Origin of the sequence: Sulfuricella sp. T08, assembly GCF_000971475.1 — a bacterium.
GTDB lineage: Bacteria > Pseudomonadota > Gammaproteobacteria > Burkholderiales > Sulfuricellaceae > Sulfuricella.
The window spans coordinates 1-54,209 of record NZ_DF967531.1 but is presented as its reverse complement, the minus strand read 5'-3'; the positions used below and the strand labels follow the sequence as shown (position 1 = coordinate 54,209).

65 protein-coding genes and 4 tRNA genes (1 of these 69 running past the window's edge) are annotated in these 54,209 nt (G+C 57.7%); 36 read left to right on the top strand and 33 right to left on the bottom strand.

Translation table 11 applies throughout. From position 1 onward, the window contains the following. From SCT_RS06625 to SCT_RS06560, 14 genes are all read right to left on the bottom strand, one after another. Positions 1–475 carry the 5' portion of a flavin prenyltransferase UbiX gene (locus SCT_RS06625; protein WP_059420689.1) on the bottom strand. The gene continues 143 nt to the left of window position 1, outside the view, so only the first 475 of its 618 coding nucleotides appear in the window; the start codon lies at positions 473–475; its stop codon lies off the left edge, out of view. A 32-nt stretch (positions 476–507) separates the two neighbouring features. Then, a complete protein-coding gene (locus SCT_RS06620) occupies positions 508–1,092 on the bottom strand; it encodes a surface-adhesin E family protein (RefSeq protein WP_059420687.1) in 585 nt (194 codons plus the stop codon). 12 nt (positions 1,093–1,104) lie between these two features. Next, positions 1,105–1,701: a Gx transporter family protein gene (locus tag SCT_RS06615; protein WP_059420686.1), complete on the bottom strand. Its 597-nt coding sequence runs from the start codon at positions 1,699–1,701 to the stop codon at positions 1,105–1,107. A gap of 103 nt (positions 1,702–1,804) precedes the next feature. After that, positions 1,805–2,173, bottom strand: coding sequence for a NusG domain II-containing protein (locus SCT_RS06610; RefSeq protein WP_059420682.1), 369 nt, complete (start codon positions 2,171–2,173; stop codon positions 1,805–1,807). Further along, positions 2,173–3,012, bottom strand: a complete 840-nt coding sequence (rapZ, locus tag SCT_RS06605; RefSeq protein WP_059420680.1) for an RNase adapter RapZ — start codon at positions 3,010–3,012, stop codon at positions 2,173–2,175. Before rapZ ends, SCT_RS06610 begins: the two co-directional genes overlap by 1 nt. Before the next feature lie 43 nt (positions 3,013–3,055). Beyond that, positions 3,056–4,006, bottom strand: a complete 951-nt coding sequence (hprK, locus tag SCT_RS06600) for an HPr(Ser) kinase/phosphatase (RefSeq protein WP_059420678.1) — start codon at positions 4,004–4,006, stop codon at positions 3,056–3,058. 2 nt (positions 4,007–4,008) lie between these two features. Then, entirely contained in the window at positions 4,009–4,455 is a 447-nt protein-coding gene (locus SCT_RS06595) for a PTS sugar transporter subunit IIA (RefSeq protein WP_059420889.1), read from the bottom strand. A 55-nt stretch (positions 4,456–4,510) separates the two neighbouring features. Continuing rightward, complete coding sequence (hpf, locus tag SCT_RS06590) at positions 4,511–4,837, bottom strand: ribosome hibernation-promoting factor, HPF/YfiA family (RefSeq protein ID WP_059420676.1); 327 nt, start codon at positions 4,835–4,837, stop codon at positions 4,511–4,513. A 20-nt stretch (positions 4,838–4,857) separates the two neighbouring features. Continuing rightward, positions 4,858–6,300, bottom strand: coding sequence for an RNA polymerase factor sigma-54 (locus SCT_RS06585; protein ID WP_059420674.1), 1,443 nt, complete (start codon positions 6,298–6,300; stop codon positions 4,858–4,860). 49 nt (positions 6,301–6,349) lie between these two features. Then, positions 6,350–7,072, bottom strand: a complete 723-nt coding sequence (lptB, locus tag SCT_RS06580; protein ID WP_059420668.1) for an LPS export ABC transporter ATP-binding protein — start codon at positions 7,070–7,072, stop codon at positions 6,350–6,352. 59 nt (positions 7,073–7,131) lie between these two features. Then, positions 7,132–7,680 carry a lipopolysaccharide transport periplasmic protein LptA gene (lptA, locus tag SCT_RS06575; protein ID WP_237759619.1) on the bottom strand — a complete coding sequence of 183 codons (549 nt, stop codon included), beginning with the start codon at positions 7,678–7,680 and terminating at the stop codon, positions 7,132–7,134. A gap of 100 nt (positions 7,681–7,780) precedes the next feature. After that, positions 7,781–8,356 carry an LPS export ABC transporter periplasmic protein LptC gene (gene lptC, locus SCT_RS06570; protein ID WP_059420666.1) on the bottom strand — a complete coding sequence of 192 codons (576 nt, stop codon included), beginning with the start codon at positions 8,354–8,356 and terminating at the stop codon, positions 7,781–7,783. A gap of 31 nt (positions 8,357–8,387) precedes the next feature. Continuing rightward, the gene (kdsC, locus tag SCT_RS06565; RefSeq protein ID WP_059420664.1) at positions 8,388–8,909 is read right to left on the bottom strand and encodes a 3-deoxy-manno-octulosonate-8-phosphatase KdsC; all 522 of its coding nucleotides are present in this window, start codon (positions 8,907–8,909) and stop codon (positions 8,388–8,390) included. 2 nt (positions 8,910–8,911) lie between these two features. Next, positions 8,912–9,901, bottom strand: a complete 990-nt coding sequence (locus tag SCT_RS06560; RefSeq protein WP_059420662.1) for a KpsF/GutQ family sugar-phosphate isomerase — start codon at positions 9,899–9,901, stop codon at positions 8,912–8,914. A gap of 58 nt (positions 9,902–9,959) precedes the next feature. Here SCT_RS06560 and SCT_RS06555 point away from each other — a divergent pair, with 58 nt between their 5' ends. Further along, positions 9,960–11,930 carry a monovalent cation:proton antiporter family protein gene (locus SCT_RS06555; protein ID WP_059420658.1) on the top strand — a complete coding sequence of 657 codons (1,971 nt, stop codon included), beginning with the start codon at positions 9,960–9,962 and terminating at the stop codon, positions 11,928–11,930. 90 nt (positions 11,931–12,020) lie between these two features. On the opposite strand, the gene SCT_RS06550 is transcribed toward SCT_RS06555, so the two are convergent. The 17 genes from SCT_RS06550 to SCT_RS06470 all read right to left on the bottom strand — a co-directional run bounded on the left by SCT_RS06550 (position 12,021) and on the right by SCT_RS06470 (position 29,460). Then, positions 12,021–12,689 (bottom strand): prepilin-type N-terminal cleavage/methylation domain-containing protein, encoded by a 669-nt coding sequence (locus SCT_RS06550; protein ID WP_059420655.1) that lies wholly within the window; start codon positions 12,687–12,689, stop codon positions 12,021–12,023. A gap of 145 nt (positions 12,690–12,834) precedes the next feature. Then, positions 12,835–13,941, bottom strand: a complete 1,107-nt coding sequence (locus SCT_RS06545; RefSeq protein WP_059420652.1) for a HAMP domain-containing sensor histidine kinase — start codon at positions 13,939–13,941, stop codon at positions 12,835–12,837. Further along, on the bottom strand, positions 13,934–14,545 hold the full coding sequence (locus tag SCT_RS06540; protein WP_059420649.1) for a response regulator: 612 nt from the start codon (positions 14,543–14,545) through the stop codon (positions 13,934–13,936). The genes SCT_RS06545 and SCT_RS06540 overlap by 8 nt, the downstream gene beginning before the upstream one ends. Further along, entirely contained in the window at positions 14,545–15,255 is a 711-nt protein-coding gene (locus SCT_RS06535) for a hypothetical protein (protein ID WP_059420647.1), read from the bottom strand. Before SCT_RS06535 ends, SCT_RS06540 begins: the two co-directional genes overlap by 1 nt. Before the next feature lies 1 nt (position 15,256). Then, positions 15,257–16,024 (bottom strand): hypothetical protein, encoded by a 768-nt coding sequence (locus SCT_RS06530; protein WP_059420645.1) that lies wholly within the window; start codon positions 16,022–16,024, stop codon positions 15,257–15,259. A gap of 2 nt (positions 16,025–16,026) precedes the next feature. Then, the gene (locus tag SCT_RS06525) at positions 16,027–16,236 is read right to left on the bottom strand and encodes a hypothetical protein (protein WP_059420642.1); all 210 of its coding nucleotides are present in this window, start codon (positions 16,234–16,236) and stop codon (positions 16,027–16,029) included. Between the two features lie 3 nt (positions 16,237–16,239). After that, positions 16,240–16,950, bottom strand: coding sequence for a prepilin-type N-terminal cleavage/methylation domain-containing protein (locus SCT_RS06520; protein WP_059420638.1), 711 nt, complete (start codon positions 16,948–16,950; stop codon positions 16,240–16,242). A 32-nt stretch (positions 16,951–16,982) separates the two neighbouring features. After that, positions 16,983–18,143, bottom strand: a complete 1,161-nt coding sequence (locus SCT_RS06515; RefSeq protein WP_059420635.1) for a hypothetical protein — start codon at positions 18,141–18,143, stop codon at positions 16,983–16,985. A gap of 16 nt (positions 18,144–18,159) precedes the next feature. Further along, positions 18,160–18,636: a hypothetical protein gene (locus SCT_RS06510; protein ID WP_059420633.1), complete on the bottom strand. Its 477-nt coding sequence runs from the start codon at positions 18,634–18,636 to the stop codon at positions 18,160–18,162. Between the two features lie 12 nt (positions 18,637–18,648). Further along, positions 18,649–19,326, bottom strand: a complete 678-nt coding sequence (locus tag SCT_RS06505) for a hypothetical protein (RefSeq protein WP_059420631.1) — start codon at positions 19,324–19,326, stop codon at positions 18,649–18,651. 2 nt (positions 19,327–19,328) lie between these two features. After that, the gene (locus SCT_RS06500; protein WP_059420629.1) at positions 19,329–20,918 is read right to left on the bottom strand and encodes a hypothetical protein; all 1,590 of its coding nucleotides are present in this window, start codon (positions 20,916–20,918) and stop codon (positions 19,329–19,331) included. Positions 20,919–20,931: 13 nt separating this feature from the next. Further along, entirely contained in the window at positions 20,932–22,137 is a 1,206-nt protein-coding gene (locus SCT_RS06495; RefSeq protein ID WP_059420627.1) for a type II secretion system F family protein, read from the bottom strand. 9 nt (positions 22,138–22,146) lie between these two features. Continuing rightward, a complete protein-coding gene (locus SCT_RS06490) occupies positions 22,147–23,877 on the bottom strand; it encodes a GspE/PulE family protein (RefSeq protein ID WP_059420626.1) in 1,731 nt (576 codons plus the stop codon). A gap of 2 nt (positions 23,878–23,879) precedes the next feature. Further along, the gene (locus SCT_RS06485) at positions 23,880–25,358 is read right to left on the bottom strand and encodes a tetratricopeptide repeat protein (RefSeq protein ID WP_059420624.1); all 1,479 of its coding nucleotides are present in this window, start codon (positions 25,356–25,358) and stop codon (positions 23,880–23,882) included. After that, a complete protein-coding gene (mshL, locus tag SCT_RS06480; protein WP_059420622.1) occupies positions 25,355–27,187 on the bottom strand; it encodes a pilus (MSHA type) biogenesis protein MshL in 1,833 nt (610 codons plus the stop codon). The genes SCT_RS06485 and mshL overlap by 4 nt, the downstream gene beginning before the upstream one ends. 86 nt (positions 27,188–27,273) lie before the next feature. Then, a complete protein-coding gene (locus SCT_RS06475; RefSeq protein WP_059420620.1) occupies positions 27,274–28,674 on the bottom strand; it encodes an AAA family ATPase in 1,401 nt (466 codons plus the stop codon). 69 nt (positions 28,675–28,743) lie between these two features. Continuing rightward, on the bottom strand, positions 28,744–29,460 hold the full coding sequence (locus tag SCT_RS06470) for an ABC transporter ATP-binding protein (protein WP_059420618.1): 717 nt from the start codon (positions 29,458–29,460) through the stop codon (positions 28,744–28,746). Positions 29,461–29,501: 41 nt separating this feature from the next. On the opposite strand from SCT_RS06470, the gene SCT_RS06465 reads away from it, so the two are divergent. The 24 genes from SCT_RS06465 to tatC all read left to right on the top strand — a co-directional run bounded on the left by SCT_RS06465 (position 29,502) and on the right by tatC (position 45,260). Beyond that, positions 29,502–29,969 carry a hypothetical protein gene (locus SCT_RS06465; RefSeq protein WP_059420615.1) on the top strand — a complete coding sequence of 156 codons (468 nt, stop codon included), beginning with the start codon at positions 29,502–29,504 and terminating at the stop codon, positions 29,967–29,969. A gap of 60 nt (positions 29,970–30,029) precedes the next feature. Next, positions 30,030–30,851, top strand: a complete 822-nt coding sequence (locus SCT_RS06460) for an ABC transporter ATP-binding protein (RefSeq protein ID WP_059420610.1) — start codon at positions 30,030–30,032, stop codon at positions 30,849–30,851. Beyond that, entirely contained in the window at positions 30,841–31,638 is a 798-nt protein-coding gene (gene mlaE, locus SCT_RS06455; RefSeq protein WP_059420606.1) for a lipid asymmetry maintenance ABC transporter permease subunit MlaE, read from the top strand. Before SCT_RS06460 ends, mlaE begins: the two co-directional genes overlap by 11 nt. Positions 31,639–31,642: 4 nt before the next feature. Continuing rightward, positions 31,643–32,152: an outer membrane lipid asymmetry maintenance protein MlaD gene (gene mlaD / locus SCT_RS06450; RefSeq protein ID WP_059420602.1), complete on the top strand. Its 510-nt coding sequence runs from the start codon at positions 31,643–31,645 to the stop codon at positions 32,150–32,152. 17 nt (positions 32,153–32,169) lie between these two features. After that, positions 32,170–32,802, top strand: a complete 633-nt coding sequence (locus SCT_RS06445; RefSeq protein ID WP_059420599.1) for a phospholipid-binding protein MlaC — start codon at positions 32,170–32,172, stop codon at positions 32,800–32,802. Positions 32,803–32,820: 18 nt separating this feature from the next. Continuing rightward, positions 32,821–33,111: a lipid asymmetry maintenance protein MlaB gene (locus tag SCT_RS06440; RefSeq protein WP_059420596.1), complete on the top strand. Its 291-nt coding sequence runs from the start codon at positions 32,821–32,823 to the stop codon at positions 33,109–33,111. A gap of 14 nt (positions 33,112–33,125) precedes the next feature. After that, positions 33,126–34,043, top strand: coding sequence for an ABC transporter ATP-binding protein (locus SCT_RS06435; RefSeq protein WP_059420592.1), 918 nt, complete (start codon positions 33,126–33,128; stop codon positions 34,041–34,043). Then, positions 34,040–34,795 (top strand): ABC transporter permease, encoded by a 756-nt coding sequence (locus tag SCT_RS06430; protein WP_059420587.1) that lies wholly within the window; start codon positions 34,040–34,042, stop codon positions 34,793–34,795. Before SCT_RS06435 ends, SCT_RS06430 begins: the two co-directional genes overlap by 4 nt. A 1-nt stretch (position 34,796) precedes the next feature. Then, positions 34,797–35,036 (top strand): BolA family protein, encoded by a 240-nt coding sequence (locus SCT_RS06425; protein ID WP_059420584.1) that lies wholly within the window; start codon positions 34,797–34,799, stop codon positions 35,034–35,036. Positions 35,037–35,053: 17 nt separating this feature from the next. After that, entirely contained in the window at positions 35,054–35,377 is a 324-nt protein-coding gene (gene grxD / locus SCT_RS06420) for a Grx4 family monothiol glutaredoxin (protein WP_059420582.1), read from the top strand. 3 nt (positions 35,378–35,380) lie between these two features. Next, positions 35,381–36,634: a UDP-N-acetylglucosamine 1-carboxyvinyltransferase gene (gene murA / locus SCT_RS06415; RefSeq protein ID WP_059420578.1), complete on the top strand. Its 1,254-nt coding sequence runs from the start codon at positions 35,381–35,383 to the stop codon at positions 36,632–36,634. 133 nt (positions 36,635–36,767) lie between these two features. Continuing rightward, complete coding sequence (gene hisG, locus SCT_RS06410) at positions 36,768–37,421, top strand: ATP phosphoribosyltransferase (protein ID WP_059420573.1); 654 nt, start codon at positions 36,768–36,770, stop codon at positions 37,419–37,421. Between the two features lie 39 nt (positions 37,422–37,460). Beyond that, entirely contained in the window at positions 37,461–38,759 is a 1,299-nt protein-coding gene (hisD, locus tag SCT_RS06405) for a histidinol dehydrogenase (protein WP_059420569.1), read from the top strand. 14 nt (positions 38,760–38,773) lie between these two features. Continuing rightward, the gene (gene hisC / locus SCT_RS06400) at positions 38,774–39,835 is read left to right on the top strand and encodes a histidinol-phosphate transaminase (RefSeq protein ID WP_059420564.1); all 1,062 of its coding nucleotides are present in this window, start codon (positions 38,774–38,776) and stop codon (positions 39,833–39,835) included. A gap of 79 nt (positions 39,836–39,914) precedes the next feature. Next, the gene (gene hisB / locus SCT_RS06395; RefSeq protein WP_059420884.1) at positions 39,915–40,502 is read left to right on the top strand and encodes an imidazoleglycerol-phosphate dehydratase HisB; all 588 of its coding nucleotides are present in this window, start codon (positions 39,915–39,917) and stop codon (positions 40,500–40,502) included. A 5-nt stretch (positions 40,503–40,507) separates the two neighbouring features. Further along, the gene (hisH, locus tag SCT_RS06390; RefSeq protein WP_059420563.1) at positions 40,508–41,164 is read left to right on the top strand and encodes an imidazole glycerol phosphate synthase subunit HisH; all 657 of its coding nucleotides are present in this window, start codon (positions 40,508–40,510) and stop codon (positions 41,162–41,164) included. 36 nt (positions 41,165–41,200) lie between these two features. Next, the gene (gene hisA, locus SCT_RS06385; protein WP_059420562.1) at positions 41,201–41,947 is read left to right on the top strand and encodes a 1-(5-phosphoribosyl)-5-[(5-phosphoribosylamino)methylideneamino]imidazole-4-carboxamide isomerase; all 747 of its coding nucleotides are present in this window, start codon (positions 41,201–41,203) and stop codon (positions 41,945–41,947) included. Next, the gene (gene hisF, locus SCT_RS06380; RefSeq protein ID WP_059420560.1) at positions 41,947–42,720 is read left to right on the top strand and encodes an imidazole glycerol phosphate synthase subunit HisF; all 774 of its coding nucleotides are present in this window, start codon (positions 41,947–41,949) and stop codon (positions 42,718–42,720) included. Before hisA ends, hisF begins: the two co-directional genes overlap by 1 nt. Further along, complete coding sequence (hisI, locus tag SCT_RS06375; protein WP_059420558.1) at positions 42,717–43,112, top strand: phosphoribosyl-AMP cyclohydrolase; 396 nt, start codon at positions 42,717–42,719, stop codon at positions 43,110–43,112. The genes hisF and hisI overlap by 4 nt, the downstream gene beginning before the upstream one ends. Beyond that, complete coding sequence (locus tag SCT_RS06370) at positions 43,109–43,429, top strand: phosphoribosyl-ATP diphosphatase (RefSeq protein ID WP_059420556.1); 321 nt, start codon at positions 43,109–43,111, stop codon at positions 43,427–43,429. The genes hisI and SCT_RS06370 overlap by 4 nt, the downstream gene beginning before the upstream one ends. Further along, positions 43,426–43,761, top strand: coding sequence for a histidine triad nucleotide-binding protein (locus SCT_RS06365; protein WP_059420554.1), 336 nt, complete (start codon positions 43,426–43,428; stop codon positions 43,759–43,761). Before SCT_RS06370 ends, SCT_RS06365 begins: the two co-directional genes overlap by 4 nt. 18 nt (positions 43,762–43,779) lie before the next feature. Further along, positions 43,780–44,001 carry a Sec-independent protein translocase subunit TatA gene (gene tatA, locus SCT_RS06360; RefSeq protein WP_059420552.1) on the top strand — a complete coding sequence of 74 codons (222 nt, stop codon included), beginning with the start codon at positions 43,780–43,782 and terminating at the stop codon, positions 43,999–44,001. A gap of 6 nt (positions 44,002–44,007) precedes the next feature. Next, positions 44,008–44,445, top strand: coding sequence for a Sec-independent protein translocase protein TatB (gene tatB / locus SCT_RS06355; RefSeq protein ID WP_059420549.1), 438 nt, complete (start codon positions 44,008–44,010; stop codon positions 44,443–44,445). Then, entirely contained in the window at positions 44,442–45,260 is an 819-nt protein-coding gene (gene tatC, locus SCT_RS06350; RefSeq protein WP_082098221.1) for a twin-arginine translocase subunit TatC, read from the top strand. The genes tatB and tatC overlap by 4 nt, the downstream gene beginning before the upstream one ends. Here the strand turns inward: tatC and SCT_RS06345 are convergent. After that, on the bottom strand, positions 45,257–47,128 hold the full coding sequence (locus SCT_RS06345; RefSeq protein WP_059420545.1) for a GGDEF domain-containing protein: 1,872 nt from the start codon (positions 47,126–47,128) through the stop codon (positions 45,257–45,259). The genes tatC and SCT_RS06345 overlap by 4 nt on opposite strands. Before the next feature lie 92 nt (positions 47,129–47,220). Beyond that, on the bottom strand, positions 47,221–48,366 hold the full coding sequence (locus tag SCT_RS06340) for a Do family serine endopeptidase (protein ID WP_059420542.1): 1,146 nt from the start codon (positions 48,364–48,366) through the stop codon (positions 47,221–47,223). A gap of 82 nt (positions 48,367–48,448) precedes the next feature. On the opposite strand from SCT_RS06340, the gene SCT_RS06335 reads away from it, so the two are divergent. The 11 genes from SCT_RS06335 to SCT_RS06285 all read left to right on the top strand — a co-directional run. Continuing rightward, a complete protein-coding gene (locus SCT_RS06335; RefSeq protein ID WP_059420540.1) occupies positions 48,449–49,195 on the top strand; it encodes a Nif3-like dinuclear metal center hexameric protein in 747 nt (248 codons plus the stop codon). Between the two features lie 262 nt (positions 49,196–49,457). Continuing rightward, positions 49,458–50,051, top strand: a complete 594-nt coding sequence (gene petA / locus SCT_RS06330; protein ID WP_059420537.1) for a ubiquinol-cytochrome c reductase iron-sulfur subunit — start codon at positions 49,458–49,460, stop codon at positions 50,049–50,051. Between the two features lie 3 nt (positions 50,052–50,054). Continuing rightward, positions 50,055–51,290, top strand: a complete 1,236-nt coding sequence (locus tag SCT_RS06325; RefSeq protein ID WP_059420533.1) for a cytochrome bc complex cytochrome b subunit — start codon at positions 50,055–50,057, stop codon at positions 51,288–51,290. Then, positions 51,290–52,003: a cytochrome c1 gene (locus tag SCT_RS06320; protein WP_059420529.1), complete on the top strand. Its 714-nt coding sequence runs from the start codon at positions 51,290–51,292 to the stop codon at positions 52,001–52,003. Before SCT_RS06325 ends, SCT_RS06320 begins: the two co-directional genes overlap by 1 nt. A gap of 232 nt (positions 52,004–52,235) precedes the next feature. Next, positions 52,236–52,835, top strand: a complete 600-nt coding sequence (locus tag SCT_RS06315; RefSeq protein WP_059420524.1) for a glutathione S-transferase N-terminal domain-containing protein — start codon at positions 52,236–52,238, stop codon at positions 52,833–52,835. After that, positions 52,832–53,263: a ClpXP protease specificity-enhancing factor gene (locus tag SCT_RS06310; protein WP_059420522.1), complete on the top strand. Its 432-nt coding sequence runs from the start codon at positions 52,832–52,834 to the stop codon at positions 53,261–53,263. Before SCT_RS06315 ends, SCT_RS06310 begins: the two co-directional genes overlap by 4 nt. Positions 53,264–53,559: 296 nt before the next feature. Beyond that, a tRNA-Thr gene (locus SCT_RS06305) sits at positions 53,560–53,635 on the top strand. Positions 53,636–53,730: 95 nt separating this feature from the next. Then, a tRNA-Tyr gene (locus SCT_RS06300) sits at positions 53,731–53,815 on the top strand. Positions 53,816–53,904: 89 nt separating this feature from the next. Further along, positions 53,905–53,978, top strand: a tRNA-Gly gene (locus SCT_RS06295). A 26-nt stretch (positions 53,979–54,004) separates the two neighbouring features. Further along, positions 54,005–54,079, top strand: a tRNA-Thr gene (locus SCT_RS06290). 39 nt (positions 54,080–54,118) lie between these two features. Further along, positions 54,119–54,209, top strand: a 91-nt coding sequence (locus tag SCT_RS06285) for a GTP-binding protein (RefSeq protein WP_032978997.1), incomplete at its 3' end; no start/stop codon positions are given.

Below are 54,209 nucleotides of genomic sequence, written 5' to 3'. Positions count from 1 at the left end.
CGGCGCGGGCCAGTTTCAGCATGTTCTCGAGATGGATGACAGAAAATGGCGCTTCGCGCGGCACGATGATGAGCTTACGGTTTTCCTTCAGCATCACGTCGGCGGCGCGCTCGATCAGGTTGTCGGACAGACCCGCTGCAATCGAGCCGAGCGTGCCCATGGTGCAGGGGCAAACCACCATGGCGTCGGCCGGGTTGGTGCCGGAAGCCACCGGGGCGAACCATTCGTCGCGGCCGAACACTTTGAGCTGTTCGGGCGATGCGCTGTAGCGTTCGCACAGCATCTGCTGCGCCTCCTGCGGGCGGGAAGGCAGGGTCAGATCCATTTCCTGTTTCGCCACGATCTGTGCTGCCTGGGAGTAAAGCAGGTAGACCCGGCTGCCGCTTTCCAGCAGGCATTGCAACAGGCGCAGGGCGTAGGGCATGCCGGAAGCGCCGGTCAGCGCCAGGGTGATGGTCTTGTTATGGGTTTTCATCTTTCTGATTGTAGGCCAGGTAAGCGGCGCGCTCAATGCTGCGGTGCGGATGTGTCGGGCGGGGGAGCTGCAGGCTGCGGGTTGGTGGCCGCAGTTGCCTCCGCTTCAGCCTTGAGCCTGGCCTCTTCCTCTGCCGCCATTTTTTCCGCAGCCTCTGCCTTTGCTTTGGCCTCGGCCCTTTGCCGGTCTTCCTCATGTTTTTGTCGGACCAGCGTGCAGAGGGCTTTTTCGAAGACGTCGCCGAGGCTGTCCGGGATGATCGGGGCGGGGTCGCCTTCCTTGGTCGGGGCGTATTCGAAGAGTTCTCCTGCCGGGGTGTAGAGCAGGTAGCTGATCAGCTTGAGAGTGTGCTCGGAGCAGTGGATGCGCTCGCGGTACAAGGCGCTGGCAATGAGCTTGTCCTTGAAGGGTTGAGGCGTTATGAAAATCACTTTCTTCCAGTAGGTGATCTCGTCGTCATTCAGGAACAGCTTGGATCGGTCGTAAAAGTACAGGTTTGGATCGGCTGCAGTGTGGATCTTCACCCATTCGGCCGCGGTCGCGACAGATGATGCGGCTGTCAGGCAGGTAAGAATCAGCAGGAGTGCGCGCTTCGTCCGAGATTGCCCGTTAGCCATGAAACCCTCTCCTCAATCCTCTCCCGCAAGCGGGAGAGGAGGCAAACGTGAAAGGCACTTGTTTTGAATTTGCGGCGTCCGGGCGGGGATGGATTCCTCGCCCTCGGCCAGGAGATTGGCGGTGATCAGTCCGTTTACGGTGCCGAACAGCAGCGCGGCGGCGGCGAAAATCGGGGCGAGGTAGAGGATGCCGGCATGCGGGATCAGCCACAGGTAAACTACGGCCATTTGCCCGGCGATATGGACGAAGGCGGCGATGATGCTGAGAGAGATTGCACCGAACCATCTTCTCGGCAGATGTCGCGCCAGCGCCAGCGCGGCGAGGCTGGCTGCCGCCCCGGAAAAGCTCAGGACGAATGAAGGGGAAAGAAAGGTGCCGAGGATCAGGCTGCCCGCCACTACCCGTAGCAGCGAAACCCACACGGCAGCGCGCAGGCCGAAACGCTCCAGTACCAGCAGGGTGACGATGTTCGCCAGTCCCGGCTTAATGCCGGGCAGCGGCGAGGGGATGACAGCTTCCATCACGGAAAGACCAATGGCGAACGCAGACAGCTGTGCGATGCGGTGGTCTTCGGGGGTGGTCTGGATGTTAATAACCGAGCGAGTCAAAACAAGCGCCCTTCACGTTTGCCCCCTCGCCCGCTGGCGGGAGAGGGTTGGGGAGAGGGAGTTATTTCCGCGTGGGCACAAAGGCGGTGCCCACCCTATCAATCTAATAACTAAGTGAATCATATAATTTCTTCGCACCGGTCAATTCCAGGCTGACTTGGTTGGGCAGGCACAGTGCGGCTTCCCCGGCTTGGCTCAGCCAGCCCTGTTTGACGCAGTACTGGCGTGGGCTGGGGTCTTCGGCTACGCGGGCGCGGCGGTTGCGGATTTCGATGCGGCTGGTACCGAGCGGGCCATGGGCGAGGTAGCTGCGGTTTTCAGACAGGCTGAGTTCGGCTACCACTTTGCCGCCGCTGCGTACTACCGCTTTGTTGGCAGCATGGCCTTGCCACAGGGCGGCAAACAGCCAGGCCGTGATGATCATGCCGGCAAGCAGCACCAGCCAGTCGCCGGTTTTTATCAGGCGCAGCATCAGCTCAGCTCGCGATGCCTCACCATCGTCTGCTGCCCGTCGGTGTGGAAATGTTCCATTAGTTTTTCGGCGAAATACACCGAGCGATGCTGACCACCCGTGCAGCCCAGGGCGACGGTCAGGTAATTGCGGTTGTCGCGGATGAAGCAGGGTAGCCAGTCTTCCACAAAGCGGCGGATGTCGCCCAGCATTTTCTGTACGCTGGCATCGCTTTCCAGAAAGGCGGCAACCGCGGCATCCTTGCCGGTAAGTGGGCGCAGCACAGGGTCATAATGGGGATTGGGCAGGCAACGCACGTCGAAGACGAAATCGGCGTCCAGCGGAATGCCGTGCTTGAAGCCGAAGGACTGGAACAGCAGGGTCAGCCGGGAACGGTCGAAATCCACGAATTCCTTGATCCAGGCGCGCAGGGTGTTGGGATTCAGGTCGCTGGTGTCGATGCGGTGGCCGAGGTCGCCCACCGGTTCGAGCAGGTCGCGCTCGAGCTGGATGCATTCTTTCAGGGTGAACTGGTCGCTGCTCAAGGGATGGCGTCGCCGCGTTTCGCTGAAGCGCTTGACCAGGGTGTCGGTTTTCGCTTCCAGAAACAGCAGGCGCAGGTCAAAGCCCTGTTCCTTGATCTGTGTAATGATTTGCGGCAGCTGATCGAGCGTGCCGCTGCTGCGCACGTCGACGCTGATGGCGATGCGCGCGTGGCCGGCCCGGTCAAGGTAGCCGGCGATGTTGGGCAGGAGTTGCGCCGGCAGGTTGTCCACGCAGTAAAATCCACAGTCTTCCAGCACGGTAAGAGCAATGCTTTTGCCGGAGCCGGAGAGGCCGCTGATCAGGATGAGTTGCATTTTCAGGGTGAGCGGTGATGAGTGAGGGGTGAGGGTGCGTTGTTCATTCTTCTTCCCTCGCGCCTGCCATCAGGCGTTCGTGCCGCTCGACGAATTCGCGCGTGCTGCTGATCCCGCGCTTGCGCAGGATGTGGTTGCGCACCGCGACTTCCACCATCACCGCGATGTTGCGGCCCCCCGCAACGGGGATGCGTACCTTGGGAATTTCCACGTCAAGGATGTTCTGGCTGAGCTCTTCGATTTGTAGCCGGTCCTGCGACGAAATTATCAGCTCGGACAATTTGATCAGGTTGACGATCAGTTTGATGTTCTTCTTTGGTTTTACCGAGGTCTCGCCAAACAGCATGCGGATGTTCAGCACGCCGAGGCCGCGAACTTCCATGAAATCCTGCAGCAGCGCTGGGCAGCGTCCCTCCACGGTTTCCGGCGAAACCAGGTAGAAGTCCACTATATCGTCGGCGATCAGGCGGTGGCCGCGGGTCACCAGCTCCAGCGCCAACTCGCTTTTGCCGATGCCGCTTTCACCCGTGATCAGCACTCCCATGCCCTGTACTTCCAGAAAAACGCCGTGCAGGGAGATGGACTCGGCCAGTACCTGGGTGAGGTAGTGGTTGAGCACGTTCATCAGGTAGGGGCTGGGTTGCGGCGAGGTAAACAGCGGTGTCTGGGTGTGGTTGGCGGCATCTAGCAGTACCTCCGGTACTGGCTCCTTGTTTGCGACGATGATTGCGGCAAGCTCGGTGGAGAATAGATGGCTGATGGCCTGAGTCAGGGCAGCCTGATCCAAGCTGCGCAGGTAGTCCATTTCTGCGCAGCCGAGCACCTGTACCCGATTGGGATGGACCAGATTAAGGTGGCCGATCAGTGCCAGGGTCGGCTTTTGCACGATTTCACCGGTGAGCTGGCGGGCTCCGCCCTCCATGCCGGCGACCCAGACTATCCCTAGCTTATCGTGGGTTTCGTCGAACAACTGCTTTACGCTTATTTGTGACATGGCTACGCCGTTAGCAATTGATAGATTTCTGTAGGATCGTTACTGGCCTGCAATTTCTCGCGCAGCTGGCGATTGCTGAACATTTGCGCCAGTTCGCCGAGGATTTGCAGGTGCAGGTCAGTGGCCTGCTCCGGTACCAGCAGGACGAATAACATACTGACCGGCTGGCTGTCGGGTGCATCGAAGGAAATGGGTGTTTTCAGCTTGAAGAAAGCGCCAGTGGCGACACTCAGGCCTTTGATCCGGCCATGCGGGATGGCGAACCCAAAGCCGAGTCCGGTGGAGCCGAGTTTTTCACGCGTGATAAGGCTGTTGATCACCTTCTTGCGCGCTAGCTGCAGGTTGTTTTCGAACAGCCGTCCAGCTTCTTCGAATAGCTGTGCCTTGCTGCCTACGTCGAGGCCGCAGAGGACGTTGCCTGGGGGCAGTATGCTGGCGAGGTGACTCATATCCGGGTTTTTTGGCTTGGCGCGGCGGTAATTTTTGTTGCCGCCGCGCAATGTGTTACTCGGCGATCTGCTGGTGCTTGCCGCCGCTGCCGCGGTTAGGGCCGCCGTTCATTTCCTTGTGCTTGACGATCTGGCGGTCGAGCTTGTCCACCAGGCTGTCGATTGCAGCGTACATGTCGGCATCCTCGGATTTTACGAAAATATCCTTGCCGCTGACGTGAACGTTTACTTCGGCTTTCTGTACGAGTTTTTCTACTGCGAGGATGACGTTGACGTCAATGACGTGGTCGAAGTGGCGGGTAACCCTGCCGAGCTTGTCGGTGACGTAATCGCGGATGGCGGGGGTCACTTCAACGTGGTGGCCGGTAACATTGAGGTTCATTTGATGCTCCTTCGGGTTGATTAAAGGGTCTTGCGGAAACTGACCGCGGGGATTTGCATGGACTCGCGGTACTTTGCTACGGTGCGTCGGGCAACGACTATGCCCTGTTTTGCCAGAATATCTGCGATCTGGCTGTCGGAAAGGGGTTTTTGCGGGGTTTCTGCCGCCACCAGCTGTTTTATCAGCGCACGGATAGCAGTGGATGAGCAGGCGCCACCGGTTTCCGTGGCGCAGGAGCTGCCGAAAAAATATTTGAGCTCAAACGTGCCGCGTGGGGTGAGCATATACTTCTGTGTGGTGACGCGCGAGATGGTGGATTCATGCAGTTCGACCGCTTCGGCGATCTCTCTCAGTACCAGAGGGCGCATGGCTACGGCGCCGTGTTCGAAGAAATTCCGCTGGCGCTCGACGATGGCCTGGGAAACACGCAGGATAGTCTCGAAACGCTGCTGGATGTTCTTGATCATCCATTTCGCTTCCTGCATCTGGCTCGACAGGTGCTGCCCGCTGCTTTCGCGGTTGCGCCGCAGAATGTCGGCGTACATGCGATTGATGCGCAGCTTGGGCATGACCTCCGGGTTCAGGGTGGCGACCCATAGGCCCTTGACCTTCTTCACCTCGACGTCGTGCTGGATGTAGCGTGTGTCCAGGTTGGCGAAGGCGGCGCCGGGGCGCGGATTGAGACCGGTGATCAAGCTCTGGGTGGCACGCAGGCCATCGTCGTCGAGGCGCAGCAATTTTTTCAGTTTGGTGAAATCGTGCGCAGCCAGCAGGTTAAGGTGCTGCTTCGCAAGGGAAAGAGCTTGCTCTCTATAGGGGGTTTCAGGCGGAAGGATTTCGAGTTGCAAAGCCAGGCATTCCCCCAGGTTCCGTGCGCCGACACCGGGCGGATCGAGGTTTTGCAGGTGGTATAGCGCAGTGTGCAGCTCGATCGGTTCGATCTCCAGTTCGGGCGGCAATAGCGCGGCGAGTTCATCCAGGCTCTGGGTGAGATAGCCGTCTTCGTCGAGGGCGTCGATCAGCAAGGCGACAATTCGCTTGTCGTGTTCGGACAGCGAAGTGAGACCTAACTGCCAGTTGAGGTGATCGCGCAGATCCACTGCTTCGGCACGTTGCGAAGAGTAGTCGCTATCCTCTTCATCGTCATGCGCAGTCCACGGGCTATCCTGATCCCAATCGTTTTCGGCAAGTGAGGCCGGTTCGGCGGGGGATTCGTCGGCAGTGCCGCTGGAGGCGGGCTGTGTGGTGAACTCATCCGGCTTGCCGCCACTGGTATCTGATACTTCTTCACTTTCCGTATCGCCTGTGCTTTCCACACGTTCGAGGAATGGATTTTCCTGGGTGAAGGTGTCCAGTTCCTGGTCAAGTTCCAGCGTCGACAGCTGTAGCAGCCGGATGGACTGCTGCAGCTGCGGCGTCAGGGTCAGGTGTTGCGAAAGTTTGAGTTGTAGGCTGTGCTTCATATTTTTTTCCCGGGAGAGTGCAGGTACGGTGCCTGGAGCGGGTTCACCGTTACATCCGGAAGTGTTCTCCCAGGTAAACTTTTCTTACATTTTCATTATAAACGATTTCATCGGGATTTCCGCTGGCCAGCACCTCGCCGTCATTGATAATGTAGGCGCGGTCGCAAATTCCCAGGGTTTCCCGGACATTATGGTCGGTGATCAGCACCCCGATGTTCTGTGAGGTGAGGAAGCGGATGATTTTCTGGATATCGATCACGGCAATAGGGTCAACCCCGGCAAAGGGCTCGTCCAGCAGGATGAAGCGCGGCTGGGTGGCGAGTGCACGGGCGATCTCCACTCGTCGGCGCTCGCCGCCGGAGAGGGAAAGCGCCGGGTTGTTGCGCAGGTGGTTGATATGCAGCTCGTGCAGCAGATCGTCCAGGCGCTGTTCAACCTGCCCCGGCTCTAGCGCTTGCAGTTCGAGGATCGCCCGGATGTTTTCGGATACCGTCAGCTTGCGGAAGATCGATGCTTCCTGGGGCAGGTAGCTCAAACCCAGCCGGGAGCGGCGGTGGATAGGCAGGTGGCTCAGCTCTTCGCCGTCGAGGCGGATGCTGCCGCCATCCAGCGGCACCAGTCCCACCATCATGTAGAAGCTGGTGGTCTTGCCCGCGCCATTCGGCCCGAGCAAACCGACCACTTCGCCGCTGGAAACATCCAGCGAAACGTTTTTCACTACCTGGCGCGATTTGTAGCGCTTTTTCAGGCCTTGGACGATCAGTTCACTCATAAATGCAGTTCCGAGTCCCGAGTCCCGAGCTTTCCTCAGGATTTAGCACTAAGCACTTTCTATTCTTCTCGTGGATTGGCGATATTTTCGGCAGGTTTCAGCGTGGCAGCCCCGGTGGCTGGCGCTGCGGATTTCTGCTTCGGCTGTATCACCGTGCGAACCCTGCCGCGCGGGTTGTTGGCCGTGGCGGTTTCCTTGCCGCCGATGACCTGGAAGAATTCGGTCTTGCCGTCATAGGAAATATAATTTCCATGTGCTTCATCCAGGCCGCGCTTCATGCGTGCCTGGCTGAAAAGCTGCACCAGATCCTTCTTCTGGTCGTATTCGATGCGTAGGGCATAGCCTTCGATGTACTCGTCGTAGCCTTCGCGCTTTTGTCTGAAGCTGGCCAGGTTGCCGTAAGCCGTCCCGAGCTGGAAACCTTCGGCATCCTCCGTGACCACCAGCTTGTTGGCGCGGATTTGCAGCGTGCCTTGGGTGAGAATGACATTGCCTTCGTAGATGCTGATTTTCTTGGCATCGTCCACAGTGGCGGTATCCGCCTCCAGGTTTATGGGCTTGTTCCGATCCGCTTTTTCCGCATGAGCCCAGGGCGTGGCTGCCAGCAATAAAGCTGTCCACAGGCAGAGGAAAAGCGAAAGCTTCCCCTCTCTCCTAGCTCTCTCCCAGAGGGAGAGAGGGACGAGGTCTCGCTTCGCGAGTTTTACTTTATCGGTTGGGGTTTTCATAACGGCCTTTGACGTGCGAAAACAGTTTCATCACGTGGGTTTTGTTGTTCAATTCTAAACCAACGGCGTCGACATTGGTATGTGCATCCCGAATGTTAACAGGCTTATCGGTCAGCGCCAGATCCTTGTCCGGAATAACATGCAGGTAGCTGGTCGTGAGCGTCAAGGTGCTTTTGCCGTCGAAAGCTTCGCGCGTGACCACAACATTGCCGGTGAAATAAGCGTGTTCCCCTTCCTTCGACAGCAGGCCTTTGGCCGACTGGACGTGTATCGGGGCCATTCCGCTCTCGAAGCGGGTGAAATGCGGCATGTCGAGATGGGTGCTGTCGTCATCCGGGTAATGCACCATCTTGGTGGCGGTCAGGGTATGGTGGGGTAGTCCGTTCATGCCCATGCGCGTGGCAGTGAAATTTTCCACGGTATAGTCAGGGTCATGCCGGCTGCTGCCATCATTGTTCGGCTGCGGCGGCTGCACGGTGCGGTCGAGCCAGAACGATAGCATCGCCAGCAGCACCAGCAGACCGGCCGGGAACCAGAATGTGAGGCGGTCGCGCATCAGCCCGGTTGGAAAAAGCGAGTCAGAAAGATCATTTCAGATAAGGTGCCAACTGCATCTCGAAAGTTCCCTGCGCCTGCATGATCAGTTCGCACAGCTCGCGTACGGCACCACCGCCACCGGGCAGTTGAGTGATGTAATGGGAATGCTGCTTGACCAGCGCCGGGGCGGCGGGAACGCAAACAGCCAGGCCGCAGCGGCGCATCACCGGCAGATCCACCACATCGTCTCCCATGTAAGCGCATGCATCCGGGTCGAGGCCGGATTTCTCCAGCAGTTCGAGAAAGGCGGACAACTTGTCCTCTGCACCTTGGTAGAGATGGGTCACGCCCAGGTTGATGGCGCGCAGCGCTACCAGCTGCGAGGTTCGACCGGTGATAATCGCCAGCTCGACACCGGAGCGTTTCAGCATTTTCATGCCGTGGCCGTCGAGAGAATTGAAAGCCTTGTATTCCTGGCCATCATCGGCCAGATAGAGGCTGCCGTCAGTCATCACGCCATCCACGTCGAAGATGGCGAGTTTGATTTTTTTTGCGTGTTCGAAAGCATCCATATTTAAACCACCCCTGCTCGCAGCAGGTCATGCATATTCAGCGCGCCGACCAGTCGGTCATCCGCGTCCACCACCAGCAGCCCGTTGACCTTGTGCTGATCCATCATCTGCACTGCCTCCGCCGCCAGCTTGTCCGGGCCGATCGTGCGCGGGTTACGGGTCATTACCTCGGCAACCCTGGCGGCACGGATGTCGAACGTCTTGTCGAGAGCGCGGCGCAGATCGCCGTCGGTGAACAGTCCGAGCAGGCGGTCTGAGTCGCCCACCACTGCGGTCATGCCCAGGCCCTTGCGCGACATTTCCAGCAGCGCCTCGGTGAGCAGCGCTGTTTCCGGTACCTTGGGCAGGGTATCGCCGCTGTGCATCAGGTCGCCGACATGCACCAGCAGGCGCCGACCGAGCGCACCGCCGGGGTGGGAGCGGGCGAAATCCTCCGCGCCAAAGCCACGCACGTCGAGCAGCGCGATTGCCAGTGCATCCCCCAGAGCAAGCGCCGCGGTGGTGCTGGCAGTCGGCGCCAGCCCCAAGGGGCAAGCTTCCTGCGCCACGCTGACATCGAGGTGTACGTCAGCTTCCCTCGCCATCGAGGAAGCAGGATTGCCGGTCATGGCGATGAGCTTTGCTCCCCTGCGCTTGACGATCGGCAAAATGGTGAGCAGTTCCGGGCTCTCACCGGAATTGGACAGGGCGATCAGCACGTCATCCGCCGTAATCATGCCGAGGTCGCCGTGGCTGGCCTCGCCAGGGTGGACGAAGAAGGCCGGCGTGCCGGTGCTGGCCATGGTCGAGGCGATCTTGCGCGCGATGTGGCCGGATTTGCCCATGCCGCTAACCACAACTCTTCCCCGGCAGTGTAGAATCAGTTGTAGTGCGCTGGTGAATTTGTCGTCGAGTCGGCCTATCAACGCCTCTACTGCCTTGGCTTCGATAGAGAGTACCTGGCGCGCCAGGTCGAGAGCGTTGCGGTTGGATGTCGGTTCGGTTGCGTTCATCCGCGCAAGTATACTAAACCATACAGGCTATTGCCTATCGCCCATTGCCTGATTCTTTATGCACAATACCCTGCAACTCGTCCTGATCCTGCTTGCCGCCGCCGTGCTGGTGGTGGCCTTGTTTCGCTCGCTGCGCCTGCCGCCCTTGCTCGCTTACCTGCTGGTAGGCATGGTGATTGGCCCCCATGCCTTGGGATGGTTGCCGGTAAGCAGTGAAACCAGCTACCTGGCCGAATTCGGGGTGGTATTCCTGATGTTCAGCATCGGCCTCGAATTCAGTCTGCCGCAATTGAAGGCCATGCAGGGGATCGTGTTCGGCCTGGGCGGTGCGCAGGTGCTGCTGACCTTGGCGCTGATACTGGCGGCATGCATGTTCATGGGCTTGAGTTGGCAGGCAGGCGTGGCGTTGGGCGGTATTCTGGCGATGTCCTCAACCGCCATCGTCAGCAAGCTGCTGGCCGAGAAGGTGGAACTGCATTCCCGTCACGGCCGCGAAATCGTCGGTGTGCTGTTGTTCCAGGACTTGGCGGTGGTGCCGCTGCTGGTGCTGATTCCCGCCCTGGCCGCCGGCGATAAGAACCTGGGCTGGACGATGGCGGAAGCCTTCATCAAGGCGGCGGTGCTGCTGGCGGTGTTGCTGGTTTTCGGTCAGCGCCTCCTGCGCCCGTGGTTTCATCTCGTTGCCGGGCACAAAACCTCCGAGCTGTTCATGCTCAACGTGTTACTAGTGACCCTCGGCCTCGCCTATCTGACCGAGTTTGCCGGGCTGTCGATGGCACTGGGAGCCTTTCTTGCCGGGATCCTGATTTCAGAGACCGAATATCGCTACCAGGTGGAGGCCGATATTCAGCCTTTCCGCGACGTACTGCTAGGCCTGTTTTTTGTCACCATCGGCATGCAGCTTGACCTCTCCGCGGTGGCGGACAATTTCGTTTGGGTGATGGCGCTGCTGTTCCTGCTGGTGGTTGGCAAGGCACTGATGATCGGCATCCTGAGTCGCTTTTCTGGCAGCGAGCTTTCGGTTTCCATTCGCACCGGACTGGCGCTGGCCCAGGGAGGGGAATTCGGCTTTGTTCTGTTGACCCTGGCCGGAGGCGTGCATCTGATTGACGGGTCCGTCATGCAGGTATGCCTCTCGGCCATGCTGCTGTCGATGTTGGCGGCGCCATTCATCATTCAATATAGCGAAGCCATCGTGCAGAAGGTGTGCGGCGGTGAATGGGTAAACCGCGCCCGCGAATTGCATGAAGTCGCAGTGCGAAGTGCGTCCAGCGAACAGCATGTCATCGTCTGCGGTTATGGGCGCAGCGGGCAGAATCTGGCGCGCTTTCTGGAGCAGGAAAACATTTCATTCATTGCCCTGGATCAGGATGCACAGCGCGTCAAGGCGGCGGCGGTGGCAGGCGAAAGCGTCGTCTACGGCGATGCGAGCCGGCGCGAAGTGCTGATGGCGGCCGGGTTGAATCGCGCCAAGGCGCTGGTGGTGACCTATGCCGACGTGAAATCATCGCTGCGGGTGCTGCAGCATGCCCATGAGATGCGCCCCGACCTGCCGGTGATCGTGCGCACCCTGGACGATACGGACCTGGAAAAGCTGCGGGACGCCGGTGCCACGGAAGTCGTGCCGGAAGTGCTGGAAGGCAGCCTGATGCTGGCTTCCCACACCCTGATGCTGCTCGGCGTGCCGCTGTCGCGCGTAGTCAGGCGCGTGCGCCAGGTTCGGGAGGCACGCTACAGCCTGCTGCGCGGCTTCTTTCACGGCGCCACCGACCAGGATGACGAATTGAGCGAAAAGGTGCAGCCGCGCCTGCATACCGTTGCCCTCCACGAAGGGGGCGCGGCGGTAGGGAAAACGCTCGCCGATCTGGACTTGGACAGCCTGCTGGTGCAGGTAACGGCGGTACGGCGGCGCAATATACGCGCCCTGGAGCCACAGCCGGAAACCATGCTGCAGGCGGGTGACGTGGTGGTACTGCTGGGCGCGCCGGAGAATCTTGCTGCTGCGGAAGTCAAATTGCTGCAGGGGTAACCCGCGTAAGGCGTAGAGCGGAAACAAAACGGGCATCCGAAGATGCCCGTCGTTAACAGGTTGGTCGGGCTGTTGCGCAGCCCGGAAAGGTTACATGCTCATGCAGACCGTGTGCAGCAACCCGGCGGAGGCGACCGGGTAAGGCGTGGCCGCTGCCCCAGGCGCCGCGGCCGTGGCAGCGTTGACGGCGCCTGCGGCACCGGCGTTGGCGCGGAATGTGCCCGTGCCTGGCATGCCGTCATCGAGTTGCGCATCGACTGACGATGCATTTTTGGTGGGCACGCTGCCGGCGCATACTTTGGGGCCTGCCAAGCCATAGGCCACGGTTGTTCCCTGAACGCCAAGCAATCCGCCCAAGGAGTGGTTGCCCGGGTTCGCGCCAGCGTTGGTTACCGTATCACCGGTGATAAAGCCGGCGAGGCGAGTGTGTTGCCAGAAGCAGCCGGTTTCGTTGGCGACCGAGCAGCCTGCCTGGGTCGCATAGGTTCCGGCGATGGCGCCGTTGCCGTTGCCGTTGAGTGCGCCAGTGAAGCGAGTGCTTGCCAGCAAATCGTCGCCGGGGATAGCCTTGTAGCGGTCTTGGTAGGAGTAGAATGCCGCCGCGGCGCCCTTCATATCGTTGATAAGGCTCTTGGTCTTGGCGTTTTCGATTATTTCTTGTCCCTTCAGCACCCCGCCCAGCAGCAGGCCGATGATGACCAGTACGATGGCGATTTCCACCAGGGTAAAACCGGATTGATTGCGTTTGATGTGTTGCATGGTGCCTCCTTAAATTAAAATCTTCATTGCTGTGTAACCGAATCTAACATGAAAATAAGTTTTGACAATATGTCTATTTTTTATACATACGACCTTTCATCCGCTTCCCCTGCACTCCCCTGCGGGTCGCACAGGACAAGAGCGCCTAGAAAGTCGGAGTACCCTTGTGCTGCATGTGCCCTTCGTTGATGATTTTCCCGGGCAGGGCGATCCGGAATTGCAGCGCCCCGTTATCTTTCCGCTGCACGCCCAGCTTTCCCCCACGCATTTCAAGCAGCTGCTTGGCCTGATACAGCCCGATGCCCAGCCCGTCCGGGCTGCTGCTCCAGAAAGGTTCGAACAGGCGCTCCAGCGGGATGTCGGACGGCGTTTGCTGCGACTCAAAGGTTATATCGACACTATTTCCGTTTTCTGAAATCCCGACATGGACTAATGGCCGCAAGCCATACTCGGGTTGCGAGAAATCGCCATAGTTCTTCAGGATGTTGTCCAGCACGCTGTCGAGGGTATGTTCCGGCGCAAGCATGTCGACAGTGCCCTGGATGTCGCAATCCAGACGGTGCAGGTCACAAAGGTGTTCGATTTCATCCTGCAAGCGGTAAGGGCGCAAGGGGTTGTTCTGGGGTTGCCCGCCCTTGAGGGTGCGCACAATGCGGTCAGCTCGCTCGCGGATCAGCGGGGTGGCGGTTCGCAGGTAATTCAGTACTTGCTGTTCGCTGCCTTCCGGTGCGCCTTGCAGGTGGTCGGCAGTAAACTGGATGAACTGGGCGATGTTTTTCATGTCGTGCTGCAGGAACAGGTTGAGCTTGGCCATTTGCGCCAGGCTGGCATCGGTGGCGCCGGCCTTGATTAACATGTCGGTGCGTAACAGCAGCAGAAAAGTTTCTATCAGACTTTCGTTGAAATAATGCCGCTCGCCCTGGCGTTTTTTCTGGAAGAGCGTGACCGCAACGGCCATTTCCCGAACCCGGATTTCCCGGAAGACTTCCTCCCCTTTAAGTTGCCCTGCCTGCCCCTCGACCGGGATGCCGAACCAGTCTAGCCTCCAGGATATGCCCTGCAATCCGGCCCGGGAAAGGGGTTCCCAGGCGGCGCGCAGGAAGGCAGGGGTGTCAAACTGGTGCTGCTCGTTAAGCCGGATCAGGGCAAGATTGAGCTTGCTGACGCGGCGAGCCTGGCGCCAGAGGTAGAACATCACCGCGCCGATGGTGCTGCCGATCAGGATCAGGTAGGGGTAGATCTGCTCAATCATCCCGCTGGATACCGAATTTTTTCATAAAGTAGTAGATGTTCTCGCGCTTCACGCCCAGACGCTTGGCGCTCTGGTAGACATTGAAGCCGGTTTCCTTCAGCACCTGCCGCACCAGCCGTTCTTCCGCATCGCTACGCACACCTTTCATGCCTTCGCTGACCTGGACGTTGAGATTGATGCGCGTGATCCCTTCACGGTTCAGTTCCAGCTCTTTTTGCTGGAACAGCTGGGCACGCCTGACTGCGCCAAGTATGGTTTCCGCCGAGGCCGGCTTGGCTAGAAAGTCGAATGCGCCTTCCCGGATTGCTTCGAGCGCAGCAGCTTCCTGATCCTGGCCGGTGAGCACGACGACCTTCACCGGCAGGATTTCGGCCTGGATTTGCTTCAGGGTCTGGATGCCTTCCGTAATCTGGTGGGTGAACGGCGGCAGGCCCAAGTCGAGAATGACCACCTCAACTGCGGGATCGGCGCGCAACTGGCCAAGCGCTTCACTGCGCTGCCCGGCCTCGGCCACGCTGTAGCCATTCAACTCGAGAATGCCGCGCAGCATGGTACGCAGGGCAAGGTCATCTTCCACCAGCAGGATTTTGTTCTGATTTGCCATTATCTTGGTTTTGCCTTCGCTTCCATTTCCTTGAGTCGTTCCTCGAGGAAGTGGATTTCGTGCGCATCGCTGATCTGGCCGCTTTGCAGCAGGCCGCCGATCAGCACCTTGGCGCTTTCCAGTTCGTCCATGTCTTCCAGGATGAACACTTCCATCTGCTTCGCCCAACTGGGCACTTCGCTGCCGGTGGCGTTGAGGCGGATGGCCTGGGCGTATTTGCGTGCCAGTGGCAGATCCTTGAGGTGGTGCTTGGCAGTTACGGCGGCATGCGCCAACCAGGGCCAGCGGCGGTTGGGGTCGTCGAAAAACCGCTGGTAGACGAATTCCAGCATCTGCCGCTGCCGGGTTTCATCTGCTACTTCGCCATACAGGCGGCTGGCCGCGAGCAGCGGGTATTGGCCCGGCGGATCGAGCTGCAGAACCCGGTCCAGCCAGCTTTGCACCCGGCCATAGTCCAGTTTGCGGAACGGGATGCTGATGCCGGGCTGGTTGTTGAAGGCCTGAAGGTAGAGCATCAGCGCCTTGGCGAGCGCGATCGGCTCGCCGAAGCTGGCGATTCGCAAGGCGGACAGGGAGGGCGGCTGCGGCAGGTCTTCTGCCTTGGCAAGGCGCTGCAGCTGGCTGGCATGCCAGGTGATTTGTAGAATCAGTCCCAATGCCAATATCATCAGGGCGGACCTGGGCACGGCGTCGATCGGGCGTTCGCGCATGCTAAAAATTCTTGCGGTACAGGTCAAACAGCGCTGCGCCTGTCAGCAGTGCCAGGTAAACGGCGGTTTGCGCCAGCAGCGGTAGCAGATCGGCCAAATTGCCCGTGTGGTAAACCAGCCATTCAGTGCGGGTGAACGCATCCAGGTGCGGCAGCAGCATGGCGATGACGTTGATGACGAAATTGATTACCTGCTGCGACAAGGTGTGCTCGCTCAGGGGGCCTTGTCCGATCAGCTGGAGGGCGGCGATGGAGCGTGCCAGCAAGTAGAACGCCATGCTGGCGCTGAGCGCAGCCATGATCTGGTTGAAGGTGAGGACGCACAGCAGGCTGAATGCGGCGACAATCCACAATTCGCAGATCAGGGACAGGGTCCACAACGCGGTTTGCGCTAGGGGTGTGAAAAAAACCGTGAGCAGGCCAAAGAGTAGAGCGGGCATCAATGCAAGGGTAGCGAACCCAGCCAGCTTGCCGAGCAGGTAACCGGCGCGCGGCAGCGGCAGCGCCAGAAGCAGCTCCAGCCCCTTGTCGTTGAATTCGCGGACCATGCTGGTCACCACGAAAGTGGCGAGCAGGAACACCGCCGAAAAGCGCAGAAAAGCGGCTAGCAGGGCCACCTGGATCTGGCCGCTCTCGGTGATGGCGATCTCGTGCAGGAATCCGCTGATGGCGATGCTGGTTATGGCGACCAGCCCCACTAGCCACATCAGGCGGTTGCGCAGGGCTTCGAGCAGGGTGTAGAAGGCGATAGTGCGGGCTTGTCTGAGCATGCTTAACTATTTAAAAGGGAGCCCAGCCACAAGGCGGCGCCAGCTACGACCAGACCCAGCCCCTTGAATGCACGTTCTTCTGCAACGTCCGGGCCGGCATCGGGCGGCACGGAGAGAAATCCATAGCCTATCAGGATGAGCGCAATACCGGTGAAAAAAACAATACGCCGGACAGACAGTTTGTACCGTTCGGGGGCTTGTTTTTCGGTCATGGTTTAGGGGAGCTTCTGGGCGGAAATCATGCGGTTATCCAGCAAGCCGGTGGACAGCCAGGTAACGATATCGTCAAATTCTCCGGCGGGGGAGCCACTTGCTGATGGGGCGCGGCTGACGAAGCTAATGTTTAAGTCAGTATTCGCAAGCTCGTCAGCGCTCGTTGGCGCGGGGTTGGTGCTGCCTGCGGTGTTGATGGCGCCGTAACCGTTTTTCCCATAGGAAAGGATGACCACAGGCACAAGAGTTGCGATCGTTGTGGTGCAGGCGGAGGTTTGGCAGACGTTTAGTGTGCCGGTTGAGGCAAGGGAAAATGTCGCCGCCGGGGAACGGCTGGAAAAGGCCGGTGTGACGCTATAGTGAATCCGGCTTCCCCATGCGTCCACATCGGATACACCTAGGGTGGCCCAAGGGATGTTGCCTTCAGAAGTAACACAAATTCCGGTTGCAGGTGTGAAATCTTCCACTCCGTCATTCGCCGTTCCCGGCCCGGCGGCAGTGGTTTTGTCAGGGCAAGGAAGATGCGGCGGAGTTTGGTTTGAGGCGTAGCCGATCAAGGCTTCCTTGATTTCATCCAGCGCTTTTTGCGTGGTGCTGATTCTTTGTTGTTCCACTTGGGCGGAAAGCGGCATCAGCAGGCCGCCGAGCAATAGGCCGACGATGACCAGCACGATAGCCATCTCGACCAGAGTGAAGCCGTTGGGTACTTTCATCGATATATCCTTGTTCACAAGGGTCATGCTGGCTAGGGGTAAGGACAAGAAGTGACCATGCCATTGATAGTGCAGACGATTGCTGAAATTCCCCCTACTGTAACTTGTGCTTGGGAATTGACATAGCTGTTTACAGTCAGGCAGCCTGCACCCCCTGCACCACATAGCTGTGGGTAAAGAGTGCCCGACATGAAATTGGGCGCCACGGCGTAACTGGTCAGGGAAAACCAGTTGTTATTCGTTAGCCAGGTTAATGTGGAACTACCAAAAGACAAAACTGAAAATGGAATCAATCCGGAAGTCAGGCATGTCGGAGTAGTTACCTGCGACCCTGCGCTGCCCGCGTTGGCAGCGCAGGGGTAATAGTGGTTGGTAGGTGTGTTGTAGAACATCCGTAACCCACTGGTCGGTGGTTGGCTCAATCCCCGTATTTCTGCTACGACCCGGTTGTTGACTGATGGAAAGAATTGGCTGGCGGTAATGTAAATCAGCTTGTCGTTGAATGTGCTGGAGGCATCGGCGGCAATGAACGAGGTCCCGGTTCCCCCTCCGGTTGCATTGCTGATGCCTGCTGCCGTATCCAGATAGTTGGCGGCGGTATTATTTCCACCACAAATTGTGGCGCCGACAGCCGCCCTGTTCTGGCCGGGGAGTGACGTTCCGGTAGAAAAAATCACGGCAATGACAGGATTAGGAGGAGTAGGCAGCGGGATGCCTGAGGTGTCGGAAACGGTGAGCTGCCCGGCAGTGGTGTTGTTCAGCGAATTTGATGCAGGACTACGACTCGCTGCCGGTAGGACATTGCGAAACACCGGCGAAAGGGCATACCACAGGCATTCGCCACTGCCGTCACGCAGGTCCGGTAATTTCAATTGCTTCCAGGGTAGCCTGCCGATGTAGGCGGTGCAGTTTGTGCCCGTGTTGTCACCAGAACCATCATTGTTGGTGTCAGGGCAAGGTAGGCTGCCCGGAAGGGTGGCGCTGGTCGCTGCGAAACTGATGAGAGCCTCCTTTGCCTGGGCCAGCGCGGCTGAGGTAACCTTGTCCCGCCCGATTTGGCTGCTCGCCTTGTTGAGCGCACTGACCAACAGGAATGCCGCACCGATACCGATAATAGTCAGGATGATCAGGATGGCTGAGCCGCGCTGGCGTTTATGTCGGGTTGGGTAAGCGGGAAGGAGGCGTTTCGGCATGGCGGTTTTTCTACGCTTATCGGTCGGGTTCGGCGGATGGGGAGACTGCTTCTTCGTAGCCCTCGCGCACCTTGCCTTTGGTGATGTCCAGCGTTTGACCGGCCTTTAAGTTGACCTTTTTTCCGGACGGCAGCAGCAGGGGAGTAACAGATGTTTTGGGCGACGTCTTCAATACGGTCACTCCTTGCGGATTCTCGTTTTCGTTTTGCGGTAACTGGTTGATCCAGGCGGTGGTTTTCCCGCTGCTACGCCGGACGATTCCATTCAGGGTGATTTGTTCAGTCGCGCTGAAGGTGCTCCCGCCCCTTTTTTGCCGTAGCTGGTCCAGCATGGCTCGCTCGTCGGGGCTGAAAAACAATCGGCCGATCTTGTATGATTCTGCAGGGGCTTCGGCCGTGAGCGGGCCAGGATTCCCTCGCGAAAGCTCATTGCCGGCGCAGACGCCATGTCCAGGCAGGAAAGCGATCATTAGCAGTAACATCAGGCGTGCCATGTTTGTCCGCCTTTATTGAGGGGTGGGTTCCGGGTTGTCAGCCCGTTCGCCAAGGGTTAGCCAATAAATGACGCACTCTGCGGCTAGCGGCAAATGCGCGCTTTCAGGGTCCAGGCCGGCCCGTTTAATCGTGCATTCCTGGACAGTATAAAACCCTTTGTGCTTCAAATCATCCAGGAAGTTGAGCAGATCCCCTTCGTGCATGAGGTCCATCTGAAGCTTCATTTTGCTGCCGCGCAGATCCAGATCGCCGAGTGTAACCTCCGGATCGACCTGAAAAACCTGCTGGGCAGAAATTTCGTAGGTGATCGGAAATAGTTTGCGGTTTTCCCTGATGTGCTTGATATGTTCGATCCAGTCCAGACGCCTTTCTTCTCCGACGAAACCTCGTTCGCGTAAAGTTATGAATTTGGGCTGATAATCCTGAATTTCCTGCTTGTCGATTTCTGCTTGGCGGTATTTGTTGTTGGCCTCGTTGCGCTGTGCTTGGGCCTGATTCTTGCCGTTTTGCTGCTCGGTCAGGACGGCTCTTCCGGCGCTGACCAGTGCGGCGCTTAACAACAGGCTTGCGATGAGGACGATGAGTGCTTTTCGGATGAGCGGAAAATCGTTCTTCATGAAAGAACGTTCGGCGGGTACGTTTTTATCCTTGGCCGGATCCTGTTTGAGATTGGATTTGTTTTGGGCCATGTTCAGCTTTCCGGCCGCAATGTCAGTTTCAATATGAATCGGGCTTTTGTGCCTGATTCTTCGGCCCCGGTATTCCCCGACAAAATGACGGATGGTTTGATGTCAAGTGGCTGGCGTGTGATTTCCACTTGTAGTTGTTTGTTCTTGCCGAGCTCGGCGGCAAGCAGGCGCACGCTTTCCAGCGCGGTGCGGTAGTCGTTTCCGAATGGCGTCACTTCACCTTCTAACAGGAGTACCTGGTTAGGTTTTTTGGGGATACCGATCACCGCGGCATCAGGTGCTGGTCCTTGAGCACTTGGGGCAGGCGGGGGCTGCTGAGAGTCGGCAGAATTGACTGCGGTTTCGGCCTTTGCGCTGACCGCCCAATTCAACTGGTCGATCCGGATTTGCGGTAGGGTGTCGAGCGCGCGGCTGACGATGCCGAGTAGTTGCGCGGGGGACGGCGCGTTGCGGAAAATCATCTGCTCAATGTTGACGGCAGCCTTCATGTTTTGCGGGCTAGCCGTGGTGGGTGGCAGGCTACGGATTGCGGCCCGGTATTGTGATTGGGCTACATTGGTTTCCATGGCCATTTGTTGACTTTGCTGATAATGATTCAGGGAATCCAGGCTGTTCGCTCCCGCCGATAACAGCGCACCCATAACGGTGCCGGCACTCAGGATGTAGAGGACGAGCCGTGCTTGCCACAGGCTGTAACAGCGGGTTTGTTCTGCCTGCGCATAATGGCTGGATGGGACGGCATGGCCGAGCAGTGACAAAAAAAGCGGGTCGGATCGCGAAACGGAGCCGGGGTTTTTTAGTCCGAGCTGGGTGGCGACATCGGTCAGGTCGAGGAAGCGGTGAGCCATGGCCGGCGTGTCCGAGCATGCCGCCTGGAGTCGCGCCAAGCTTTCCCCATGCGCCAGGATCACGGTGTCCAGAATTACGCCACGCTGCAGCAGGCGGGCGCTTGCCAGAAATTGCTGAGTATTGGCCGTTTCACGCGCGGTTGTGTCGGCAACGGTATCCGGATGGTGGTCGGCCAAGGGCGTCAGGCGGCTGAACTTGAGCGCGGATCCCTGAAAAAAACTTTGACGCAAACCACTGGACTGGTGTGTGACCAACAGCAGATTGTCGCTGGCAAGGCCAAGTTTCTTGATCAGGGTGGCGCTCAACAGCGCAGGGGAATAAATGCCGGTAAGCGGCACTTTCTGCTCAAGGATCGCACCCAGCCAGGGTTTCAGAAGTCCTACGTTGGTCAGGGCGCTGAACAACATCCGGTCGTCCTTGCGCCCATGTTCTTCCCGGCCCTGCTGGATGGCTTGCCGGTAGGGAGTGTCGCGGTAAAGCTGGCCGAGACGGCGCTGGACAAGTGCTCGCCGGGATCTGCCCAGTACATGAGGCAAGCTGTCGAGTTGAAAATCTTCCTCAATCAGGTCGGCCAAAAGGTACGTCGGGGTGTCTTGCGATCCGGCAAGATGGCGGGAAAAGGCGTCCCAGCCGGTCTCGTCGTTAGGGAAGCTGCGGCCGACTGAATGGCTACCCCTCACCCACTGGTAGGCGGTGATCTGGTCATTGGTCAGATACAGCAGCTGTCTGCGGAATAGGCTCATTCTCGAAATCTCATCAGGTCTTGATTTTGCTGATGGTATCGTAAATCGGGCCGAGCACGGACAGCATGATCCAGCCGAGAATGGCGCCGAGAATGACGGTCATGATGGGCTCGATCATGGTTTGCACTTTCTCGATCGATTCCTTGACTTCGCGGTTGTAGAAATAGCTGACATTGCGTAGCGCCTTGTCCAGGGAGCCGGTGCTTTCGCCGACCTTGAGCATGCGCACGACCAGAGGTGGGAAAATGCCGACAGTCTGAAAGCTGGTGGTGACGCTCTGCCCCTCGGAAATGAGCAGCCCGGCCCGGTGCAGGCCAGCTTCGATGACCTTGTTGGCGACGATCTGCTCTGACAGCCGGATACATTCGAGAATGGTGACGCCCGATGCGTACATCAGCGCGAAAAACGTGGCGAAGCGGGCAAGAATGATTTTATGCAGGATAGGCCCTATCATCCACACACGTAGCGTGTAATCATCGGCCTTGTAGCGTGCGCGCGGATTGGTTCTGATCATGAATGTGGCGCCTGCCCATGTCAGCAATGGAATGGCGAGGATCACGTACCAGTAATTGACGAAGATGCCGGAGACGAAAATCAGCGCCTTGGTATGAAATGGCAGTTCCTGCCCCATGTTCTTGATGAAACTGGTGAGCTGCGGAACCAGGTAGATCATCAGGAAGAAGGTGACGCCGAGCACGATGGTGCCGACGAAAGCCGGGTACATCAGCAGTTTTTTGGTCTGCGAGGCAAGCTCGTCCTGCCATTTCAGGGTCTCGGTCAGGTTGAGGAATACTTCGGCGATTTTGCCGCTGTGTTCGCCTGCCGCAATCAGGCTGATGAAAGTTGAGTCGAAGGTGTCGGGATGCTTTGCCATCGCCTGTGAAAGTTGCAGCCCGCCTTCGATGCTTTCGATCAGGTCGGCGACGATTTCGCGGAAGCGCGGGTGGTCGAGGCTGTCGCGCAGGTCGGCCAAGGTTTCCAGCATCGGGACACCGGCGCCGCTCAACTGTTCCATGTAGAAGCAGAAATTGATCAGGTCCGCGCGCTTTATCGGGCGCTTGCGAAAAGCTAGTGCTTTTTGCTCCATTGCCTTGCAATCGATCAGATCCAGTTCCATGCGCTTCAGGCGCAGTTCCAGATCTGAGAGGTTGGATGCGTCCATGTTGCCGCGGAGGAGTTTGCCTTCGGCATCCATGGCCTGATAAACAAATTGGGTCATCGTGTGATCTTATTGGTTGGATCGACTGCGAGTGAAACTTCTGACTTTGTCGGTCAGATCCACTACGCGTGCAACTTCCTCGAGCGAGGTGGATCCATCCAGTACGCGGCGGATGCCGTCTTCTGCCAAGGTAATGAAGCCTTTGGACAAGGCCATGGTTCTGATTTCGATAGTAGGCGCACGCTTTGCAATTAACTCATCCAGATCCGAGTCCAGTTTGAGCAGCTCCATGATCGCAATGCGTCCTTTGTAGCCCTGGTAGTTACACTGCTCACACCCGGTCGCCTGGTAAATGGTGATGTTCAGTTTATTGGCTTCGAGCCCGAGTAGACGGCCTTCCATTATTTCTGGCTGGTACGGCTGCTTGCAATGGGGACAGAGTTTGCGCATCAGGCGCTGGGCAACAATGCCGATAATATTGCCAGCAATAATGTCGGGCAGCACACCGATATCCAGCAGCCGCGGAATCGCCCCGATTGCCGAGTTGGTGTGCAGGGTGGAATATACCTGGTGGCCCGTCATAGCGGCGCGGAAAGCCATTTCCGCCGTATCCGCGTCGCGGATCTCGCCGATCAGGATGACATCCGGATCCTGCCGCATCATCGACCGGATGCCGTTGGCGAAGTCCATTTTTGCCGCTTCGTTGACCGAGGTCTGGCGGATCATGTTCATCGGATATTCAACGGGATCTTCCAGCGTCATGATGTTGACGCTTTCGGTGTTGATGTGATTCAGGATGGAATACAGGGTGGTGGTTTTCCCGCTGCCAGTCGGCCCGGTTACCAGGATGATGCCATCCGGTCGGGCCAGCATGAGCTTGAGCAGCGTCAGCTCATTTTCCTCCAGACCGAGTTTGTCCAGGGCCACGATACCTTTTTGCCGGTCGAGGATACGCAGCACGATGTTTTCGCCATGCGCAGTGGGCTGGGCTGAGACGCGGAAGTCGATCGCGCGTCCTGAAAAAGTGATGGAAATTCGTCCGTCCTGAGGCGCGCGTGTTTCGGCGATATTCATGCTGCTCATTACCTTGAGGCGCACTGCCATGGCGGCCCAGTAAGTTTTGTGCAGGCTGCGGATCTGGCGCAGCACGCCGTCGATACGGTAACGGATACGCAGAAAAAACTGCTCCGGCTCGAAGTGGATGTCAGAGGCGCCATGCTGTACCGCATCGGCGAGCAGGGCATCGATCAGACGTACCAGCGGCTGGCTGTATTCGTCGGAAACGGTTTGCAGGCTCTGGTAATCGATTTCCCCGGTTTCAATTTCGTGCAGGATGCCGTCAATCGACAGTTCGAAGCCGAAATACTGGTCGATCGCCCGCATGATTTCCGAATCGCCGGCTAGGATCGGGGTGACGATGACCTCTTTGCCGAGCATGGCGCGGATCTGGTCGAGTGCGACGATATTGTTGGTGTCGGACATCGCCAGCTTCAGCGTGAGACTTTGCTTGTCGAAGTCCAGCGGGAAGACGCGGTAACGCTTGGCGATATCCTTGGAAATGAGCTTGAGCGAGGAGTGGTCCACCACCATGTGAGACAAATCCGCGCTCTGCTGATTCAGGTTTTCGCTTAGCGCCTCGCGCACCGTGGCTTCGGTGACGAAGCCGAGATTGGTGAGCAGTTTTCCCAGCGGCAGGCTGGAATGCTTTTGTTCGAGCAGGGCAATGCGTAACTGGTCGTCGCTGATAACGCCCTTCAGAACCAGCAGTTTGCCTAAGGGAAGCTTCGGTTGTTCGGCCATGGCTAGTTGCCTGCCGGTTGCAGCAGTTCCTTGATGCGAATCTGAGCTGAGGATTTGTCGAAGTTTGCCGGGCCAGTCTGGGCCAGGGCGCGCTGGTAATAGTCGAGCGCCAGCTTGCCCTGGTTCAGATGATCGAGGCTGACGGCGAGGTTGAAGGCATAGTCGGCGTTGCCGGGTGCGCTGCTGTAGGCGCGGAAATAGGATTGTTGGGCCTCTGCCCAGCGCGATTGCTGGGTGTACAGATTCCCTAAGGCAAAGTGGGCCGCGTCAGCCTGCGGGTTTTGCATCAGAATCTTCTTTAAACGGCTTTCGCTTTGTGCCGGGTCGGATTGCCCTTGCAGACCGATTAACCCTGACAGTGCTTCAGGGTCTGCCGGGTCGAGCTCGATCAGTTTGCCATAATAGGCTGCTGCCTGGCCGGCCTGCTTCTGTTTCAATGCGATGGCCGCCATGCCCAGCAATCCATCGCGGTTATTCGGTTCCTGTTGCAGTACCTTACGGTACAGTTGCTGCGCCGTTCCGGTGTCGCCGGAGAGGAAGGATTGATAGGCCTTGCCGAGAGTCGGGTTGAGTTGGCTGGTGGCCGCGCTTTGTCGGATTCGGATGGCCGGATTTTCCTTGAAGGGCTCTGATCCACTATGAGATTCTGCCCGCGCTGGAACATATTCGGCGGGTGCCGCAGGAGGACTGGCCTGTGCCGACACGGGTGCTGACTTGTCGATGGAATTCTGTGCTGACGCGACAAGTGTGCTTGGTTGCTGCTGCGGCGCTCCTGCATCGACAGGGATGGTTGGCGCAGCGGTGTTGGTTGGTTGGGGTGTGCTGGCGGGGAGAAGCATGGTGCTGGTTGATGTGATTTGCCAGTAGTAAACCCCGAAGCCGACCAAGCCGAGTACGACTGCCGCAGCGATGCCGGCGAGCAGCAGGGTCCGGCTGCGGGCGGGTTGCTTGGCGGTGAAGACAGTTTTGGCCTTCTGCTGCTCCGCGGCTATCTTCCTGACGTCTTGTGACGGTGCATTGTTGGGAACCTCAACATGGCGTGCAGGCGGAATGCTGGCGCTGGGTTTGGAGCTTGCCGCCGCCAGTGGCTGGGCCTCTGGTTCGGCGACTGGTGCCGCCATGGACGTCAGGCTCACGGGAACTTCCCTGGGGGGCGACGGCTCGGTTAGGGTGAGTTCCAGGCATTGTGTAACCGGCTCGGCGTGGGCCGGAGTGGTGGAGCTACCTGCGGTTGGCAGGGGCACCAAATCCGGCATGATGGGAGGGGCGTCGTGAGCGGTGCTGATCGATGAAAAATCGCTGGTGCCGGTCGCGCCGACCTGCCCTGTAACCTCTTCCCGGGGAAGCAGGGAAAGCCCAGGGCTTGGTGCTGCGACCGAATCTGGGGTCTCCGCTGAACCATCGGGATGCTCTGCGTTTGGAAACGTTTGCCCCTGTTTGGCGCGCTCAGCCTTTTTCAGCGCTTCCATTAGCAGGCTCATGGCCGAGCGGCTTCCATTTTGGCTGATTCACTCAGGGGATTCTCTGCGTCACTTTGATCCTTGAGCGTGTCTTTATTGGGCAGGAAGTTGCGATAGGCCTTGAAATCACCGTCCAGGCTCGCCTCCTTGACAACGATCGGGCGCAGGAAGATCACCAGCTCGGATTTGGTGCTGGTTTCGTTACGGTAGGAAAAGGCGCCGCCGATCAAGGGTAGCTTGGATAAACCGGGAATGGCGTCCTTGAGGTTGTCGACGGAGTCCTGCATCAGTCCGCCCATGACCGCCACCTGGCCGCTGCTTACCTTGAGGATGGATTCCATTTCACGTGTCTGGATTTCAGGAATCGGGCTTATCACGCCGGCATCGGCGAGAGGCGGGCTGGGGTCGTTAACGTAGCCGGTGATCCGGGAAATGGTGGGCCTCACGTTGAGGGTCACCGTGTCTGTATCGTCGATCTGGGGGGTGACGCTCATCACGAACCCTACCGGCACGGTATTGACGGTGGTGGTGTAAACAATTAGCTGTGCGCTGGTCGCGGTGGCTGGGGTGATGGTCACACCGATGGTGAAGTAAACTTTGTTGTCCACTACCTTGAGCAGAGCCGTTTGATTGTTCAGTACGCTAATCTTCGGGCTGGACAGCACTTTGACATTGCCGAAAGATTCCAGAAGCTGGATGGTGGCGGCGATATTGCCGATTACCGAGTTCGGGTTGGCGTAGCCGAGCGTAAAAATTCCAGGAGTGACGCCGGGATTAACGCCCGACGGCAGGGTGCCGATCCGGCCTTGAGTGAGGTTGAAGCCGGTACTGTCATTGCGCAGGCTGGACCAGTTGATGCCTTGTTGATACTGGTCGGAAAGCCTGACCTCGACAACCGTTGCCTCGATCAGTACCTGGCGCCTGGCGCTGGCCATGATCTGGTCGATGAATTCCCGAATTTTTTCATGCTGGCGGCCAGTGGCGCGCACGCTGAGAAGGCCGTTTTCAGGGTTGGCGATGACTGAAGCGGCCTCGCGGAAGGTGGTGCGCCGGGTCACGGTGGTGTTGTCGGTAACCAGCATGGCTGGATTGGGGCTGCCGGCCAGATTGGTCGGCGTTGCACTGTTGCGGCTGCTAGCCTGCCGCGCCGTCGCGGCGGCGCCCGTGCCGGAGGTGCTCTGGTTGCCGGCCTGTTCCGTGGTGGTTTCGGAAGAGCCTTCGGGAAGGACTTTGTCTGTTTCCCGCAGGATGTCCTTGATGTTTTGTACCAGGGTGTCCCAGAAGCGGTTGTTGGATTTGTTGGTGACGGAGGTGGTGGAATTGTTGTTGCCCGTGCCGCCGCCTGCGGCGCCAGTCCCGGTGCCGGTGGTGGAGATCTGGGTGGCGATACTGACGTTGCTGGTGGCATCCCGCGACATGTTGAGGTAATCCACCTTGTAGTTGCGCAGGAAAGGGGTATCCGGCATCACTACCAGGTTCGGACCGTCCAGTTCGTAGCGCATATCCACCTGTTTGGCGATGCGGGTGAGCAACTGTGGCAGAGTCTGATTGAGCGCGTTGAGCGTGACACTGCCTTCGATTCCGGGGTGAACATCGACATTGACTCTGGCGTCGCGCGCCAGCGCGAACAGCAGTTCCTGCACCGGTACATTGTTTACGACGACACTGTAGGTTTCCGCCTTGAGGGTGGCTTTAGGCGGTGGCAGTGGCGCGGCCTGCTGCACCGGTTTCGGGATGTTGCCGGCGGCGCGCGGTTCATCTTTGATGTGGCCGGCTGACGGCGTGATCGGTTGCGTGCCGCAGGCGACAAGTAGCAGGCAACTGGTAAGAGCAAGCAAGGTGTTCTTCATGCGCGAAAGGTTACCACTAGGTATTTTAACAATCAATAGGTTATGAATGTTTTTTAATTCTAAATATTGACAAATGGCTGCCGACCCTATTTCTGTCTGGCCATTTCATCCCTGATACCTTTAACCGTACGCAGCATTGGCCTGTTGGTTTTGTAATCGCGGGGCAGTTTTTCGATTGATGCCTGCGCCTCATTGCGTGTTGAAAAACTGCCCAGGGTAATGCCAAATTGGTGCTTGGCAGTAATGCTGGTGGGGTAGACGTATATCTGCCCGAGACCAGTCTCGCGACTGATTTTTCCGAGAATCTGCTCCAATTTGGCTATGGCATCGCTGTCTGTCAGCATCAGCTGCACCGTGTAATACCCGCCATCGGTATTGGCTAGCCAGGCTAGCGTGGCGTCAAGACGTTGCTGCAACAGGCTGGCGGGAGCAGGTGCGGCATTCTGTTGCGCCGCAGCAGTGTTGGTTGCCGGCGCCGGATTCACCTGGGCGACAGGGGCTGGAGCCGGTTGAGGGTCAGTTGCTGTAACCGGCTGTGGCGCGGATGCTGTCGCTTCGTGTTGACGGGTTTGGTTGCCGGCCAGATGCTGCCAGCCTGCGCCGACCGCAATGCCAAGGCCGATCAGAGTGGCGGCGATGCCAATTTTTTTTAGAACCTTTAGAACCCCGGTGCTGGCAGACGGCGCGAATTCACTGTCCTCGATCGCAGCCTTGGTGTGCTTGGGCAGGATGTTGTGGGTGTTTTCCGAGAACGCAGCCAACAGCGCCTTGTCGGCAAGTACGTTGATGCGCCGCGTGATGCCCTGTGAGGCGGAGGTGATCAGTTTGATGGCGCCGGTACTGAAGACGTTTGGCCCGTGGTACCCGGCTGCACGCATGCGGAACATCAGGTATTCCGGGATGTCCTTCTGGTCGAGCGGCGGCACCTTGAAACCGTGGGTGATGCGTTCCTTGAGTTGGCGCATTTGCGGCAGGTTGAGGTGATCGTCCAGTTCGGGCTGTCCGAACAGGACGATTTGCAGCAGCTTGTGGTGGGCGGTTTCCAGGTTGGACAGCAGGCGGATTTCTTCCAGGGTGTCGAGGGGCATGGCCTGAGCCTCCTCGACCAGCAGCACCACCTGCTTGCTGGCGGCGTGTTTTTCGATCAGGCAATTCTGCATCAGGCGCATGATTTCGCCGCCACGTTTGCCTTCGGTGGCGAGGCCCAGTTCGCCGGCGATGGCGTGGAACACCTCGTCCCGGTTCAGGCTGGGGTTGGCCAGGTAGATCGCTTCCACATTGTCCGGCAGTATGCTCTCCAGCATCCGGCATAGCATGGTTTTGCCGCTGCCGATCTCGCCGGTGACTTTGACGATGCCTTCGCCGTGGGTGATGGCATAGAGTAGCGCGTCCAGAATGGCGCCCCGGTTGCCACCAGTATAGAAAAACTCGGTGTTCGGAGTGATCTTGAATGGGGATTGGTTTAGGCCGAAGTGGTCTAGATACATTCAGAATGAGCCGGATAAGGTATTGAATTATTGTGCCACAAAACCATTACAGCCGAACAGGGAAAATCTTTAACCAATGCACTTCAGGTAAGCCTGTTCCAGTGTGCTCGTCCCATACAGGCGGCAGCAGGCGGCAGGGGGTCCGATAAAGCGGATTTCCCCATCATGCAGGATGGCCATGCGGTCGCAGATTTCCTCAACGTCCGCCAGGGCATGAGAGCTGAAGAATAGCGTGCGGCCGGCCGTGCGCATTTCCTGCAGGTGAGCTTTGAGCAACGCGCGCGCCTTAGGGTCGAGGCCGCTCATTGGTTCGTCAAGTACATAGAGTTCCTTGCTTGCCAGAAAACAGGCCGCCAGCCCGAGTTTCTGTGTCATCCCCTTGGAGTAGGCGCGCACGGGCCGGTTCAATGCGGAAATATCCAGGTCGAGCGCGCTCAGTATCGTCGCTGCATCTAGCGGGTCGTAGAGCCGGGATTGCAGCTTCAGCATGTATTTTAGAAAATCCTGGCCGGTGAGGTAATACGGTGGCATGAAGCGTTCAGGCAGGAATGCCAGGGTGTTGCGCGCCTCGGTCTGGCGATGGCTGACGCCGAAAATTTCGATGCTGCCGCCGTCAAGCGCACAAAAATCGAGCAGGCATTTGATCAGCGTGGTTTTGCCGGCACCGTTCATACCGACTAGCCCGAAAAATTCGCCGTTACTAATTTCGAGATCGAGGTCGCCCAGAACCTGGGTTGCCCCGTAGCGCTTGGTGACGTGCTGAAATTGAAGGGCTGGTGGCTGCATGGCAAGGCTGAAATGATAATGACTTGGTATAATGCCAGCCGATGGAAAAATCAGCAAATCACTCGTTTTATATAGGCAGCGCGGGCTGGGAGCATCCGCAATGGGAGGGGTGCTTCTACCCGGATGGGATGCCGCCGGAATGGCGTCTGACTTTTTACAACACCGCCTTCCCCTGTGTTTATCTGGCTTATGGAGAATGGTCTGGCCTCGATCTGCAAACCCTGAATGCCTTGGTGGAGGATACCCTGGCGCGGTTTCGTTTCGTGCTCGAACCCAATCCGGCCGGATTATCGGATGGCGACAGGGCCAGGCTGGAGGTGCTGGCGCCGCGTATCGATCCGTTCGGCGGACAAGTGGTCTGGCTGGAAGGCAAGCTTGATCTGAAACGTTTGGCGGGTGATCTGAAAAAGCTTGCCGAGAGTACGGGGCCGGTCTATCTGATTAGTCGCGATCACGATCTGGCTGCGATGAATCAGGTGAAGACTCTGCTGGAGATAATGGGGTTATGATTGTTGCCCGGGTCAAGCTGGTTTAGAATACGTGCTTCGCATATTTAAGAACAAATTCCCGTGCCTGCTGAAAATCTGGTTGAAATCAGCGATCTAAACTTCACTTACGGTAAGCGTCTAATCTTGAAGGGGATCAATATGAAGATCCCCCGGGGCAAGCTCGTCGCCATCATGGGGCTATCCGGCTGCGGCAAGACCACTACGCTGCGCCTGATCGGCGGGGCGCTCAAGCCCACTACCGGCAGTGTCAAGGTTGCGGGGAAGGAAGTGGGCGGGCTGGATAAGGAAGAGCTATACAAAATGCGCCGCAAGATGGGCATGCTGTTCCAGTTCGGGGCGCTGTTTACCGACCTTTCCGTTTACGAGAATGTGGCTTTTCAGATGCGCGAGCATACCGATTTGCCTGAAACCGTGATCCGAGATCTGGTCATGATGAAGCTCCATGCCGTGGGTCTGCGCGGTGCGCACAAGCTGATGCCGTCCGAGTTGTCAGGGGGTATGGCGCGGCGTGTGGCCCTGGCGCGGGCGATTGCCCTGGATCCGATGTTGATGATGTACGATGAGCCGTTTGCCGGTCTCGATCCGATTTCGCTGTCGGTGATCGGCAACCTGATCCGGCATCTGAATGATGCCTTGGGGGCAACTTCAATCATCGTGACTCACGACATTCAGGAATCTCTGAAGATTGTGGACTACGTGTATTTCATGGCGGACGGGGTGGTCGTCGCGGAAGGCTCCGCTGACGATATCAAGGCGAGCAAGCTGCCGTTCGTGCATCAGTTCGTGTGGGGCGAGATTGACGGGCCGGTATCCTTCCATTATCCCAGCCCGCCTTACAGGAAAGATTTGTTGTTGGAGGCTCAGAGCTCTTATGCCGCATAGAAAAGTCGGTTTCGGTTTGCGTAGCATCGGGAGTACGGTGGTCAATGGCGTGTGGCGCCTGGGATTCGCCAGCCGCTTCTTTCTGATGACGCTGATCAGTTCCGGCGCAAGCTTCCGTCGTTTTCACCTGACCATCCGCGAGATCTATTTCAGCGGTGTGATGTCGCTGATCATTATCCTGGTTTCCGGCCTGTTCGTCGGTATGGTGTTAGGGCTGCAGGGTTACGAAACCCTGCAGAAATATGGTTCCGAATCGGCGCTGGGCTCGCTGGTGGCGCTGTCGCTGGTGCGCGAGTTGGGGCCGGTGCTGGCCGCCCTGCTGTTCGCCAGCCGTGCCGGTTCAGCCATTACCGCCGAGATCGGCCTGATGAAAGCGACCGAGCAGATTGCCGCGATGGAGATGATGGCGGTCGATCCCATCTCACGTGTGGTGGCGCCGCGCTTCTGGGCCGGAGTGATCTCCATGCCGTTGCTGGCTGCGATGTTTTCCGCCGTCGGCGTGTTCGGCGGCTACCTGGTCGGGGTGGTGCTGATCGGGGTGGACGAGGGATCGTTCTGGTCTCAAATGCAGGCGGCGGTTGATTTCAGACAAGACATTGTGAACGGTGTGATCAAGAGTGTCACGTTCGGCATTGCGGTGACTGCGATTGCGTTGTTCGAGGGTTATGATGCACCGCCCACGGCGGAGGGCGTATCACACGCCACCACGCGTACCGTGGTGACGTCGGCACTGGCGGTGTTGGGCCTGGATTTTATTTTAACGGTATTCATGTTTCGGGGAGTGTAGGTTTATGGAGCGGACGACACTGGATATGTGGGTGGGCGCCTTCGTGGTGGGCGGACTCATCGCGTTGCTGATTCTGGCTTTCAAGGTGGGGAATCTCAGTGGCTATGATGGATCTGAAACCTATCAGGTATACGGCGAATTCGACAACATCGGCGGACTCAAAATCAAGGCTCCGGTGAAAAGCTCCGGTGTGGTCGTCGGCCGGGTATCGAACATCCAGTTTGACAATAAGACCTTCCAGGCTAATGTGGAAATTCGTCTCAGTAAAAACTACCAGTTTCCCAAGGATACCAGCGCAGCTATCCTGACTTCCGGCCTGTTGGGAGAGCAGTACATCGGCCTGGAAGCCGGGGGGGACGAGGCAAATCTGAAAAACGGCGATAAATTCAAGCTGACCCAGTCGGCAATGGTGTTGGAGCAGTTGATCGGCCAGGTCCTTTTCAGCAAAGCGGCTGATGATGGTGGCGACAAAAAGTCAGCCCAAGGCGGCAACAAAAAAGCCGTAGTACAATAATTGTTTTGGAGCGCATTATGAAAAAATTGTTTTGCCATACCCTGTTCCTTGTGATGACATTCTTTTTTGCTACGGCAACTGTGGTCGCGGCTGAAATGGCGCCGGATGCGCTGGTCAAGGAGACGTCCCAGGATGTACTGGAGATCGTCAAGAAGGATAAGGACATCCAGTCGGGGAACAAGCAGAAGATCTACGCTCTGGTTGATGCCAAGGTGCTGCCCCATTTTGATTTCAAGCGCATGACCCAGCTTGCAGTGGGGAAATCCTGGCGTCAGGCCACACCGGCGCAACAGGATGCGCTGGTGAAGGAGTTCCGGGCCTTGCTGGTGCGTACTTATTCCACTTCACTGAGCACTTATAAAAACCAGATTATTGACTACAAGCCGCTGAGGATGCAGCCCGAGGACACCGATGTCACGGTGAAGACCGTGGTCAGGCAGCCCGGCGGACAGCCTATTCCCATCGACTACAGCTTGCAGAAAAATGCTGACGGCTGGAAGGTCTACGATGTGGTGGTGGACAATATCAGCCTGGTCACCAATTACCGCGGCTCATTCGCCAGCGAGATTCGTCAGTCCGGCATCGACGGCCTGATCAAGGTTCTGGTCGACAAGAATCACCAGGCCGAAACTTCGAGTACCAAAGGCTGAATCGGATACTGTGTGGATATGATCGTACCGGACGGCGACAACTTCAGGATTCAAGGCCGGATCACCATCGCCAACGCCAACGCTGTGTTGTCGGAAGGTTTGAAGCTGTTCGTCGGCGATGGCCAGGTGGTGGATTTGTCTCAGCTGGAGGAAGTGGATTCCTCTGCCATCAGTCTGGTGCTGGAGTGGTTGCGCGAGGCCCAGCGCAATCAACGCAAACTCAGCTTCATCAACCTTCCCGATAATCTGAAGAGTCTGGCGACCCTGTACAGCGTACTCGATTTAATCCAGCCGGCCGAAGCTGGCTGAGCCCTTATCCAGCCGTGACCCCCGCGATCGAAATTCGCGAAGTGCATAAGCGCTTCGGTAGTCTACATGCCCTGCGCGGCGTGGATCTGACGGTGGAACAGGGCGAGTTTTTCGCCTTGCTCGGCCCCAACGGCGCCGGAAAAACCACCCTGATCAACATCCTGGCCGGGCTTTCCCGTGCGACGCAAGGCTGCAGCAGGGTGATGGGCTACGACGTGGTGGCCGACTACCGCGATGCGCGACGCGCCCTTGGCGTGGTGCCTCAGGAGCTGGTCTACGACGCCTTCTTCACCGTGCGTGAAATGCTGCGCTTTCAGTCCGGCTATTTCGGCCAGCGCAAGAACGATGTCTGGATCGATGAACTGCTCCACAACCTGGGTCTGACCGACAAGGCCGACATCTACACCCGCCTGCTGTCCGGCGGCATGAAACGGCGCGTGCTGGTGGCTCAGGCACTGGTGCACAAGCCGCCGGTGATCGTGCTCGACGAACCGACGGCTGGGGTGGACGTGGAACTGCGCCAGAATTTGTGGGAGTTTATCCGGCGTCTGAACCGCGACGGTCACACCATCGTGCTCACCACTCATTACCTGGAAGAGGCGGAAACCCTGTGCAGTCGTATCGCCATGCTGAAGGAGGGGCAGGTCATCGCGCTCGACACCACGCATAACCTGCTCAGCGCCCATGCGGCAGTCCAGGTTAGACTCAAGCTCAATCCGAACCGGTTGCCCGACGTGTTGCGGCCGCTGCTGGCCGCAGAGAAAGCGGGTTGCTTTAATCTGGTGCTGAATGACTACAGTGGATTGGAGGTCGTGCTGGCAACCCTGCGTGAGGCAAGCGTGGTGGTGGATGTGCTCGAGGTGTCGAAGCCGGATCTGGAGGAGGTGTTTTTGCGGATCATGGGCCAAGCTGGCAAGGAAGCAGCAAGATGACTGGCCTGTGGACGCTTTTTTACAAGGAGCTGCTGCGTTTCTGGAAGGTCGGCCTGCAGACCATTTTGTCGCCGTTGGTGACGACATTGCTCTACCTGCTGATTTTTTCCCATGTATTGGAATCTCATGTGCAGGTTTATCCGGGTGTCGGTTATACCGCCTTCCTGGTTCCGGGTTTGGTGATGATGTCCATGCTGCAGAACGCTTTTGCCAATAGCTCTTCCAGCCTGATTCAGTCGAAAATGTCAGGCAATGTCGTGTTCCTGTTGCTGCCGCCGCTGGCCTACTGGGAATTTTTTGCCGCCTACGTGGCTGCTGCCATCGTGCGGGGTCTGGTGGTTGGCGTCGGGGTGGGGCTGGCCGGGTTGTGGTTTACGCCGGTGACACTGGCTCATCCCCTGTGGATGATGGCATTCGCGCTGGCGGGTTGCGCCATGCTGGGGGCCATGGGCATCATCACGGCGCTGTGGGCGAGCGGTTACGATCAGATGGCGGCGGTGCAAAATTTCATTATCATGCCGCTGACTTTCCTGTCCGGGGTGTTCTACTCGATCCACTCCCTGCCGCCTTTCTGGCAGGCGTTGTCGCATTACAACCCGTTTTTCTATCTGATCGACGGGTTCCGTTATGGCTTCTTCGGCGTCTCGGATGTTTCTCCTGAATTGGGGTTATTGATTGTCGGCACCTGCTTTTTGGCATTATCATTAGCAACTTTGGCTCTACTCAAGAGCGGTTATAAATTACGGAATTGACATGCCCACACCTGAAAACGTTAAAACATATATTGAACAAGGCCTGGAGTGTACCCATATAGAGGTACAAGGCGATGGTCGTCATTTTGAGGCGGTAATCGTCAGCCCAGCTTTTGAGGGCAAGGGGATGGTGCAGCAGCACCAGCTTGTCTACCAGGCGTTGGGCGACAGGATGCATGAAGAAGTTCATGCGTTATCGATGAAGACTTTTAGCCCCGAAGAGTGGGCGAAGCAAATTTAATATTTATTGGAGTGGATATGGATCAGAACGCATTGAACAACATTCGTAAAACCGTGACCGAGAACCCGATCGTGCTTTACATGAAAGGCACCCCGCAGTTCCCGCAGTGCGGGTTTTCCGGGCTTGCAGCCCAGGTACTGAAGGCCTGCGGCGTGACCGAATATGTTTCGGTCAATGTACTGGCTGACGCGGAAGTCTATGAAAATCTGAAGTATTATGCCAATTGGCCGACTTTCCCTCAGCTCTATATCAAAGGGGAGTTGATTGGCGGGTCCGATATCATGAAAGATTTGTACGAGAAGGGTGAGATGCAGAAGCTGGTGGAAAGCGCTAAGGCTTAACTCATGGACAAGCTGGTCATTCAGGGCGGGATTCCCCTGTCCGGGGAAATTCGCATTTCCGGAGCTAAAAATGCGGCCTTGCCGATACTTTGCGCTGCATTGCTGACGGAAGAGCCGCTTCACATCGCTAACGTGCCTCATTTACGCGATGTCACGACCATGCTCGAATTGCTCAACCAGATGGGGGCGGAAGTGTCGGTCAACGACCGCATGGGGGTAGAGATTGTTGCGCGCAAGCTGCACAATCTGGTGGCTCCCTACGAGTTGGTGAAAACCATGCGTGCTTCTATCCTGGTGCTGGGGCCGATGCTGGCCCGCTGCGGGCAAGCGCGGGTGTCCCTGCCGGGTGGTTGTGCCATCGGATCTCGTCCGGTGGATTTGCACATCAAGGGCCTGCAAGCGATGGGTGCGGAAATCGAGATCGAGCACGGTTACATCCTGGCGCGCGCAGAGCGACTCAAGGGCGCGCGGATTTTCATGGATACCGTCACCGTTACCGGCACGGAAAACCTGATGATGGCGGCGACGCTGGCTGAAGGCACGACGGTGCTGGAAAATGCCGCACGCGAGCCGGAAGTGGTGGATCTGGCGAACTGCCTGATCGCCATGGGCGCAAAAATCGAGAATGCCGGCAGTGACGTGATCACCGTACATGGCGTCGACCGTTTGCACGGTGCGGACTACCGGGTAATGCCGGATCGGATTGAAGCCGGGACTTTTCTGGTGGCTGCTGCTGCCACCGGCGGCAAAATACTGCTCAAGGATGTGCGCCCGGACATCCTCGATGCCGTGCTGGAAAAACTGCGTGAGGCCGGTGCACGTATCGAATGCGGAGCGGATACCATCAGCCTGGAAATGGGCGGACCTCTTAAATCCGTGAACGTACGCACCGCCCCTTATCCGGCTTTCCCCACCGACATGCAGGCGCAGTTCATGGCGCTGAATGCTGTGGCGAATGGTGCAGCCACCGTTACCGAAACCATTTTTGAAAACCGCTTCATGCATGTGCAGGAATTACAGCGCCTGGGTGCGAACATCGAAACCGAAGGTAATACCGCCGTGGTGCGGGGTGTGTCCACTTTAAGCGGCGCCATCGTGATGGCGACCGACCTGCGCGCTTCGGCGAGCTTGGTCGTGGCCGGCCTGATCGCTCAGGGCGAAACCAGCGTCGAGCGGATCTACCACATCGACCGCGGCTACGAGTGCATCGAGGAGAAGCTGTCTCAGCTCGGGGCGCGGATCAAGCGGGTGCATTAAATTTGTTTTTTCACCGCGGAGGACGCGGAGGAAAAGCAAAGTTCGTAGTTCAATAAAGAAGGCCCTAAAAACCTCTGCGTCCTCCGCGTCCTCTGCGGTAAAATCGGTTTTTTTAGCAAACGAGATATCCGACGTGACTGGAATCACCATCGCCCTCTCCAAGGGCCGCATATTCGAGGAAACCGCGCCGCTGCTGAAAGCGGCGGGGATTATTCCGCTCGACGACCCGGAAACCTCGCGCAAGCTGATCCTGGAAACCAATCGTCCCGAGGTGCGCCTGATCGTGGTGCGCGCTTCCGACGTGCCGACCTACGTGCAATATGGCGCGGCCGACATGGGTATCGCCGGCAAGGACGTGCTCAACGAGCACGGCGGCGACGGCCTGTACCAGCCGCTGGACCTGCAGATTGCGCGTTGCCGCATGATGGTGGCGGTGCCGGAAGGCTTCGATTATGAAAATGCAGTGCGCCAGGGCGCGCGCCTGCGAGTTGCCACCAAGTACCTGCAAACCGCGCGCGAGCATTTCGCCAAGAAGGGTGTGCACGTCGATCTGATCAAGCTTTACGGTTCGATGGAACTGGCGCCGCTGGTCGGGCTGGCCGACGCCATCGTCGATCTGGTGAGCAGCGGCGGCACGCTCAAGGCCAACCACCTGGTGGCGGTGGAAGAAATCATGCAGATCAGCTCGCGGCTGGTGGTGAATCAGGCGGCGCTCAAGCTCAAGCGCGAGCAGATTCAGCCTATCCTCGATATTTTTGCTGAGACCGTCGCCAAGACATCGCCTTGATTCACTAAAATTCTGCCATTCCATTATCCCTAAATCATCATGCTAAACATCAAACGTTATTCCACTGTGCAGCCCGATTTCCAGGCGCGGCTGACCGATTTGCTGGCCTTCGAGGGCGCGCAGGACGAGTCCATCGACAACGTGGTCGCGGGCATCCTGCACGACGTCAAGGCGCGGGGCGATGCTGCCGTGCTGGAGTACACGAAGCGTTTCGACCAGCTGGATGCGGCTTCTGCTACCGAACTGGAATTGTCGCAGCCCCGACTCAAGCAGGCGCTTGACAACCTGCCCGCCGCGCAGCGCGAGGCGCTGCAACAAGCTGCGGAGCGGGTGCGGATTTACCACGAAAAACAATTGATGCAGTCGTGGAATTACACCGAGGCTGATGGCACCATGCTCGGCCAGCAGGTGACGGCGCTCGACCGGGTCGGCCTGTATGTGCCCGGCGGCAAGGCAGCCTATCCTTCATCGGTGCTGATGAACGCGATTCCCGCCAAGGTAGCCGGGGTGAAGGAACTGATCATGGTGGTGCCGACTCCGGGTGGCTTGGTCAACGAGCTGGTGCTGGCTGCTGCTGCGGTGTGCGGTGTGGATCGGGTGTTCACCATCGGCGGGGCGCAGGCGGTGGGCGCGCTGGCTTATGGTACGCAGACCGTGCCGCAGGTGGACAAGATCGTCGGCCCCGGTAACGCCTATGTTGCGGCTGCCAAGCGTCGCGTGTTCGGCGTGGTCGGTATCGACATGGTGGCCGGGCCTTCTGAAATCCTGGTGATTTGCGATGGCAAGACCGACCCGGACTGGATCGCGATGGATCTGTTTTCCCAGGCCGAGCACGACGAGCTGGCACAGTCCATCCTGCTTGCTACCGATGCCGCCTTTATCGACGCAGTACAGGCCAGCATCGAAAAGCTATTGCCGCAGATGCCGCGCCAGGAAATCATCCGCACCGCACTGGAAGCGCGCGGTGCGCTGATCCAGGTGAAGGACCTGGACGAGGCGGCCGAAATCGCGAATTACATTTCGCCCGAGCACCTCGAGCTTTCCATCGAGGACCCTGTCGCGATGACGAAAAAGATCAAACACGCCGGCGCCATCTTCATGGGGCGCCAGACCTGCGAGGCTTTGGGCGATTATTGTGCCGGCCCGAACCATGTTCTGCCGACCTCGCGCACGGCGCGCTTTTCCTCGCCGCTGGGGGTCTACGATTTCCAGAAGCGCAGCAGCCTGATCATGGTGTCCGAGGCTGGTGCACAGGTTCTGGGCAAGATTTCGATGGTGCTGGCTGAGGGTGAGGGCCTGCAGGCGCACGCCCGCTCGGCCGGATACCGTGTGCGCTGACAAGTGGTGATTGCGTGAGCCGTTACTGGAGCCGCATTGTTCATGACCTGACGCCCTATGTGCCGGGCGAGCAGCCCAAGCTGCCCAATCTGGTCAAACTCAACACCAATGAGAATCCCTATGGGCCAAGCCCCAAGGCGCTGGAGGCGATGCGAGCCGAAGTGGGCGACAGCCTGCGGCTCTATCCCGATCCCAACAGCGACCGGCTGAAGGAAGCCATCGCCGCTTTTTACAAGGTGAATCCGGCCCAGGTGTTCGTCGGCAACGGTTCCGACGAGGTGCTGGCGCACGCTTTTCTGGCGCTGCTCAAGCATGATGAGCCGGTGCTGTTTCCGGATATTACCTACAGCTTCTATCCAGTGTACTGCGGCCTGTATGACATCGCCTACCGTCAGCTGCCGCTGACCGAGTCGTTCGAAATCCGGGTCGACGATTACTTCACGCCAAATGGTGGCATCATTTTCCCCAATCCGAACGCGCCCACCGGTCGTCCGCTAGCACTGGCCGAGATCGAGCGCCTGCTGTGCGCGAACACCGGGTCGATGGTGGTGGTAGACGAGGCTTACGTGGATTTCGGCGCCGAGTCGGCCGTCGGGCTGGTAGACCGCTACCCGAACCTGCTGGTCGTCCATACCCTGTCGAAATCCCGTTCGCTGGCAGGGCTGCGCGTCGGCTATGCAATCGGCCATCCTGACCTGATCGAGGCGCTGGGGCGGGTGAAGGACAGCTTCAACTCCTATCCGCTGGATCGCTTCGCCATTGCCGGTGCCGCCGCTGCGATCGAGGATAGAGCCTGGTTCGAGGACACCTGCCGCAAGGTAGTCACCACCCGCACCCGGATGGTGGCCGATCTCGAGGCGATGGGCTTCGAGGTGCTGCCCTCGGCCGCTAATTTCGTGTTTGCCCGCCATGGCCGGCATGATGGCGCCGAGCTTGCCGCCAAGCTGCGCGAGCGCAGCATTATCGTGCGGCACTTCAAAAATCCGCCACGCATCTCGCCATTCCTGCGCATTACGGTTGGAACGGATGAGCAGTGCGAGACGCTGGTCAGTGCGCTTAGGGAAATTCTGACCTAGAATGCAGGATATCGCCTCAGCCCGCTTTGCCCTCTTGCGATGCTGAGTTAGAATGAGAAAAACTTCGGCCAACAACCCAATGCGTACCTCTCAAGTTACCCGAAATACCCTGGAAACCCAGGTCAGCGTATCCCTCAATCTGGATGGGTCCGGCGTGGCCAAACTCGCCAGTGGCGTGCCCTTCCTCGACCACATGCTGGACCAGATCGCGCGGCATGGCCTGGTTGATCTGGATATTTCCGCCAAGGGTGACCTGCACATCGATGCACATCACACCGTCGAAGATATCGGGATTACCCTGGGCCAGGCTTTCGCCAAGGCGGTGGGCGACAAGAAGGGCATATGCCGCTACGGCCATGCCTACGTACCGCTCGACGAGGCACTGTCACGCGTAGTGATCGATCTGTCCGGGCGTCCCGGCCTGGTATTCGCGGTGGAGTTCTCGCGCGGGACTATCGGCGAATTCGACGTTGACCTGGTGTCGGAGTTTTTCCAGGGCTTTGTCAATCACGCCGGGGTGACACTGCATATCGACAATTTGCGCGGCAAGAACTCACACCATCAAGTGGAAACCATCTTCAAGGCCTTCGGTCGCGCGCTGCGCATGGCGGTGGAGGTTGACTCGCGCCTCGGCGGCGCCATGCCTTCGACCAAGGGCAGCCTATAAACATCATGAGCAGCATTGCGGTAGTGGATTACGGCATGGGCAACCTGCGCTCGGTGGCGAAGGCACTGGAGCATGTCGCCCCGGATGCGCGCATCGTGGTGACCAGCGATGCTGGCGAGATTGCGCAGGCGGATCGGGTGGTGTTCCCCGGCGTCGGCGCGATGCCGGACTGCATGCGTGAACTGGAGGCACGTGGCCTGCGTCAGGTGCTGGTCGAGGCGGCACAGACCAAGCCTTTCCTCGGCATCTGCCTGGGAATGCAGGCACTGTTCGAATTCAGCGAGGAAGGCAATGTAGCAGGTTTGGGCGTGTTGCCTGGCAAGGTCAGGCTGTTTCCGCGCGAGGAGATGCACGACACCCAGGGGCAGCGCCTCAAGGTGCCGCACATCGGCTGGAACGAGGTGCATCAGGCCGTGTCTCATCCCATGTGGAACGGAATTACCAACGGCGCGAGATTTTATTTCGTGCACAGTTACTACGTCGAGGCAGGCAATCCCGAACTGGTGGCGGCGTTTACTCATTATCCCTTCGCCTTCGCCTGCGCCGTGGCGCGCAACAATATTTTCGCCGTCCAGTTCCATCCGGAAAAAAGCCAGGCTGCGGGACTCAAGCTGCTGGCCAATTTCGCAGAATGGAACGGAACGGCAACCAATCTGGTCTGATCTACTTTTTAATGAAATCCTACTGCTGCAACCATCATGCTAATTATTCCTGCAATTGACTTGAAAGACGGGCACTGTGTGCGTTTGAAACAGGGGTTAATGGAGGAGGCGACAGTCTTTTCCGAAGACCCCGGTGCGATGGCCAGGCACTGGCTCGATGCCGGCGCGCGCCGGCTTCACCTGGTTGATCTGAACGGAGCCTTTGCCGGCAAGCCGGTCAATGGTAGCGCTATCCGGGCCATCGTGGATGCGGTGGGTGCCGATATTCCCGTGCAGCTGGGTGGCGGTATCCGCGACCTGGAAACCATCGAGCGCTATCTGGATAATGGTATCAGCTACGTCATTATCGGCACTGCTGCGGTGAAGAATCCAGGTTTTCTGCACGAGGCTTGCTACGCTTTCCCCGGCCAGATTATCGTCGGCCTCGATGCCAAGGACAGCAAGGTGGCGGTGGACGGCTGGTCGAAGGTGACCGGGCATGACGTGATTGACCTGGCCAAGAAATTCGAGGGTTATGGCGTGGAAGCGATCGTGTATACCGACATTGGCCGCGATGGCATGCTCTCCGGGGTGAATATCGAAGCGACGGTAAATTTGGCGCGGGCGCTGACCATTCCGGTTATCGCCAGCGGTGGCATAACCAATCTGGACGATGTGAAGGGTCTCTGTGCGGTTGAATCCGAGGGCATCATGGGCGCTATTACCGGCAGGGCAATATACGAGGGTACGCTCAACTTCGCCGAGGCGCAGAAGCTGGCGGATGAACTAGGTGGAACGGCCTGATGGGTTTGGCCAAGCGCATTATTCCCTGCCTCGACGTGACCGACGGTCGCGTCGTCAAGGGTGTTAATTTCGTGGCGTTGCGCGACGCCGGCGATCCGGTCGAGATCGCGCGTCGCTACGACGAGCAGGGCGCCGACGAACTGACCTTTCTCGACATCACCGCGAGCAGCGATAACCGCGGGTTGATTCTGCATATCATCGAGGAAGTGGCGGCGCAGGTGTTCATTCCTCTCACCGTAGGCGGCGGTGTGCGTGCCGTCGACGACGTTCGGCGCTTGCTCAATGCCGGTGCCGACAAGGTCGGAATCAACACTGCCGCGGTGATCAACCCGCAACTGGTGGCAGACGCCTCGTCGCGGTTCGGTTCGCAGTGCATCGTGGTGGCGATCGACGCCAAGCAGGTGTCTGTGGCGGGCGAGCCATTGCGCTGGAACGTGTTTACTCATGGCGGTCGCAAGGACACCGGGCTGGATGCGGTGGCATGGGCGAAAAAGATGGAACAAATGGGTGCAGGCGAGATTCTGCTGACCAGCATGGATCGCGATGGCACCAAAATCGGCTTCAACCTTGACCTGACCCGTGCCGTGGCGGATGCGGTTGGTATTCCGGTGATCGCCAGCGGCGGCGTCGGCAATCTTGATCATCTGGTGGACGGGGTGCTCAAGGGCCACGCCGATGCAGTGCTGGCAGCCAGCATTTTTCACTACGGCGAGTATTCGGTCGAGCAAGCAAAGCGCTATATGGCGCAACATGGAATTGAAGTGAGACTATGAGTACAAAAGATATCTGGTTGAACAAGGTGAAGTGGACGGATGACGGTCTGGTACCAGTCATCGCGCAAGATGCGACCAGCGGGACGGTGCTGATGTTTGCCTGGATGAACCGTGAAGCCCTCAAGCTCACGGCGGAGGGCGGCGAGGCGGTGTACTGGTCGCGCTCGCGCAAGAAGCTGTGGCACAAAGGCGAGGAATCCGGCCATGTGCAGAAGGTCAAAGAGATACGCCTCGACTGCGATGAGGACGTGGTGCTCCTCAAGGTCGAGCAGATTGGCGGCATCGCCTGCCATACCGGCCGCAACCATTGTTTCTTCCAGAAACTGGAAAAGGGCCAGTGGTTGACGGTGGAGCCTGTATTGAAAGACCCGGCGGAGATCTACAAGAAATGAGCGATATCCTCATCCGCCTTGCGGATATTCTGGAAGCTCGCAAGCAGGCTGACCCGGCCAACTCCTACGTGGCCAAGCTGTACGCCAAGGGGCTGGACGCTATCCTGAAGAAAATCGGCGAAGAAGCTACAGAAACCATCGTGGCGGCCAAGAACGGCGACCGTCAGCAGATCGTGTACGAAACCGCTGATTTGTGGTTTCATTGCCTGGTGATGCTGGCCAGCCAGGGAGTGCGTCCGGAAGAAGTGCTCGACGAACTGGCACGGCGCGAGGGGTTGTCAGGCCTTGCCGAGAAGGCAGCGAGGGGCGAGCAATGAGCGACTGCATCTTCTGCAAGATCGTGGCGGGCGAAATCCCCAGCCGCAAGGTATATGAGGATGGTGAACTTATCGCCTTCCATGACGTCAACCCTGCAGCGCCGGTGCATTTCATGATCGTGCCGAAAGAGCACATTGACTCTCTGGAGGACTGTCATGCCCGGCACGAAATGCTGCTCGGCCGCATCCTCCTGCTGGCGCCGGTGTTGGCGAAGGAACAGGGTCTGAATGATGGCTTCAAGACCGTCATCAATACCGGCAAGGGCGGCGGGCAGATTGTGTTCCACCTGCACGTTCATGTCATCGGCGGCGGCAAGCTGCTGCACGTATAATTTTTAGAGGAGAAGGAAATGGGCTCATTCAGCATTTGGCATTGGCTGATCGTACTGGTGATCGTGCTGGTGATCTTCGGCACCAAGAAGTTGCGGAACGTAGGCAGCGATTTGGGCGGCGCGGTAAAAAGCTTCAAGGAAGCTGTCAAGGAAGAGGAAAAGACGTCGAAGATCGATGCGCCGGCGCAGCAGACCGGCCAAACCATCGAAGGCGAAGTCAAGAACAAGACCGTATCGTAATCCGCCATGTTTGACTTTAGTTTCGCCGAACTGCTGGTGATCGGTGTCGTTGCGCTGGTTGTCATCGGCCCGGAGCGCATGCCGAAAGTGGCGCGTACTGCGGGCCTGCTGTTCGGCCGGGCGCAGCGTTATATTTCCGAGGTCAAGGCTGACATTAACAACCAGCTCAAGCTGGAAGAGCTGCGCAAGATCGAAGCCGATCTGCGCGCCAAGGCCTCGACTGCCGAGCATGTGATCATCGAGGAAACCCGGCACGTCGAGCAGGAATTCAGGGGCGTGGCGGAACAGGTTTCTCCGGCTACTGCCCAGGTGGACGCGGCTGCGGAAAAGCCTGGCGAGACGCCGCCCCTGCCATTCGCAGAAATCCCCGCAGTCGCATCGGCGCAGCTTGAATTGGGTCTGGATACTGCGCGGCCCCACCAAGCTGAGACTCCATCCAAGTGATCACACCTGAAACTTCCGAGTCGTTTTTTTCCCATCTGATCGAGCTGCGCAGCCGATTGATGCGCGCGCTGATCGCGGTGGGGCTGGTGTTTATCTGTCTGTTTCCCTTCGCCGGCGATCTCTACGCCATACTGGCGCACCCGCTGCTCGTTGCGCTTCCCAAGGGCGGTCAGATGATCGCGACCGACGTCACGACGCCATTTTTTGTGCCGATGAAGGTAGCGATGATGACCGCCTTCATGATCGCCCTGCCCTATGTGCTCTACCAGATATGGGCTTTCATTGCCCCCGGTCTGTATGCCCATGAAAGACGGCTGATCGCACCGCTGGTGGCCGCGAGCACTTTCCTGTTCCTGTGCGGTATGGCTTTTGCCTATTTCCTGGTGTTCCCGGTGGTATTCGGTTTTGTTACCTCGGTCGCGCCGCAGGGCGTGGCAGTGATGACCGATATTAACAAGTACCTGGATTTTGTCCTGACCCTGTTCATCGCCTTCGGGATCACTTTCGAGGTGCCGGTAGTGGTGGTGGTGCTGGTAACGATGGGCATGGTCGGTGTCGATAAGTTGCGTGAGATCCGTCCCTATGTGGTTGTCGGCGCCTTCGTGATCGGTGCCGTCTTCACTCCGCCCGACGTGGTGTCCCAGATCATGCTGGCGGTGCCGCTATGGCTGCTGTACGAACTGGGTATTGTGGTCGCCTCGATGATGGTGAAAAGGGCTGCAGAGCCTGAGCCGGATTACCAACCGCTCAGTGATGAGGAAATGGAACGCGAGCTGGACGCGATAGAGCATAAACAGAGCGAAACTCGGGACTAGGATTTGCCCGTCTCTGTCGTCCACATCGAGGGAATGAAACGGATTACGCGGTTGCGACCTTGGCTCTTGGCCTCGTAGAGCGCGACATCGGCGAACTTGACTACTTGCCAGAAAGTATCCGTGTCGGATGGAAACTCCGATACGCCAATGGAAATGGTTTTCTGCAGCATCGTGCCAGGCAGCGAGATCTTGGTTTCCTCGACTTTGGTGCGGATCTTTTCAGCGACATTCATCGCGACTTCGGCGCCGGTATCCAGCAACACAATGAGAAATTCCTCTCCGCCGTAGCGTATCACCATGTCGGACGTGCGCACGCTCCTGGACAGGGTTTCGGCCAGTGTCTTGAGTACTTTATCGCCGGCTTCGTGGCCGAAGGTGTCATTGACCTGCTTGAAGTAATCCAGGTCCAGCATGAGCACCGAGAAAGGACTTTGCCGGCGCTGGCTGGTGGCGACCAGGGTGGTGGCGTATTCCTCAAGGAAGCGCCGGTTGTAGAGGCCGGTCATGGCGTCGCGCAGGGAGCTTTCGCGCAGGTGCTCCATCAAGCGTTTTGCTTCGAGCACCGGCGCGGTTTCACGCAGATACACGGCGATAAATGGGATCATGTATTGCGCTAACGGTGCTTCGTCGAGGCTCACCACGATTTGAACCACGCAACCTACTGCGCCAGACTGGGTAATCGGCATGCATAGGTGAAGATGCTTTTCCCCTTCACTTTCATCCCGGAACATAGTGCAAATACCGGGGGAGTCGATGCCATTGGCTTCGTGGCCCGTGCGCTTTACCCGGCAGGCGTTGGCGTCGATCAGGATCTGCGAGTCGCACCAGCGGCAGGGCGCATTGATTACGCCGTCGACCGCAACCGGCGACATGCGGTTCTTGCTAGCGGCCACTTCGTAGATGGAAAACCGGTGGAAATCGTACTTTTCGTTGAGTACATTTACCAGGCGCTGATAGACTTCCTGCTTGGTCTGGTCTTCCTCGATAGCCTGTTTGTATCGGGAAACCTCCACTAACCCTTCCACCATTTCGGTGGTGGTGACCAGTTGGTTGCCGACGTTCAGTGGCCGGTGATGATGGCCCATTAATTCGCTTACGCGCCGGCCGATGGTGCCTATCCCCTCATCCAGGAATTCCATCAGCTGATTGAGTTGACCAGTGATCACGCCGATCTCGTCGGAACCGCGCTGCTTGATTCGTCCGTGGAAAGCCCCGCCGATTGCCTGGGTGACGACAGTCTTCACAGCGCCTGCGGTTTCCACCAGCGGGCGAAGCTGCCAGCGCAGCAGCAGCAGTGTCAGCAAAGCAGCCAGGAACACGGACAGGCTGACCATTGCGGTGGCGGTGTTTGCCTGCCGTTGAACGTCGCTCAGGGGGATCTCAATTGAGACCACGCCCAGCACAGTGCCTGGGCTGACGGCGTGGCATTGCAGGCAGTTGGGTGTGCCTTGGCCAGTGGCGATATAGGGGATGATGGCGCGAAAGAGTGAGGAGCCCTCCCTTTCCAGCACGTCGAAGCGTGCCTCGCCACGGCTGATTACATCGTTTTCAATTCCATCAGCCCGGTGATCCAGGGCGAGGCCTGCACCGAACTGCTTGACTACTGCGGGTCCGCGTATGATGCGCACATTCTGGACCCCAGGCACTCCGGCCAGTCGATCCAGGAATTGCGGGCGCTTGCCGATGGTGCCGTTGACCATGCTTTCGGTCAGGCCCACTTTGATCGTTTCCGCCACCGAACGGGCGTGGTGTTCGGCGGTGTAAAGGGAGAACTGGCGGAAGGAATAAAGGCTGATGGCGGCTAGAAGCAGCACCAAAAGTCCCATCAGGGCTGAGAAAAACAGCAGGGTCTTGGTGTTGAGAGTCATGGGTAGGGGTCCGTTGCCGCATAGTATTCCAAGGATACTAGGTGTTTTCCTTAGGTACTGCAATAGCTTACCCGTGTTTTATAGAATTTACTTTAATTATTTTGCTGCGCTTTCGGCCTTTTTCCGATGCTGACATGGAGCTGGGCTTCGGTCTGGTTGCGCAAAATCTTCAGCGCGGCGACCTTGCCGGGTTCCAGGCTGGAAACCTGGTTGAGCATGTCGGTGGAATCATCGACCGGTTTGCCGCTGATTTCCAGCAGGATGTCACCCGGTTTGACGCCTGCCCGATCTGCCGGTCCGCCGCGTAGTACTCCAGCGATCAGGACGCCGCTGGTTTTGCGTATTTTAAAAGTTTCTGCCAACTCAGGCGTGATGTCCTGTACTTCCACCCCAATCCAGCCGCGCACTACGCCGCCATGGCGGACGATCTGTTCCATCACTTGCTTGGCGAGGCTGACCGGGATGGCGAAGCCGATACCCAGCGAGCCACCGCTACGGGAATAGATTGCGCTGTTGATGCCGATCAGGTTGCCGCTAGCGTCCACCAGTGCACCTCCGGAGTTCCCTGGGTTGATCGCAGCGTCGGTCTGGATGAAATTTTCGAAGGTGTTGATGCCCAGGTGGCTGCGCCCCAAGGCGCTGATAATCCCCATCGTTACAGCCTGGCCGACGCCGAAGGGGTTGCCGATCGCCAGCGTCACATCTCCTACCTGGAGCTGTTCGGCATGGCCCAGGGTGATGACGGGCAGATTTTTCAGTTCGATTTTCAGTACGGCGAGATCGGTATCGGGATCGGTGCCGACGATTTTGGCCGAACTTTTTCGGCCATCAGCGAGGGCCACTTCGATCTCGTCGGCGGCCTCGACGACATGGTGGTTGGTCAAAATATAGCCATCCGTGCTGACAATCACGCCCGAGCCCAAACTGGACGCGCGTTGTGGCTCACCATCGAAACGGTCGCCAAAAAAGCGGCGGAACAGGGGGTCGTCCATGAATGGACTGTGCGGTGCAGGGATTTCCTTGCTGGTAAAAATATTGACCACTGCAGGCATGGCTTTTTTTGCGGCAGCACTGAATGAACCGGCCTTTTGCGGGGCGCCGCCTGATGGCGCCTCTCTCACTGTAACCACTGAGCTGCCGCGCCATGGCAGAAGATCCGGCTGCAGCGTGGCGATAACGAAGAGCGCAGCAAGACTGATGGTGGCGGTTTGTGCAAAAATGAGCCAGAGTCTGCGCATAATTTTCTTTCGATATCGGTAATATTGCGTTTTATCATGGATGGCAAGTAGCGTGCCGTCCAAAATTCAATTTGGGGCGCTAATGGAACTTTACAAGCTGGAAGATTACACCGGTCAGCTAATGGATGTGGCCCGATTTCATGATTATTGCCCAAATGGCGTGCAGGTAGAAGGGCGGCCCGAGGTTTTTCGACTGGTGAGCGGGGTGACGGCCAGTCTGGATTTGCTTAAGGCGGCGATCGGTGTGGGGGCGGATGCTATCCTGGTGCATCACGGTTATTTCTGGAAGAACGAGGATGCCCGTATTACAGGGGTGAAGCGCGCCCGGATCGAGTTCCTGCTACGCCACAATGTCAGCTTGCTGGCTTACCATCTTCCGCTCGATGCGCATCCAGTGCTGGGTAATAATGCGCAGTTGGCGCAAAAGTTGGAATTCGTGGAGGAAGGCAGGTTTGGTGAGCAGAGCATTGCCTGTCATGGTGCACTCACCGACGAGTTGCCGCTTTGTGGGCTGGGAGAAAGAGTAACGCGAGTCTTGGGCCGTGCTCCACTGATTATCGGCGATGGGGACACACCGGTGCGGCGCATCGCCTGGTGTAGCGGCGCAGCCCAGGGATACTTCGAGGAGGCGATCCGGCTTGGTGTAGATGCTTTTCTCACCGGCGAGATTTCGGAGCAATGCGTCCATCTTGCGCGCGAGACGGGAGTCGGGTTTATTGCGGCCGGCCACCACGCGACCGAGCGCTACGGGGTGCAGGCACTGGGCGCACATCTGGCTCAACAATTCTGCATCAGCCATCAGTTTGTTGATATTGATAACCCGGTTTAGCTTAGGCGATTATTCGTGTTTTATTGATAAAAAACAATGTGTTGGTTTATATCCTGCAAGATTGTCGAATAAATGGGTTTAAGTTTTTCAGAAAATTTGGTTATAATTCGCGGTTTTTATGTCTCAATAAATTTTCCGGACAGGATTGTCCGGAATGTTTCGCGGCAGATTATTTTATCTGGCGCCGTCGGTATTGACTGGGTAGCTTAAATTCAATACCGGGAGTGCCGTTGAGGTTTCCAAGAAAACGGGGATTCAGTGTATGAGCCAAAATGAAGTGGATCGCAGCAAACGGAGGTTTCTGATTGCTGCTACGACTGCGGTCGGTGGAGTGGCGGCGGTAGCGACCGTCATACCTTTTGTCGCGAGCATGTTGCCGAGCCAGCGCGCGAAGGCAGGTGGCGCGCCGGTGGAAGTGGATATCAGCAAAATCGAGCCCGGAATGATCTTGAACGTGGAGTGGCGCGGCAAGCCGGTATGGATCGTGAACCGTACCAAGGACATGCTGGACCTTCTGTCGAAGCATGACGATAGGTTGGTCGATCCCAAATCCGAGGTGATGCAGCAGCCCGAATACGCCAAGAATGCGACACGTTCGATCAAGCCGGAGTTTCTGGTGGCGGTCGGTGTTTGCACCCACTTGGGCTGCTCGCCGACCTTCCGCAAGGAGGTCGGCCCGGCAGATCTTGGCGCCGACTGGCCGGGCGGCTTCTTCTGCCCCTGCCATGGTTCCAAGTTCGATTTGGCTGCGCGCGTATTCCAGGGCGTTCCCGCACCGACCAATCTGGTGATTCCGCCCCACAAGTATTTGAGCGACAGCCGTATTCTAATCGGCGACGATAGCAAGGGAGCCTGATAAATGAACAGTCTTACAAGTTTGCTGGGTTGGGTGGACGAGCGTTTCCCTCTTACCAAGCTGTGGAAAGAGCACCTTTCCGAATACTATGCGCCGAAGAACTTCAACTTCTGGTACTTCTTCGGTTCGCTGGCGTTGCTGGCGCTGGTGATACAGATCGTTTCCGGCATCTTCCTCGCCATGAACTACAAGCCGGATGCGGGTCTTGCCTTCTACTCGGTGGAATACATCATGCGCGACGTGGAATGGGGCTGGCTGATTCGCTACATCCACTCCACCGGCGCCTCGATGTTCTTCGCCGTGATCTACCTGCACATGTTCCGCGGTTTAATCTACGGATCCTACCGCAAGCCACGCGAGCTGGTCTGGATTTTCGGCATGCTGATTTACCTGGCCCTGATGGCAGAATCCTTCATGGGCTACCTGCTGCCTTGGGGCCAGCTTTCCTACTGGGGAGCACAGGTGATCGTAAACCTGTTCAGCGCCATTCCGTTTATCGGCCCGGATCTTTCTCTGTGGATACGCGGCGACTATGTCATCTCGGACGCCACGCTGAACCGTTTTTTCGCCTTTCACGTTGTCGCCGTGCCGCTGGTTCTTATCGGCTTGGTGGTGGCGCACATCATTGCTTTGCATGAAGTGGGCTCGAACAATCCGGATGGCATCGAAATCAAGAAGCACAAGGATCCCAAAACAGGTCTCCCGCTCGACGGCATACCTTTCCATCCCTACTATACGGTGAAGGATATTGTCGGGGTGATAGTGTTCCTGATGGTGTTTTCCGCGATCCTCTTTTTCAAGCCGGATATGGGCGGCTACTTCCTGGAATACGCTAACTTTGTTCCCGCCGATACGATGCAAACGCCGCAGCACATTGGTGCACTGTGGTATTTCAACCCGTTCTATGCCATTTTGCGTGCGACGCCGCCGATGTTCGGTTCTCCGCTCCCGGGTGTGATCGCCATGGGCGCGGCGGTAATGGTCTTCTTCTTCCTGCCCTGGCTCGACCGCGGTGCGGTCAAGTCGATTCGCTACCGTGGAACGATCTACAAAGTTGCGGTGGGGCTTTTCGTGATCAGCTTCATCAGCTTGGGCATCCTCGGCGCCCAGGTGCCTAATCCGCTTTACACCATTCTCTCCCAGATTTTTGGCGTGATCTACTTCGCATTCTTTTTGCTGATGCCGTGGTACACCAAAATCGACAAATGCAAACCCGTACCGGAAAGGGTGACAGGATAATGAAAAAGATACTGTTTCTCGTAAGCCTGCTGGCTTCGACGATGGCGTTCGCTTCCAGCGACCTCCATCTGGACAAGGCGCCTACCAACCTGAGCGACCAGCAGTCGCTGCAGCGCGGCGCAAAAACTTTCGTCAACTACTGTCTCTCTTGCCACAGCGCGCAGGCGATGCGTTACAACCGCCTGCAGGACATTGGCCTCACCGAGCAGCAGATCAAGGACAACTTGATCTTCACCGATGCCAAGGTGGGCGATACCATGACTAACAGCATGAGCAAGAAGGACGCCAAGGTGTGGTTCGGTGCGTCGCCTCCAGATCTTTCCGTGATTGCCCGCTTCCGTGGTGTGGACTGGCTCTATACCTACCTGCGTGGCTTCTACCGCGACGAGACCCGGCCGACCGGCTGGAATAATGTGGCTTTCGACAAGGTGGGTATGCCGCACGTGCTGAATGAACTTCAGGGCGAGCAGGTGCTGCACGTGGAGAAGCATGGTGAGCACGAAACCCAGAAGCTGGTGCTGGCCAAGCCAGGCAAGATGACGCCGGTCGAGTATGATGGCATGGTGGCGGATCTGGTAAATTACCTGGACTACATGGGCGAGCCGGCGAAGACGAAGCGAATGACGCTGGGTATTTATGTGCTGCTTTTCCTGGCTATATTCTTCGTGCCGGCTTATTACCTGAAGAAAGAGTACTGGAAGGATATACATTAAGCTGATGTGATCAGGCTACTGGCCTGAATCAGCGGAAACGGGCCACTATGGCCCGTTTCCGCTTTGAGCTCTAGCAAATCGCCTCGATAAAATGTTAGTATGAGTCGATTGGCCGGAGCGCATAGGGGATGTTCCCCTCGGCAAGCCGTTCATTCCGATAGCTGGATTCTGGTCTCGGACACGCGGATTCGCCAATATAAACATGTCTACCACTATTAGTAGCAAAAAACCTATGATGACCCTTTATTCCGGCACTACGTGCCCATTTAGTCAGCGTTGCCGCATCGTACTGTATGAAAAAGGCATGGATTTCCAGATCATCGATGTGGATATTCACAACAAGCCTGAAGATCTGGCGGTGATGAACCCATACAACCAAGTGCCCGTGCTTGTGGAGCGCGATTTGATTCTGCACGAGGCGAACATCATCAATGAATACATTGATGAGCGGTTCCCTCACCCGCAACTGATGCCGGCTGACCCGGTGATGCGCGGACGGGCGCGACTGTTTTTGCATCGCTTCGAACAGGAATTGTTCAGCCATGTTGCGGCTATCGAGCATGGCAGCCAGAAGGCGGCTGATAAAGCGCGCGGAGCGGTGCGCGACAGCCTCGCACAGCTTGCGCCAGTGTTCGTCAAGCAGAAGTTCATGCTGGGCGAAGAGTTCTCCATGCTTGACGTGGCGATTGCGCCCATGTTGTGGCGTCTGGATTATTACGGCATCTCCATGCCGAAGCAGGCCGCACCCCTGCTGAAATACGGCGAGCGGTTGTTCAGTCGTCCAGCATTCATTGAGGCGCTGACCCCGTCCGAAAAAGCCATGCGCAAGTGAGTGAACTGTCCACCAAACCATACCTCATTCGCGCCATCTATGAATGGTGCACTGATAGCGGGCTGACGCCCCACCTTGTGGTTGCGGTGGGCAAGCATACCCGGGTACCTATGGAGTTCGCGAAGGACGGGCAGATTGTCCTGAATGTTAGCCAAGGGGCCACGCGTAACCTTCTCATCGGCAATGACCTGATCCAGTTCTCAGCGCGCTTCAATGGCGCTTCACGTGATATCGAGGTGCCTATAGATGCGGTGGTCAGCATCTACGCCCGCGAAAATGCTCAAGGCCTTTCCTTTGCGGTTGAAGAGAAGGTCGGCGTTCATGGCGCGGAGGGTGAAACGCCACTGGATAGTGGCGCATCTTCGCCATCGCCAGATGACGAGCCGCCCACCCCGCGCAGCAAACCGCAATTGAAAATTGTAAAATAATTATTGCGTGACGGGCCAGTCGCTTGTTCGGCCTGTTCGCAGATCGTAGCCCCGATGCGGTTGTTGTTGGTGTCGGCGATCACGGCTACCCTACCTGATTTATTCGGACTGAATATCGCTCCGGCATTTCCTTTTTTCTCGGTCTTTATTTAAAGCGCAGATCTATCAGGCGGCTATATTTCGTGCTTTGTGATGAGGTTAATCAAATCTGATGTGAAGCGCTGGAAAATGATCGAAGGCAAAACTGGATTTGCCGAGTGTGCACTAACACCGCTATAATGCGGCCCTTGTCTATTGCCGGCATAGCTCAGTTGGTAGAGCAGCTGATTTGTAATCAGAAGGTCCCGAGTTCGATTCTTGGTGCCGGCACCAGAAGTTTCGGGATGCCCGCGGTGGAAGTAAATACGATTCGCGGCAAATGTGTTTGACAGGAAAGCGCAACACCGGCATAATTAGCGGTTACGTTCGGAGGGGTTCCCGAGCGGTCAAAGGGATCAGACTGTAAATCTGACGGCTCTGCCTTCGAAGGTTCGAATCCTTCCCCCTCCACCAGATTTTAGTGGTAGAAGTTTTTAAAGACGGGCTGGGCGCTCGTCTTGGTGCTCCTGGCTCTGAATGGTCATGGGTAATTGTTTAGGAATGCGGGTGTAGCTCAATGGTAGAGCAGAAGTTTTCCAAACTTACGACGAGGGTTCGATTCCCTTCACCCGCTCCAGTAAGTGTTAGTAGCACTGGTTTTATGCCCATGTAGCTCAGGGGTAGAGCACACCCTTGGTAAGGGTGAGGTCATCGGTTCAATTCCGATCATGGGCTCCATAATTTTTGTTCTGGATTAGTTGCTTAAAGGAAATAATCATGGCAAAAGGCAAATTTGAGCGGACGAAGCCGCACGTAAACGTAGGCACGATTGGTCACGTGGACCACGGCAAGACGACGCTGACGGCGG

What these genes read in the sequence shown, in the direction of transcription:
- SCT_RS06620 (WP_059420687.1), bottom strand. Translation starts at nt 1,092, where the DNA reads ATGGCTAACGGGCAATCTCGGACGAAGCGCGCACTCCTGCTGATTCTT.
- SCT_RS06610 (WP_059420682.1), bottom strand. Translation starts at nt 2,173, where the DNA reads ATGCTGCGCCTGATAAAAACCGGCGACTGGCTGGTGCTGCTTGCCGGC.
- rapZ (WP_059420680.1), bottom strand. Translation starts at nt 3,012, where the DNA reads ATGCAACTCATCCTGATCAGCGGCCTCTCCGGCTCCGGCAAAAGCATT.
- hprK (WP_059420678.1), bottom strand. Translation starts at nt 4,006, where the DNA reads ATGTCACAAATAAGCGTAAAGCAGTTGTTCGACGAAACCCACGATAAG.
- SCT_RS06595 (WP_059420889.1), bottom strand. Translation starts at nt 4,455, where the DNA reads ATGAGTCACCTCGCCAGCATACTGCCCCCAGGCAACGTCCTCTGCGGC.
- hpf (WP_059420676.1), bottom strand. Translation starts at nt 4,837, where the DNA reads ATGAACCTCAATGTTACCGGCCACCACGTTGAAGTGACCCCCGCCATC.
- SCT_RS06585 (WP_059420674.1), bottom strand. Translation starts at nt 6,300, where the DNA reads ATGAAGCACAGCCTACAACTCAAACTTTCGCAACACCTGACCCTGACG.
- lptB (WP_059420668.1), bottom strand. Translation starts at nt 7,072, where the DNA reads ATGAGTGAACTGATCGTCCAAGGCCTGAAAAAGCGCTACAAATCGCGC.
- lptC (WP_059420666.1), bottom strand. Translation starts at nt 8,356, where the DNA reads ATGCGCGACCGCCTCACATTCTGGTTCCCGGCCGGTCTGCTGGTGCTG.
- kdsC (WP_059420664.1), bottom strand. Translation starts at nt 8,909, where the DNA reads ATGGATGCTTTCGAACACGCAAAAAAAATCAAACTCGCCATCTTCGAC.
- SCT_RS06560 (WP_059420662.1), bottom strand. Translation starts at nt 9,901, where the DNA reads ATGAACGCAACCGAACCGACATCCAACCGCAACGCTCTCGACCTGGCG.
- SCT_RS06555 (WP_059420658.1), top strand. Translation starts at nt 9,960, where the DNA reads ATGCACAATACCCTGCAACTCGTCCTGATCCTGCTTGCCGCCGCCGTG.
- SCT_RS06550 (WP_059420655.1), bottom strand. Translation starts at nt 12,689, where the DNA reads ATGCAACACATCAAACGCAATCAATCCGGTTTTACCCTGGTGGAAATC.
- SCT_RS06545 (WP_059420652.1), bottom strand. Translation starts at nt 13,941, where the DNA reads ATGATTGAGCAGATCTACCCCTACCTGATCCTGATCGGCAGCACCATC.
- SCT_RS06540 (WP_059420649.1), bottom strand. Translation starts at nt 14,545, where the DNA reads ATGGCAAATCAGAACAAAATCCTGCTGGTGGAAGATGACCTTGCCCTG.
- SCT_RS06535 (WP_059420647.1), bottom strand. Translation starts at nt 15,255, where the DNA reads ATGCGCGAACGCCCGATCGACGCCGTGCCCAGGTCCGCCCTGATGATA.
- SCT_RS06530 (WP_059420645.1), bottom strand. Translation starts at nt 16,024, where the DNA reads ATGCTCAGACAAGCCCGCACTATCGCCTTCTACACCCTGCTCGAAGCC.
- SCT_RS06525 (WP_059420642.1), bottom strand. Translation starts at nt 16,236, where the DNA reads ATGACCGAAAAACAAGCCCCCGAACGGTACAAACTGTCTGTCCGGCGT.
- SCT_RS06520 (WP_059420638.1), bottom strand. Translation starts at nt 16,950, where the DNA reads ATGAAAGTACCCAACGGCTTCACTCTGGTCGAGATGGCTATCGTGCTG.
- SCT_RS06515 (WP_059420635.1), bottom strand. Translation starts at nt 18,143, where the DNA reads ATGCCGAAACGCCTCCTTCCCGCTTACCCAACCCGACATAAACGCCAG.
- SCT_RS06510 (WP_059420633.1), bottom strand. Translation starts at nt 18,636, where the DNA reads ATGGCACGCCTGATGTTACTGCTAATGATCGCTTTCCTGCCTGGACAT.
- SCT_RS06505 (WP_059420631.1), bottom strand. Translation starts at nt 19,326, where the DNA reads ATGGCCCAAAACAAATCCAATCTCAAACAGGATCCGGCCAAGGATAAA.
- SCT_RS06500 (WP_059420629.1), bottom strand. Translation starts at nt 20,918, where the DNA reads ATGAGCCTATTCCGCAGACAGCTGCTGTATCTGACCAATGACCAGATC.
- SCT_RS06495 (WP_059420627.1), bottom strand. Translation starts at nt 22,137, where the DNA reads ATGACCCAATTTGTTTATCAGGCCATGGATGCCGAAGGCAAACTCCTC.
- SCT_RS06490 (WP_059420626.1), bottom strand. Translation starts at nt 23,877, where the DNA reads ATGGCCGAACAACCGAAGCTTCCCTTAGGCAAACTGCTGGTTCTGAAG.
- SCT_RS06485 (WP_059420624.1), bottom strand. Translation starts at nt 25,358, where the DNA reads ATGAGCCTGCTAATGGAAGCGCTGAAAAAGGCTGAGCGCGCCAAACAG.
- mshL (WP_059420622.1), bottom strand. Translation starts at nt 27,187, where the DNA reads ATGAAGAACACCTTGCTTGCTCTTACCAGTTGCCTGCTACTTGTCGCC.
- SCT_RS06475 (WP_059420620.1), bottom strand. Translation starts at nt 28,674, where the DNA reads ATGTATCTAGACCACTTCGGCCTAAACCAATCCCCATTCAAGATCACT.
- SCT_RS06470 (WP_059420618.1), bottom strand. Translation starts at nt 29,460, where the DNA reads ATGCAGCCACCAGCCCTTCAATTTCAGCACGTCACCAAGCGCTACGGG.
- SCT_RS06465 (WP_059420615.1), top strand. Translation starts at nt 29,502, where the DNA reads ATGGAAAAATCAGCAAATCACTCGTTTTATATAGGCAGCGCGGGCTGG.
- mlaE (WP_059420606.1), top strand. Translation starts at nt 30,841, where the DNA reads ATGCCGCATAGAAAAGTCGGTTTCGGTTTGCGTAGCATCGGGAGTACG.
- mlaD (WP_059420602.1), top strand. Translation starts at nt 31,643, where the DNA reads ATGGAGCGGACGACACTGGATATGTGGGTGGGCGCCTTCGTGGTGGGC.
- SCT_RS06445 (WP_059420599.1), top strand. Translation starts at nt 32,170, where the DNA reads ATGAAAAAATTGTTTTGCCATACCCTGTTCCTTGTGATGACATTCTTT.
- SCT_RS06440 (WP_059420596.1), top strand. Translation starts at nt 32,821, where the DNA reads ATGATCGTACCGGACGGCGACAACTTCAGGATTCAAGGCCGGATCACC.
- SCT_RS06430 (WP_059420587.1), top strand. Translation starts at nt 34,040, where the DNA reads ATGACTGGCCTGTGGACGCTTTTTTACAAGGAGCTGCTGCGTTTCTGG.
- SCT_RS06425 (WP_059420584.1), top strand. Translation starts at nt 34,797, where the DNA reads ATGCCCACACCTGAAAACGTTAAAACATATATTGAACAAGGCCTGGAG.
- grxD (WP_059420582.1), top strand. Translation starts at nt 35,054, where the DNA reads ATGGATCAGAACGCATTGAACAACATTCGTAAAACCGTGACCGAGAAC.
- murA (WP_059420578.1), top strand. Translation starts at nt 35,381, where the DNA reads ATGGACAAGCTGGTCATTCAGGGCGGGATTCCCCTGTCCGGGGAAATT.
- hisD (WP_059420569.1), top strand. Translation starts at nt 37,461, where the DNA reads ATGCTAAACATCAAACGTTATTCCACTGTGCAGCCCGATTTCCAGGCG.
- hisB (WP_059420884.1), top strand. Translation starts at nt 39,915, where the DNA reads ATGCGTACCTCTCAAGTTACCCGAAATACCCTGGAAACCCAGGTCAGC.
- hisH (WP_059420563.1), top strand. Translation starts at nt 40,508, where the DNA reads ATGAGCAGCATTGCGGTAGTGGATTACGGCATGGGCAACCTGCGCTCG.
- hisA (WP_059420562.1), top strand. Translation starts at nt 41,201, where the DNA reads ATGCTAATTATTCCTGCAATTGACTTGAAAGACGGGCACTGTGTGCGT.
- hisF (WP_059420560.1), top strand. Translation starts at nt 41,947, where the DNA reads ATGGGTTTGGCCAAGCGCATTATTCCCTGCCTCGACGTGACCGACGGT.
- hisI (WP_059420558.1), top strand. Translation starts at nt 42,717, where the DNA reads ATGAGTACAAAAGATATCTGGTTGAACAAGGTGAAGTGGACGGATGAC.
- SCT_RS06370 (WP_059420556.1), top strand. Translation starts at nt 43,109, where the DNA reads ATGAGCGATATCCTCATCCGCCTTGCGGATATTCTGGAAGCTCGCAAG.
- SCT_RS06365 (WP_059420554.1), top strand. Translation starts at nt 43,426, where the DNA reads ATGAGCGACTGCATCTTCTGCAAGATCGTGGCGGGCGAAATCCCCAGC.
- tatA (WP_059420552.1), top strand. Translation starts at nt 43,780, where the DNA reads ATGGGCTCATTCAGCATTTGGCATTGGCTGATCGTACTGGTGATCGTG.
- tatB (WP_059420549.1), top strand. Translation starts at nt 44,008, where the DNA reads ATGTTTGACTTTAGTTTCGCCGAACTGCTGGTGATCGGTGTCGTTGCG.
- SCT_RS06345 (WP_059420545.1), bottom strand. Translation starts at nt 47,128, where the DNA reads ATGACTCTCAACACCAAGACCCTGCTGTTTTTCTCAGCCCTGATGGGA.
- SCT_RS06340 (WP_059420542.1), bottom strand. Translation starts at nt 48,366, where the DNA reads ATGCGCAGACTCTGGCTCATTTTTGCACAAACCGCCACCATCAGTCTT.
- SCT_RS06335 (WP_059420540.1), top strand. Translation starts at nt 48,449, where the DNA reads ATGGAACTTTACAAGCTGGAAGATTACACCGGTCAGCTAATGGATGTG.
- petA (WP_059420537.1), top strand. Translation starts at nt 49,458, where the DNA reads ATGAGCCAAAATGAAGTGGATCGCAGCAAACGGAGGTTTCTGATTGCT.
- SCT_RS06325 (WP_059420533.1), top strand. Translation starts at nt 50,055, where the DNA reads ATGAACAGTCTTACAAGTTTGCTGGGTTGGGTGGACGAGCGTTTCCCT.
- SCT_RS06320 (WP_059420529.1), top strand. Translation starts at nt 51,290, where the DNA reads ATGAAAAAGATACTGTTTCTCGTAAGCCTGCTGGCTTCGACGATGGCG.
- SCT_RS06315 (WP_059420524.1), top strand. Translation starts at nt 52,236, where the DNA reads ATGATGACCCTTTATTCCGGCACTACGTGCCCATTTAGTCAGCGTTGC.